The sequence below is a fragment of the Pseudomonas sp. NFX15 genome (genome assembly GCF_049132105.1).
GTDB lineage: Bacteria > Pseudomonadota > Gammaproteobacteria > Pseudomonadales > Pseudomonadaceae > Aquipseudomonas.
Genome location: NZ_JAFMPV010000016.1, coordinates 1 through 56,907, shown reverse-complemented (window position 1 = coordinate 56,907; position 56,907 = coordinate 1). Strand labels below are relative to the sequence as shown.

The 56,907-nt window shown below is 60.1% G+C and carries 52 protein-coding genes (1 of these 52 only partly in view); 25 read left to right on the top strand and 27 right to left on the bottom strand.

What is annotated here, in order from left to right:
- The 4 genes from J1D76_RS17685 to rpsU all read right to left on the bottom strand — a co-directional run.
- Positions 1-104, bottom strand: the start of a protein-coding gene (locus J1D76_RS17685; protein ID WP_421139541.1) for a bifunctional diguanylate cyclase/phosphodiesterase. It extends 3,643 nt beyond the left edge of the window; 104 of the gene's 3,747 nt are visible here — the first part of the coding sequence; its start codon is at positions 102-104; its stop codon lies off the left edge, out of view.
- A 125-nt stretch (positions 105-229) separates the two neighbouring features.
- Entirely contained in the window at positions 230-2,077 is a 1,848-nt protein-coding gene (gene rpoD, locus J1D76_RS17680; protein WP_421139539.1) for an RNA polymerase sigma factor RpoD, read from the bottom strand.
- A gap of 67 nt (positions 2,078-2,144) precedes the next feature.
- Positions 2,145-4,112, bottom strand: coding sequence for a DNA primase (dnaG, locus tag J1D76_RS17675; RefSeq protein WP_421139538.1), 1,968 nt, complete (start codon positions 4,110-4,112; stop codon positions 2,145-2,147).
- A 480-nt stretch (positions 4,113-4,592) separates the two neighbouring features.
- Positions 4,593-4,808, bottom strand: a complete 216-nt coding sequence (gene rpsU, locus J1D76_RS17670) for a 30S ribosomal protein S21 (RefSeq protein ID WP_002551877.1) — start codon at positions 4,806-4,808, stop codon at positions 4,593-4,595.
- A gap of 199 nt (positions 4,809-5,007) precedes the next feature.
- Between rpsU and tsaD the strand changes: the two genes are divergently transcribed.
- Positions 5,008-6,033 carry a tRNA (adenosine(37)-N6)-threonylcarbamoyltransferase complex transferase subunit TsaD gene (tsaD, locus tag J1D76_RS17665; protein WP_421139536.1) on the top strand — a complete coding sequence of 342 codons (1,026 nt, stop codon included), beginning with the start codon at positions 5,008-5,010 and terminating at the stop codon, positions 6,031-6,033.
- A gap of 23 nt (positions 6,034-6,056) precedes the next feature.
- Here the strand turns inward: tsaD and plsY are convergent, their stop codons facing one another.
- Complete coding sequence (gene plsY / locus J1D76_RS17660; protein ID WP_421139535.1) at positions 6,057-6,626, bottom strand: glycerol-3-phosphate 1-O-acyltransferase PlsY; 570 nt, start codon at positions 6,624-6,626, stop codon at positions 6,057-6,059.
- Between the two features lie 74 nt (positions 6,627-6,700).
- Here plsY and folB point away from each other — a divergent pair, with 74 nt between their 5' ends.
- Positions 6,701-7,057: a dihydroneopterin aldolase gene (gene folB / locus J1D76_RS17655; RefSeq protein ID WP_421139534.1), complete on the top strand. Its 357-nt coding sequence runs from the start codon at positions 6,701-6,703 to the stop codon at positions 7,055-7,057.
- The gene (folK, locus tag J1D76_RS17650; RefSeq protein ID WP_421139532.1) at positions 7,048-7,566 is read left to right on the top strand and encodes a 2-amino-4-hydroxy-6-hydroxymethyldihydropteridine diphosphokinase; all 519 of its coding nucleotides are present in this window, start codon (positions 7,048-7,050) and stop codon (positions 7,564-7,566) included. Before folB ends, folK begins: the two co-directional genes overlap by 10 nt.
- A gap of 82 nt (positions 7,567-7,648) precedes the next feature.
- On the opposite strand, the gene J1D76_RS17645 is transcribed toward folK, so the two are convergent.
- From J1D76_RS17645 to J1D76_RS17595, 11 genes are all read right to left on the bottom strand, one after another.
- On the bottom strand, positions 7,649-8,878 hold the full coding sequence (locus J1D76_RS17645) for a multifunctional CCA addition/repair protein (RefSeq protein WP_421139531.1): 1,230 nt from the start codon (positions 8,876-8,878) through the stop codon (positions 7,649-7,651).
- 63 nt (positions 8,879-8,941) lie between these two features.
- Entirely contained in the window at positions 8,942-10,504 is a 1,563-nt protein-coding gene (locus J1D76_RS17640) for a SpoVR family protein (RefSeq protein ID WP_421139530.1), read from the bottom strand.
- The gene (locus J1D76_RS17635; protein WP_007980218.1) at positions 10,501-11,772 is read right to left on the bottom strand and encodes a YeaH/YhbH family protein; all 1,272 of its coding nucleotides are present in this window, start codon (positions 11,770-11,772) and stop codon (positions 10,501-10,503) included. Before J1D76_RS17635 ends, J1D76_RS17640 begins: the two co-directional genes overlap by 4 nt.
- A gap of 203 nt (positions 11,773-11,975) precedes the next feature.
- Entirely contained in the window at positions 11,976-13,898 is a 1,923-nt protein-coding gene (locus tag J1D76_RS17630; protein WP_007980217.1) for a PrkA family serine protein kinase, read from the bottom strand.
- A gap of 297 nt (positions 13,899-14,195) precedes the next feature.
- Positions 14,196-14,525, bottom strand: coding sequence for a thiosulfate sulfurtransferase GlpE (gene glpE / locus J1D76_RS17625; protein WP_060541633.1), 330 nt, complete (start codon positions 14,523-14,525; stop codon positions 14,196-14,198).
- A gap of 33 nt (positions 14,526-14,558) precedes the next feature.
- Positions 14,559-15,440: a symmetrical bis(5'-nucleosyl)-tetraphosphatase gene (locus tag J1D76_RS17620; RefSeq protein ID WP_421139529.1), complete on the bottom strand. Its 882-nt coding sequence runs from the start codon at positions 15,438-15,440 to the stop codon at positions 14,559-14,561.
- Positions 15,440-15,820, bottom strand: coding sequence for a Co2+/Mg2+ efflux protein ApaG (apaG, locus tag J1D76_RS17615; RefSeq protein ID WP_421139528.1), 381 nt, complete (start codon positions 15,818-15,820; stop codon positions 15,440-15,442). The genes J1D76_RS17620 and apaG overlap by 1 nt, the downstream gene beginning before the upstream one ends.
- Before the next feature lie 115 nt (positions 15,821-15,935).
- Positions 15,936-16,745, bottom strand: coding sequence for a 16S rRNA (adenine(1518)-N(6)/adenine(1519)-N(6))-dimethyltransferase RsmA (gene rsmA, locus J1D76_RS17610; RefSeq protein ID WP_349736338.1), 810 nt, complete (start codon positions 16,743-16,745; stop codon positions 15,936-15,938).
- A complete protein-coding gene (gene pdxA, locus J1D76_RS17605) occupies positions 16,742-17,731 on the bottom strand; it encodes a 4-hydroxythreonine-4-phosphate dehydrogenase PdxA (protein ID WP_421139527.1) in 990 nt (329 codons plus the stop codon). The genes rsmA and pdxA overlap by 4 nt, the downstream gene beginning before the upstream one ends.
- On the bottom strand, positions 17,728-19,050 hold the full coding sequence (gene surA, locus J1D76_RS17600) for a peptidylprolyl isomerase SurA (protein WP_421139526.1): 1,323 nt from the start codon (positions 19,048-19,050) through the stop codon (positions 17,728-17,730). Before surA ends, pdxA begins: the two co-directional genes overlap by 4 nt.
- The gene (locus J1D76_RS17595) at positions 19,025-21,823 is read right to left on the bottom strand and encodes an LPS-assembly protein LptD (protein ID WP_421139524.1); all 2,799 of its coding nucleotides are present in this window, start codon (positions 21,821-21,823) and stop codon (positions 19,025-19,027) included. The genes surA and J1D76_RS17595 overlap by 26 nt, the downstream gene beginning before the upstream one ends.
- A gap of 130 nt (positions 21,824-21,953) precedes the next feature.
- Here J1D76_RS17595 and J1D76_RS17590 point away from each other — a divergent pair, with 130 nt between their 5' ends.
- From J1D76_RS17590 to J1D76_RS17580, 3 genes are read left to right on the top strand one after another with little or no spacing between them, the layout of a single operon-like run.
- Positions 21,954-22,973, top strand: coding sequence for an aminoglycoside phosphotransferase family protein (locus J1D76_RS17590; RefSeq protein ID WP_421139523.1), 1,020 nt, complete (start codon positions 21,954-21,956; stop codon positions 22,971-22,973).
- Positions 22,970-23,641, top strand: a complete 672-nt coding sequence (gene murU / locus J1D76_RS17585) for an N-acetylmuramate alpha-1-phosphate uridylyltransferase MurU (protein ID WP_421139522.1) — start codon at positions 22,970-22,972, stop codon at positions 23,639-23,641. The genes J1D76_RS17590 and murU overlap by 4 nt, the downstream gene beginning before the upstream one ends.
- A 1-nt stretch (position 23,642) precedes the next feature.
- Positions 23,643-24,410: a DnaJ domain-containing protein gene (locus J1D76_RS17580; protein WP_421139520.1), complete on the top strand. Its 768-nt coding sequence runs from the start codon at positions 23,643-23,645 to the stop codon at positions 24,408-24,410.
- 122 nt (positions 24,411-24,532) lie between these two features.
- On the opposite strand, the gene J1D76_RS17575 is transcribed toward J1D76_RS17580, so the two are convergent.
- Positions 24,533-25,519, bottom strand: coding sequence for an alpha/beta hydrolase family protein (locus J1D76_RS17575; protein WP_421139519.1), 987 nt, complete (start codon positions 25,517-25,519; stop codon positions 24,533-24,535).
- A 73-nt stretch (positions 25,520-25,592) separates the two neighbouring features.
- On the opposite strand from J1D76_RS17575, the gene J1D76_RS17570 reads away from it, so the two are divergent.
- The 10 genes from J1D76_RS17570 (at position 25,593) to trpE (ending at position 38,071) form a co-directional block, all read left to right on the top strand.
- Positions 25,593-27,989: a PAS domain-containing sensor histidine kinase gene (locus J1D76_RS17570; protein ID WP_421139517.1), complete on the top strand. Its 2,397-nt coding sequence runs from the start codon at positions 25,593-25,595 to the stop codon at positions 27,987-27,989.
- Between the two features lie 126 nt (positions 27,990-28,115).
- Positions 28,116-28,745 (top strand): response regulator, encoded by a 630-nt coding sequence (locus J1D76_RS17565; RefSeq protein WP_421139516.1) that lies wholly within the window; start codon positions 28,116-28,118, stop codon positions 28,743-28,745.
- 346 nt (positions 28,746-29,091) lie between these two features.
- Positions 29,092-30,216 carry an ABC transporter ATP-binding protein gene (locus J1D76_RS17560; protein WP_421139515.1) on the top strand — a complete coding sequence of 375 codons (1,125 nt, stop codon included), beginning with the start codon at positions 29,092-29,094 and terminating at the stop codon, positions 30,214-30,216.
- A 48-nt stretch (positions 30,217-30,264) separates the two neighbouring features.
- On the top strand, positions 30,265-31,308 hold the full coding sequence (locus tag J1D76_RS17555; RefSeq protein WP_421139514.1) for an ABC transporter substrate-binding protein: 1,044 nt from the start codon (positions 30,265-30,267) through the stop codon (positions 31,306-31,308).
- A 181-nt stretch (positions 31,309-31,489) separates the two neighbouring features.
- On the top strand, positions 31,490-32,737 hold the full coding sequence (locus tag J1D76_RS17550; protein ID WP_421139513.1) for an ABC transporter permease: 1,248 nt from the start codon (positions 31,490-31,492) through the stop codon (positions 32,735-32,737).
- A gap of 12 nt (positions 32,738-32,749) precedes the next feature.
- A complete protein-coding gene (locus J1D76_RS17545; protein ID WP_421139512.1) occupies positions 32,750-33,574 on the top strand; it encodes an ABC transporter permease in 825 nt (274 codons plus the stop codon).
- A 191-nt stretch (positions 33,575-33,765) separates the two neighbouring features.
- Complete coding sequence (locus tag J1D76_RS17540; RefSeq protein WP_421139511.1) at positions 33,766-34,914, top strand: iron-containing alcohol dehydrogenase; 1,149 nt, start codon at positions 33,766-33,768, stop codon at positions 34,912-34,914.
- Positions 34,915-35,029: 115 nt separating this feature from the next.
- Positions 35,030-35,704: a ribulose-phosphate 3-epimerase gene (gene rpe / locus J1D76_RS17535; protein ID WP_421139510.1), complete on the top strand. Its 675-nt coding sequence runs from the start codon at positions 35,030-35,032 to the stop codon at positions 35,702-35,704.
- Complete coding sequence (locus tag J1D76_RS17530) at positions 35,701-36,519, top strand: phosphoglycolate phosphatase (RefSeq protein ID WP_421139508.1); 819 nt, start codon at positions 35,701-35,703, stop codon at positions 36,517-36,519. Before rpe ends, J1D76_RS17530 begins: the two co-directional genes overlap by 4 nt.
- 70 nt (positions 36,520-36,589) lie before the next feature.
- On the top strand, positions 36,590-38,071 hold the full coding sequence (trpE, locus tag J1D76_RS17525) for an anthranilate synthase component I (RefSeq protein ID WP_421139506.1): 1,482 nt from the start codon (positions 36,590-36,592) through the stop codon (positions 38,069-38,071).
- Positions 38,072-38,290: 219 nt separating this feature from the next.
- Here trpE and estP read toward each other — a convergent pair whose 3' ends face one another.
- Entirely contained in the window at positions 38,291-40,201 is a 1,911-nt protein-coding gene (gene estP / locus J1D76_RS17520) for an esterase EstP (RefSeq protein WP_421139505.1), read from the bottom strand.
- Between the two features lie 409 nt (positions 40,202-40,610).
- Between estP and J1D76_RS17515 the strand changes: the two genes are divergently transcribed.
- The 4 genes from J1D76_RS17515 (at position 40,611) to J1D76_RS17500 (ending at position 43,914) form a co-directional block, all read left to right on the top strand.
- The gene (locus tag J1D76_RS17515; RefSeq protein ID WP_007980194.1) at positions 40,611-41,204 is read left to right on the top strand and encodes an aminodeoxychorismate/anthranilate synthase component II; all 594 of its coding nucleotides are present in this window, start codon (positions 40,611-40,613) and stop codon (positions 41,202-41,204) included.
- A gap of 9 nt (positions 41,205-41,213) precedes the next feature.
- Positions 41,214-42,263: an anthranilate phosphoribosyltransferase gene (trpD, locus tag J1D76_RS17510; protein ID WP_421139504.1), complete on the top strand. Its 1,050-nt coding sequence runs from the start codon at positions 41,214-41,216 to the stop codon at positions 42,261-42,263.
- The gene (trpC, locus tag J1D76_RS17505) at positions 42,260-43,096 is read left to right on the top strand and encodes an indole-3-glycerol phosphate synthase TrpC (protein WP_421139503.1); all 837 of its coding nucleotides are present in this window, start codon (positions 42,260-42,262) and stop codon (positions 43,094-43,096) included. Before trpD ends, trpC begins: the two co-directional genes overlap by 4 nt.
- Positions 43,097-43,212: 116 nt before the next feature.
- Entirely contained in the window at positions 43,213-43,914 is a 702-nt protein-coding gene (locus J1D76_RS17500) for a lipoate--protein ligase family protein (protein WP_421139502.1), read from the top strand.
- 10 nt (positions 43,915-43,924) lie between these two features.
- Here J1D76_RS17500 and crp read toward each other — a convergent pair whose 3' ends face one another.
- Positions 43,925-44,569, bottom strand: a complete 645-nt coding sequence (crp, locus tag J1D76_RS17495; RefSeq protein WP_421139500.1) for a cAMP-activated global transcriptional regulator CRP — start codon at positions 44,567-44,569, stop codon at positions 43,925-43,927.
- 230 nt (positions 44,570-44,799) lie between these two features.
- On the opposite strand from crp, the gene J1D76_RS17490 reads away from it, so the two are divergent.
- Together J1D76_RS17490 and speD are read left to right on the top strand one after the other, a co-directional pair.
- Complete coding sequence (locus J1D76_RS17490) at positions 44,800-45,222, top strand: OsmC family protein (RefSeq protein WP_008061600.1); 423 nt, start codon at positions 44,800-44,802, stop codon at positions 45,220-45,222.
- A gap of 239 nt (positions 45,223-45,461) precedes the next feature.
- Positions 45,462-46,253, top strand: a complete 792-nt coding sequence (gene speD / locus J1D76_RS17485; RefSeq protein ID WP_421139499.1) for an adenosylmethionine decarboxylase — start codon at positions 45,462-45,464, stop codon at positions 46,251-46,253.
- 116 nt (positions 46,254-46,369) lie between these two features.
- On the opposite strand, the gene coq7 is transcribed toward speD, so the two are convergent.
- From coq7 to hemJ, 6 genes are all read right to left on the bottom strand, one after another.
- Positions 46,370-47,017 (bottom strand): 2-polyprenyl-3-methyl-6-methoxy-1,4-benzoquinone monooxygenase, encoded by a 648-nt coding sequence (coq7, locus tag J1D76_RS17480; protein WP_421139498.1) that lies wholly within the window; start codon positions 47,015-47,017, stop codon positions 46,370-46,372.
- Between the two features lie 211 nt (positions 47,018-47,228).
- Entirely contained in the window at positions 47,229-47,567 is a 339-nt protein-coding gene (locus J1D76_RS17475; RefSeq protein WP_008027110.1) for a histidine triad nucleotide-binding protein, read from the bottom strand.
- 80 nt (positions 47,568-47,647) lie between these two features.
- Positions 47,648-48,436: an SDR family NAD(P)-dependent oxidoreductase gene (locus J1D76_RS17470; RefSeq protein ID WP_421139497.1), complete on the bottom strand. Its 789-nt coding sequence runs from the start codon at positions 48,434-48,436 to the stop codon at positions 47,648-47,650.
- Between the two features lie 61 nt (positions 48,437-48,497).
- Positions 48,498-49,463 (bottom strand): DUF805 domain-containing protein, encoded by a 966-nt coding sequence (locus J1D76_RS17465; RefSeq protein WP_421139496.1) that lies wholly within the window; start codon positions 49,461-49,463, stop codon positions 48,498-48,500.
- 90 nt (positions 49,464-49,553) lie between these two features.
- Positions 49,554-50,522 (bottom strand): NAD(P)H-dependent flavin oxidoreductase, encoded by a 969-nt coding sequence (locus J1D76_RS17460; RefSeq protein WP_421139495.1) that lies wholly within the window; start codon positions 50,520-50,522, stop codon positions 49,554-49,556.
- A gap of 34 nt (positions 50,523-50,556) precedes the next feature.
- Positions 50,557-50,985, bottom strand: a complete 429-nt coding sequence (gene hemJ / locus J1D76_RS17455; RefSeq protein ID WP_421139494.1) for a protoporphyrinogen oxidase HemJ — start codon at positions 50,983-50,985, stop codon at positions 50,557-50,559.
- 135 nt (positions 50,986-51,120) lie between these two features.
- Between hemJ and argC the strand changes: the two genes are divergently transcribed.
- Together argC and erpA are read left to right on the top strand one after the other, a co-directional pair.
- Positions 51,121-52,155: an N-acetyl-gamma-glutamyl-phosphate reductase gene (gene argC / locus J1D76_RS17450; protein WP_421139492.1), complete on the top strand. Its 1,035-nt coding sequence runs from the start codon at positions 51,121-51,123 to the stop codon at positions 52,153-52,155.
- A 167-nt stretch (positions 52,156-52,322) separates the two neighbouring features.
- On the top strand, positions 52,323-52,673 hold the full coding sequence (gene erpA / locus J1D76_RS17445) for an iron-sulfur cluster insertion protein ErpA (RefSeq protein ID WP_007906865.1): 351 nt from the start codon (positions 52,323-52,325) through the stop codon (positions 52,671-52,673).
- Positions 52,674-52,741: 68 nt separating this feature from the next.
- Here erpA and J1D76_RS17440 read toward each other — a convergent pair whose 3' ends face one another.
- A complete protein-coding gene (locus J1D76_RS17440) occupies positions 52,742-53,833 on the bottom strand; it encodes an anhydro-N-acetylmuramic acid kinase (RefSeq protein WP_421139491.1) in 1,092 nt (363 codons plus the stop codon).
- Between the two features lie 3 nt (positions 53,834-53,836).
- Positions 53,837-55,255, bottom strand: coding sequence for a peptidoglycan DD-metalloendopeptidase family protein (locus J1D76_RS17435; RefSeq protein WP_421139490.1), 1,419 nt, complete (start codon positions 55,253-55,255; stop codon positions 53,837-53,839).
- 211 nt (positions 55,256-55,466) lie between these two features.
- On the opposite strand from J1D76_RS17435, the gene tyrS reads away from it, so the two are divergent.
- Positions 55,467-56,666, top strand: a complete 1,200-nt coding sequence (gene tyrS / locus J1D76_RS17430; RefSeq protein ID WP_421139489.1) for a tyrosine--tRNA ligase — start codon at positions 55,467-55,469, stop codon at positions 56,664-56,666.
- Positions 56,667-56,907: the final 241 nt, after the last annotated feature.

Genomic DNA, 56,907 nt, shown 5'->3' with positions numbered 1-56,907 from the left:
GCCGCCAGCCAGCTGCGTTCATCGTCAGTGAGAGTCAGCGCGCCAGCCGTTGCGGTCCAGGTCATCAGCGACAGCAAAAAAAGCACGGTCGGCAGTCTGGGCATAACGGTCTCGTTATGGCTCGGGGGAATGTTTCGAGTGTAGACGGGCTACAGGGGGGAGGGGGAAGTGCGCAGATATTAATCTGCCATAAAAACAAAACCCCCGGCCTGGGCCGGGGGTTCTGGTATCACTCGTCGAGGAAGGAGCGCAGATGCTCGCTTCTCGTCGGGTGGCGCAGCTTGCGCAGCGCCTTGGCTTCGATCTGACGAATCCGCTCACGGGTCACGTCGAACTGCTTACCAACCTCTTCCAGGGTATGGTCGGTATTCATGTCGATACCGAAGCGCATGCGCAGTACCTTGGCTTCACGGGCAGTGAGGCCGGACAGCACTTCGCGAGTCGCTTCTTTAAGGCTCTCAACGGTGGCAACATCGATTGGCGACTGCATGGTCGAGTCTTCGATGAAGTCACCCAGATGGGAGTCTTCGTCATCACCGATCGGGGTTTCCATGGAGATCGGCTCTTTCGCGATCTTCAATACCTTGCGGATCTTGTCCTCAGGCATTTCCATGCGTTCGCCCAGCTCTTCCGGAGTCGGTTCGCGACCCATTTCCTGCAACATCTGCCGGGAAATGCGGTTGAGCTTGTTGATCGTCTCGATCATGTGCACCGGAATACGGATGGTGCGGGCCTGGTCGGCGATCGAGCGAGTGATCGCCTGACGGATCCACCAGGTGGCATAAGTCGAGAACTTGTAGCCGCGACGGTATTCGAACTTGTCTACCGCTTTCATCAAGCCGATGTTGCCTTCCTGGATCAGGTCGAGGAATTGCAGGCCACGGTTGGTGTACTTCTTGGCGATCGAAATCACCAGACGCAAGTTGGCTTCAACCATCTCTTTCTTCGCGCGGCGGGCCTTGGCCTCACCGATCGACATGCGACGGTTGATGTCCTTGATCTCGGCGATGGTCAGGCCGGTCTCGGTTTCCAGCGCAGTCAACTTCTGCTGGCAACGGATGATGTCCGGCTGCAGACGACCAATGGCTTCGGCGTATTTGCCTTTGCCTTTTGCCAGGGCATCGCTCCAGCTTTCGTCAACTTCGTTGCCCGGGAACTGGCGCAGGAAGTCGGCACGCGGCATGCGTGCATCACGAACGCAGAGCTGCATGATGGCGCGCTCTTGCTGACGCAGGCGGTCCAGGGCACTGCGAACGCGCTCGACCAGGCCTTCGAATTGCTTGGGCACCAGTTTGATCGGCATGAACAGCTCGGCCAGGGCCAACAGCTCGGCAATCGCTGCCTTGTTGTTGCGACCGTGCTTTTTCAGCGCCTTGCGGGTGATTTCCATCTGATCGGCGACAGCACCAAAACGCTGGGCTGCGATGACCGGATCCGGACCGCTTTCGGCTTCTTCCTCGTCATCCGAGGCTTCGCCGTCTTCGTCGTCGTCAGCGTCATCCGCTTTCGCGGCTTTGGCGTCGACCGGCGGCGGCACTTCTGCCGCTGGCGGCGCGATGCCGTCGTCCGGGTCGATATAACCGCTCAGGACGTCGGACAGGCGACCACCTTCGGTGGTGACGCGGGTGTACTCGGAGAGAATATGATCTACCGTGCCAGGGAAGTGCGCGATCGCGCTCATCACCTCACGGATGCCCTCTTCAATACGCTTGGCGATTTCGATTTCGCCTTCACGCGTGAGGAGCTCGACCGTACCCATTTCGCGCATGTACATGCGCACCGGGTCGGTAGTGCGACCAATGTCGGTCTCGACCGCTGCCAACGCAGCTGCCGCCTCTTCGGCCGCGGCTTCGTCGGTATCGGCGTCGGCCAGCATAAGGGAATCCTTATCTGGCGCAACCTCGAATACGTTGATCCCCATGTCGTTAATCATGCGGATGATGTCTTCCACCTGTTCCGGATCTGAAATATCCTCCGGCAGGTGGTCGTTGACCTCCGCGTAAGTCAGGTAACCCTGCTCACGACCCAGTGTGATCAACTCTTTGATACGAGACTGCTGTTGCGCTTTTCCGGACATAACACCCTATCCACTGAAGGTCTTGGCGGGCAAAAAACAAGCCGAGGATTATACCTGAGCTATGACCTCACGCGCCAGTTGAGGTCGGGTTTGATGCGGAAACATTGCGACTCAAGAGGTCGCGCAGTTGGTTTTTCTCTTCGATCGTCAATTCGCTTTGACGCGCTTTTCGAAGAAGTTGTTCCAGGTTTCGCTCGCGTTGGCGGGCTGACAAGCTAGTAATGGTGTCGAAAAACTGTTGTTCAAGGTTATCTCCATCAATCAGCCATTCCTTTTCCGCCAGGGCCTTGAGCAAGCGACCCTGTTCCGTGCCGTGCCAGCGCGCTATCAACTGAATTGAGTTTAGCTTGGGATTCTTCTGCACGGCTTCGAGCAACGCCACCAGCAATTGCGTGTTGGTGTGATCCTCGGCGGCGAAGTGCCCGGCGTCCTCGACTTTCTCGGCCAATTGCGGGTGGTGCAGCAATGTGCGCAGCGCGGCGAGGGTTGGCGGTTCTACGGCGGCGGGTACCCGTGGCGCGCGAGGTTGATCGCGGTCACCGCCCCGTTTGCCATTCTTGTCCCAGGGTTTCTTGTCCCATTTCTTGCCTCCTGCACCGGGTTTCTTCGGTGTCCATTCCTGCTGCGGCGCATACATGTCCTGCGCCTGCGGCTGATGATAGTCGCTGTAATCGGGCATTGCGTCGTAATCGATGCCAGGATCGTAGGCCGGTGGCGCTTCTTGCGGGGCGCTTTGAGCCAGCTGGCTGACCGCTTCACCACTGAGTCCGGTAATTTCGCTCAATCGTTGACGCATCAGAATGCGCAGGTTCGCGCCCGGGACTTTGTCGATCAGCGGTGCGGCGAGGGTGGCCATGTGCGCCTTGCCCTCCAGCGAGCGCGGATCGGCTTCTTCCGTCAGTTGCTGGAAGAAGTAGTCGGCCAGAGGCTGCGCATGCTGGTTGATGCGCGCGCGGAAGGCGTCGGTGCCTTCAGAGCGGACCAGGGTGTCCGGGTCTTCGCCTTCGGGCAGGAACAGAAAGCGTGCGCGCCGACCGTCCTGCAGGCTCGAAAGCGTTGCTTCCAGCGCCCGCCATGCGGCGTTGCGGCCGGCCTGGTCGCCGTCGAAGCAGAATAAGACGTTGGGCACGACGCGAAACAGGCGCTTGAGGTGTTCTTCGCTGGTCGCGGTGCCCAGGGTTGCGACGGCATTGCGCAGGCCTTGCTGGGCGAGGGCAATGACGTCCATGTAGCCCTCGACGACGATGATTTCGTCGAGGTTGCGATTGTTTTTGCGTGCTTCATAGAGGCCGTAAAGCTCCTGGCCTTTATGGAATACCGGGGTTTCAGGTGAGTTCAGGTACTTGGGCTTGTCGTCGCCCAGCACTCGGCCACCAAACGCGATGATGCGCCCGCGACTGTCGCGGATTGGAAACATCACGCGGTCACGGAAGCGGTCGTAGCGTTTACCGGTTTCGGCGTTCTCGATCAGCAGGCCGGCATCGATCATGGCCTTTTGCTGAAGGGTGTCGCTGCTCAAGTGCTTGAACAGGTTGTCCCAGCCGGGTGGGGCGAAGCCCAGGCCGAAGTCCCGGGCGATCTCACCGGTCAGCCCGCGACCTTTCAGGTAATCCACCGCGGCTTTGCGCGACGGATGGCTTTTCAGCGCCTGGCGATAAAAGTCGGCAGCGGCGCTGAGTAGCGGATACAGCGGCGAATCGGTCGGTTGCCGTGGCTTGTGCGGCCGGCCGCTTTCTTCGCGGGGGATTTCCATGCCAGCGGCTTTGGCCAGTTCTTCGACGGCCTGAACGAAATCCAGGTTGTCGTGGTCCATGATGAAGCCGAGGGCGTTGCCGCCAGCGCCGCAGCCGAAGCAGTAATAGAACTGTTTGTCGGGGCTGACGCTGAACGACGGAGTCTTTTCCTTGTGGAACGGGCAGCAGGCAGTGTGGTTCTTGCCGGCCTTTTTCAGTTGCAGGCGCGAGCTGACCACATCGACGATGTCGGTGCGGTTCAGAAGGTCGTCAATGAAGCTCTGGGGAATTAGCCCGGCCATGGCGTTCTCGTCATCTGCGCTCAAAGGAGCCCGAAACCTGCGGCGACCAAACGGCGGTCATTGTTTGAGGCGCGCAAAATGTGCGGCTCGACCAATGTCGTCTGCGTAATCGCTGTCGGGAAGTGTATCTGCCGAAAATCCACTGACGTTAATGCAATCAGTATTCGACTGTTTGAAAGTGTTGCGCTGAATCCGCTGCGGCCCAACAGGCCTCGGATAGCTCATCATCTGGCACGCAAGCAGGTGCCTTGGGCTGATCGTCGTGAGAGGAATCAGTGGGTGTGCTCGTCAGTAGCCTTGAAAGGCTCGTCAGAAAAGACGTGCACCGCTGGCAAAAGAGCCAGGTCTGACGCGGTGAAGCAGATTTGTCTCGGTCGCGTCTGCGGCGTCGACAGTGAAGCATCAAGCGTTTTACGCAAATGCCATAAGCCCGGCTGAGGGCCGGGCTTGGCAAAGAAGCTTGCTACGATCGTCTGTGTATTAGTACAGACGAACGGCGCGGCGCTGTTCGCGCTGAACTTTCTTGGCGTGACGCTTGACAGCAGCTGCTGCCTTGCGCTTACGCTCAGAAGTTGGCTTCTCGTAAAATTCGCGGCTACGAACTTCAGCCAGTACACCGGCTTTTTCGCAGGAGCGCTTGAAACGACGCAGAGCTACGTCGAAGGGTTCGTTCTCTTTTACTTTGACGGCTGGCATCCAGAGCTACCTTCATTCATTACCGGGGTCAACATCCTCGCGGCAAAAGAGCACTTGAAGACGTCGGTTTTTAAGGGTTGCGGATGTTAACCCCTCATCGCTCGGAATGCAAAGCCTCTGATCGAAAACCGCTGGTCGGGGCATCACGCGGCGACTATTATGCGCGCCTTCGAATTCAGCCTAAACAAGGCGCAAACCCATGCTAGTACTGGGATTAGAAACCTCCTGCGACGAAACCGGTGTCGCATTATATGACAGTGAACGCGGCCTGCTGGCCGACGCGCTGTTCAGCCAGATCGACCTGCATCGCGCCTATGGTGGCGTGGTGCCGGAGCTGGCCTCGCGCGATCACGTCAAGCGCATGCTGCCCTTGATTCGTCAGGTGTTGGCCGAGGCTGACTGCGTGCCGACCGAGATCGACGCGATCGCCTACACCGCGGGTCCTGGCCTGGTCGGTGCCTTGCTGGTGGGTGCTTCCTGCGCCCAGGCGCTGGCGTTTGCCTGGGGCATTCCGGCCCTGGGCGTGCACCACATGGAAGGCCATTTGCTGGCGCCCATGCTGGAAGCCCAGCCGCCGGAATTCCCGTTCGTCGCTTTGTTGGTGTCGGGTGGTCATACGCAGCTGGTTCAGGTCGATGGCATCGGTCAGTACACGCTCTTGGGCGAGACCCTGGATGACGCTGCGGGCGAAGCCTTCGACAAGACCGCGAAGATGATGGGCCTCCAATATCCGGGCGGGCCGGAAATCGCCAGGTTGGCGGAGCAGGGCGTTGCCGGACGTTTTACCTTCCCGCGTCCGATGTGCGATCGCCCGGGCCTGGATTTCAGCTTTAGTGGCCTGAAAACCTTCGCCCTGAACACCTGGCAGCAATGCGTCAGCGCCGGGGACGACAGTCAGCAAGCCCGTTGCGACATCGCGCTGGCGTTCCAGCAGGCCGTGGTGGAGACTTTGACCATCAAGTGCAAGCGCGCCCTCAAAGCCGCTGGCATGAAGCGTCTGGTGATCGCTGGTGGCGTGAGTGCCAACAAGGCGTTGCGCACGTCTCTGGAAAAAATGCTCGGCGACATGAAGGGCGATGTGTTTTACGCCCGTGCGCAGTTCTGCACCGATAACGGCGCGATGATTGCGTTTGCTGGTTGCCAGCGCTTGCAGGCCGGCCAGCAGGAAAGCCTGGCGATCACGGTTCAGGCACGCTGGCCGATGGAGCAGTTGTCGGCGTTGTGATGAGCGGTGCTCATGGGCGGCATTTAAAAATGCCGTTCGCGCCCGGCAAACAGGTCGCGTAGATTGCCGCGGTGGCGCCAGACGATCAGCCCGGTGAGCGTGCTCATGGGCAGCAGCGCAGCCGGCTCTTGCCAGGCCAGCAGCGGCAGGGTCAGCGGCGTGGCGATCAGCGCGGCGAGTGAACTGGTGCGGGTCAGGTAGAACGTCAGCAGCCAGGCGCAAACCGCCAGCAGGGCCGCGGGCGGGTAAAGTCCCAGCAGCATGCCGCCCGCAGTGGCGACGCCTTTGCCGCCGCGAAAGCGAAAGTACAGCGGAAACAGGTGGCCGATGACGGCATAGACGCCGATCCAGGCCTGCTCTTGCTGAGAAAGACCGGCAAGGCGTGCAATCAGTACCGGCAGCAGGCCTTTGCAAAGATCGCCGAGCAAGGTCAGGATCGCGAGTTTTTTACCGGCCAGGCGCAACATGTTGGTAGCACCGGCATTGCCCGAGCCCCCCATTCGCGGATCGGGGTTACCGGTCAGGCGGCTGAGCAAAATGGCAAAGGACAGAGAGCCGAGCAGGTAGGCGAGAATCGCCAGTAACCAAAACATGCTAACTATTCCGGGCGAGGACGCCCTGATTCTAACGGCGCATTGCGCCCTTGTCGTGCAGCGGAGAGAAGTGCTTGGACAGAGTGTTTATCGAGGGCCTGGAAGTCGACACGGTGATTGGTGCCTACGACTGGGAGCGAGGCATCCGACAGTGCCTGCGTCTTGATCTGAGCTTCGCCTGGGACAATCGCCCGGCCGCAGCCGGCGACGACCTGACCCTGGCGCTCGACTACGCCAGTGTTTCCACGCGCATCCAGGCGTTTGCCGAGCAATCCCAGTATCAACTGGTCGAAACCTTTGCCGAGCGCCTGGTTGAAGTGCTGATGAGCGAATTCAAGATCACCTGGATGCGCTTGAAGCTGACCAAGCCCGGCGCCGTCCCGGCGGCCACCGGTGGTGTAGGCGTGGAGATCGAGCGCGGATGTCGCTGACCCAGGTCTATCTCGGGCTCGGTAGCAATATCGAGCGCGAAACCCATTTGCGCGCAGGGCTCGATGCACTGTCGGCGTTCTTGGTGGATATCCGCTGTTCGGCGGTGTTCGAGAGCCAGCCGGTGGGCATCAAGAGCGGGCCGTTCTTCAATTTTGTCGTGTCCGCCCACACCGATTTGCCATTGATTGAGCTGGATCGCCGGTTGAAGTTTATCGAAGCGGATAACGGACGTTACGCACCGGATCGCCGAGGATTACCGCTGGATATCGACGTGCTGTTGTTCGGTGACCTGGTGGGCAATTTCGATGGGTTGATCTTGCCGCGAGCGGAAATTCTGAAAAACGCCTTCGTTCTGTGGCCGTTATCGTTGATAGCGCCGGAGCGCGTTCACCCGGGTGTAGGTAAAAGCTTTGCCGCGTTGTGGGCTGAATCGCAGATCGATCAGGTGCTGGCGCCGGTGGCGTTTGAGTGGCGCGGGGAGCCGCTGACGTCTTCAGATTTGTTGTGACCTTTCTGACGTCTTCGCGGGCAAGCCCGCTCCCACAGGGATAGCACTGAACCTGAGGAAGCGGGCTTGCCCGCGAAGCTTTTCAGGCAGACGCCGCGTCCTTGTAAACTTTCAAAGCCTTCAACCGCTCACGCTTGATCGCCTCTCCCAACGCAGGCCCTTTGAAGCCTTTTTCCAGCAGCGGCTGCACCGCTACGCTGCGAGCAGCCGTTGCCGCGCCGCGCAAATAATCCGCCTGTGGATAACTTCTATTTTCCAGTCCTTTGCGCCCTCTCGCGTCCATCTCACACGCCGTGATGAACTCTTCGAACCGCTGTGGCCGACGGTAAACGTCGAAGCTTTGCAGTAATTCAAGGAGCGTCGATGGCTTCAACTCCAGAGCGCGATGCCCGTGGGTGTGATACTCGCCCACCAGCAAGGCCAACTCCTGGCAGTCCCTCGGCGCCTTGAACCGTTCGTTGACCGCTTTAATCAGCTTCAGGCCCTTGAACTCGTGAGCAACGTGACGCGGCCATTCTTCATTGGGCGTCAGCCCTTTACCCAAGTCGTGTAGTAGGCAGGCCCAGCGCACGGTCAGTGGTTGCTTGTGTAGCGCGGATTGTTGCAACACGCTCAGGGTGTGGGCGCCTGTGTCGATTTCCGGGTGATGGGCGGGTGGTTGCGGTACGCCAAACAGTGCGTCGACCTCGGGCATCAGTACCTTGAGTGCCCCGCAGGCACGCAAAACCTCGATAAACACCTGTGGCTGGTCTTCCATCAGGGCGCGGGAAATTTCCTTCCAGCTACGCTCTGGAGTCAGTGCCTCAAGCTCGCCTGACTCGCTGAGTTGACGCATCAGCGCGAGGGTTTCCGGAGCGACACTAAATCCTAGCGTCGCATAACGCGCTGCGAAGCGGGCAACACGTAAGACTCGAAGCGGATCTTCGGCAAAAGCCGGGGAAACATGGCGAAGCAGGCGCGCTTCAAGGTCGCGCTGGCCTTGATACGGATCGGTCAGGTTCTGCTGATCGTCTTCGGCCATGGCATTGATGGTCAGGTCGCGACGAATCAGGTCTTCTTCGAGGGTGACTTCGGGGCTGGCGTGAAACGTGAAACCGCCGTAACCGCGCCCGCTTTTGCGCTCGGTGCGGGCGAGGGCGTATTCCTCACCGCTTTTTGGGTGAAGGAACACCGGAAAGTCCGCGCCCACCGGGCGAAAGCCCTTGGCGAGCATTTCTTCGGTGGTGGCACCGACCACGACCCAGTCGATATCAGTGACCGGTTTGCCCAGCAGGCGATCGCGTACTGCACCACCGACTTTATAGATCCGCATAAAAAACCTCCGTTAGCTCGACAGGATAACCCTTGCATCGAGCCTTCGGAGGCACAAACCGGTTCAAAGATGGATGACGGCCAGGTCCAGGCGGCCGTAATCACCTTCGCTGTGCTCGCTTCGGGGCGGCACATGGTGGGTTTTCATCACGGTTTCACCTTGCAGGGTCTCCAGGTGAATGTCGAAGCCCCAGAGACGGTGCAGGTGCTTGAGCACTTCTTCGGTCGACTCTCCCAGTGGTTTGCGGTCGTGTTGCTGATGACGCAGGGTCAATGAGCGGTCGCCGCGACGGTCGATGCTGTAGATCTGCACGTTGGGTTCGCGATTGCCCAGGTTGTATTGCGCCGCGAGGGTTTCACGGATGATGCGGTAGCCCCCTTCGTCGTGAATGGCGGGCACCAGCAGGTCGTCCTTCTGGTCATCATCGAGGATGCTGAACAGCTTCAGGTCGCGGATCACCTTGGGCGACAGGTACTGCAGGATGAAGCTCTCATCCTTGAAGCTGCTCATGGCGAACTTGATGGCGGCCAGCCAGTCGGTGCCGGCAATGTCAGGGAACCAGCGGTAATCTTCTTCCGTAGGGTCTTCACACATGCGCCGGATGTCGCGGTACATGGCAAAGCCCAGGGCATATGGGTTGATACCGCTGTAGTAAGGGCTGTCGAAGCCTGGCTGGAACACCACGCTGGTGTGGGATGTCAGGAACTCCATCATGAAACCGTCCGTCACCAGGCCCTCGTCGTACAGGTCGTTCATCAAGGTGTAGTGCCAGAACGTGGCCCACCCCTCGTTCATCACCTGGGTCTGACGTTGTGGATAGAAATACTGGGCAATCTTGCGCACGATCCGCACGATTTCCCGCTGCCAGGGCTCCAGCAAAGGTGCATGTTTTTCAATGAAATACAGGATGTTTTCCTGAGGTTCGGCGGGGAAGCGTGCGTTGTCCTTGTCGCTGAACTTGTCCGCGCCTTTGGGGATGGTGCGCCACAGATCGTTGATCTGTTTCTGCATGTGCTCTTCCCGGTCTTTTTGCCGGCGACGTTCTTCCTCGGCGGAAATCGGGTAGGGGCGCTTGTAGCGGTCGACACCGTAGTTCATCAAAGCATGGCAGGAGTCGAGCAGATCCTCGACCGCATCGATGCCATGGCGCTCTTCGCACTGCATGATGTACTGCTTGGCAAACACCAGGTAATCGATGATCGAGCTGGCGTCGGTCCAGGTACGGAACAGGTAATTGCCCTTGAAAAAGCTGTTATGCCCATAGCAGGCGTGAGCGACCACTAATGCCTGCATGCAGATGGTGTTTTCTTCCATCAGGTAGGCGATGCACGGGTCGGAGTTGATCACGATTTCGTAGGCCAGGCCCATCTGGCCGCGGCTGTAGGACTTTTCAGTGCTCAGGAAGTGTTTGCCGTAGGACCAGTGGTGATAACCCAGCGGCATGCCGACGGAGGCGTAGGCATCCATCATCTGTTCGGCGGTGATGACTTCGATCTGGTTAGGGTAGGTATCGAGCGCGTAACCGGCCGCAATACGGCTGATTTCGCGGTCGTAGGCCTGGATCAGCTCGAATGTCCATTCGGAGCCGGTGGAAATGGGTTGGCGCTTCTGCTCTTTGGCGGTCATGTCACTAACCTGCGCTGGAAGAGTTCACGGAAGACCGGATAGATATCCCCGGCCGAGACCAGTTGTTGCTGGGCAAAAGTGTCAGAGAAGGCTTCGGCGATGCGCTCGTATTCGAACCATAGGGCCTGGTGTTCGCGCGGGGTGATCTCAACGTAAGTGTAGTACTGCACGAACGGCATGATCTGGTTGATCAGGATGTCGCGGCAGATTGGCGAGTCGTCATTCCAGTTATCGCCGTCGGATGCCTGGGCGGCGTAGATGTTCCACTCGTTGCTCGGATAGCGCTCGGCCATGATCTCCTGCATCAGTTTCAAGGCGCTGGAGACGATGGTGCCGCCGGTTTCCCGGGAGTAGAAAAATTCCTCTTCATCCACTTCACGGGCACTGGTGTGATGGCGGATGAACACGACGTCGATCTTGTCGTAATTACGCTTGAGGAACAGGTACAACAGGATGAAGAAACGCTTGGCGATGTCCTTGGTCGCCTGGGTCATCGAGCCGGACACGTCCATCAGGCAGAACATCACGGCCTTGGAGCTGGGGTTGGGTTGCTTGATCAGCAGGTTGTATTTGAGGTCGAACGTGTCGAGAAATGGCACCCGGTGGATGCGCGCGCTGAGTTTTTCGATTTCGGCCTCGATCTCCTGGATATCGCCGAAGTTGTCCGGTTCCTCCTGCTTGAGTCGCAGCAGTTCCTCCTTGGCCTCGCGCAGTTTTGCCCGGCTGCTGCCGGACAGGGCGATCCGCCGGGCGTGGGCTGAACGCAGGGTGCGGATGATGTTGATCCGCGACGGGTTGCCTTCGTTGCTGATCCCGGCGCGCACGGTCTTGAAGGTGTCGGTGCCGGTCAGGTTGCGCTTGACCAGGTTCGGCAACTCGAGGTCCTCGAACATGAATTCGAGGAATTCTTCCTGGGTGATCTGGAAGACGAATTCGTCCATCCCTTCGCCGGAATTGCCGGCCTTGCCAGGGCCTCGGCCGCCGCCACCTCCCGGCGGGCGGGCGATGTGTTCGCCGCTGGTGAATTCCTTGTTGCCCGGGTGCACGACGGTTTGCTTGCCACCGCGGCCGTGATGAAGCACCGGCTCATCGATGTCGCGGCCGGGAATGCTGATTTGTTCGCCGTGCTCCATGTCGGTAATAGAGCGCCGGCTGACCGCCTCTTCGACAGCCTTCTTGATGTGATCACGGTAACGCCGCAGGAATCGCTGGCGGTTCACCGTGCTTTTGTTCTTGCCATTGAGACGTCGGTCGATCACATAGCTCATGACTGCTCCTTAGAAGCTGTCCTGAAAGGGGCGAGCGGTGATGCAGCATCGAACCGAGAGCGAGGGGTATTGAACGCTCCCCCAAGCGCTTTGGATGCTGCCTGAACTCGCTACCGACTTTCGAACACCTTCCAGAGGCCTGTGTAACAGAAAAAGCGCACGCAGGTCTCTGGCTGACGACAACCGGTCTGACCGGCAGCGGGTTATTGTGATTTTCGGACCCGCAGGTACCACTCGGACAGCAGTCGTACCTGTTTGTCTGTGTAGCCCCGCTCGACCATGCGTGTGACGAAGTCGTTGTGTTTCTGCTGGTCCTCTTTGCTGGCCTTGGCGTTGAAGCTGATGACTGGCAGCAGGTCCTCGGTGTTGGAGAACATTTTCTTCTCGATGACCACCCGCAGTTTTTCGTAGCTGAGCCAGGTCGGGTTCTTGCCGTTGTTGTTGGCCCGGGCACGCAGGACGAAATTGACGATTTCGTTGCGGAAATCCTTCGGATTGCTGATGCCAGCCGGTTTTTCGATTTTCTCCAGTTCTTCGTTCAGTGCCACGCGGTTGAGAATTTCACCGGTTTCAGGATCGCGGTATTCCTGGTCCTGGATCCAGAAGTCGGCGTACAGCACGTAGCGATCGAAGATGTTCTGGCCGTACTCGCTGTAGGACTCGAGGTAGGCGGTCTGGATCTCCTTGCCAATGAACTCGATGTAGCGCGGTGCCAGGTATTCCTTGAGGAAGCGCAGATAGCGTTCGCGGGTTTCGGCCTGGAACTGTTCCTGTTCGATCTGTTGTTCCAATACGTAGAGCAGGTGCACCGGGTTGGCGGCGATTTCGTGCGGATCGAAGTTGAACACCTTGGACAGGATCTTGAACGCGAACCGGGTAGAGAGACCGTTCATGCCTTCGTCGACACCCGCGTTGTCGCGGTATTCCTGGATCGATTTGGCCTTCGGATCGGTGTCCTTGAGGTTCTCGCCGTCGTACACGCGCATCTTCGAATAGATGTTGGAGTTTTCCGGCTCCTTGAGGCGCGAGAGCACGGTGAACTGGGCCAGCATCTTCAGGGTGTCTGGCGCGCAATGGGCCTTGGCCAGCGAGCTGTTGAACAACAGCTTGTCGTAGATCTTCACCTCGTCACTGACCCGCAGGCAGTACGGCACTTTGACGATGTAGATCCGGTCGATGAAGGCTTCGTTGTTCTTGTTGTTGCGGAAGGTGTGCCACTCCGATTCGTTGGAGTGGGCCAGCAGGATCCCGGTGAACGGAATCGCGCCGAGGCCTTCGGTACTGTTGTAGTTACCTTCCTGGGTGGCGGTCAGCAGTGGGTGCAGCACCTTGATCGGCGCCTTGAACATTTCGACAAATTCCATCAGGCCCTGGTTGGCCCGGCACAGGGCGCCCGAGTAGCTGTAGGCGTCCGCGTCGTTCTGCGGGAATTCTTCGAGTTTGCGGATATCGACTTTGCCCACCAGTGCCGAAATGTCCTGGTTGTTTTCGTCTCCCGGTTCGGTCTTGGCCACGGCGATCTGGTTGAGGATCGACGGGTAGAGTTTCACCACGCGGAACTGGCTGATGTCACCGCCGAATTCGGCCAGGCGTTTGGTCGCCCAGGGCGACATGATGGTGTTGAGGTAGCGCCGAGGGATGCCGAAGTCCTCTTCGAGGATCGCTCCATCTTCAGTGGAGTTGAACAGACCCAGGGGTGACTCGAATACCGGTGAGCCCTTGATGGCGTAGAAGGGCACTTTTTCCATCAGTTGTTTCAGCTTCTCGGCCAGGGACGATTTACCGCCACCGACTGGGCCGAGCAGGTAAAGGATTTGTTTCTTCTCTTCCAGGCCCTGAGCGGCATGGCGGAAATACGACACGATCTGGTCGATGCATTCTTCCATCCCGTGGAAGTCTTCAAAGGCCGGATAGCGGCGAATCACCTTGTTGGAGAAAATGCGCGACAGTCTCGAGTTGGTCGAGGTGTCGAGCAGTTCCGGTTCACCGATGGCCAACAGCAGACGCTCGGCGGCGGAAACGTAGGCGCTACGGTCTTTTTTGCACAGCTCAAGATACTCCTGCAGCGAGAGTTCTTCCTGGCGTGTGGACTCGAAGCGTTGTTGGAAGTGGCTAAAGATACTCATGACGTCACCTCGCTCGATACGTGGAGCCGACGCCGGATCATTCAGTCGATGCTGGCAGCAACCGAACAGGCGATTGCTGTTTACCCCCCAGAACTCTCCCGGAACTGACCGCCCCGAAAGCTACTCCCGATGACCCGTGCGCCGGTGTACCGGCTCTCCCCTGTTTTGGATGGCCTGGGCTTAAGGATAGTTGGGAATTCGGCAGGTAAAGGCGAGATACGTAATTAGTTGTGGCAGACCGTTCGTCTGCCACTGCGCCAGCCCGCGGGAGCCGGGGCCTGCAACGTTACAAAAAAATTATTCGGACGTGCCTTGCGCCGTTTCCGCAGGATAGGTCGTGCGCCACAACTCGAATCCGCCATCCATGCTGTAGACGTCGGAGAAGCCTTGGCTGATCAGGTAGGCGGCTGCGCCCTGGCTGGAATTGCCGTGATAGCAGACCACCACGGTCGGTGCGTCGAGGTCGGCACCCTGGATGAAGGCGTGCAGGGAGTGGTTGTCCAGATGCCTGGAGCCTGCGATGTGCAGGGCGGCGAAAGTGGCCGGGTCACGCACGTCGACCACCACTGCGCCTTGTTCGCGCAGGGCTTGGGCCTGTTCCGGGGGGATACGTTTGAATTCGCTCATGGCGGGCTCCTGTGGCTCGGCAGAATGGGCAGTCTAGCGCGGGGCGCTGGCTGGCGATGTTTCGGGATTGGAGGAGGCGACTGGCGGCACGGCATGGCCGTGTTCGTCGCATTTGCAAGACAGGCGCTCAAAGCTGTCGACGTTCATCAGGGTCAGCGCGCCGCCCCAGACGCAACCGGTGTCGAGGGCCGAGATGCCCGGCTCGTCGCAGCGGCCTTCAAGTGCTGCCCAGTGACCGAAAATGATCTTCAGGCCCTTGGTCTTGCGTTCTTTGTGCTGAAACCAGGGCTTGTAGCCTGGCGGGGCCGTGTCGAGGCCTTCCTTGGTCTTTAGGTCAAGTTTGCCGTCGGCGGTGCAGAAGCGCATGCGTGTGAAATAGTTGGTGATTACCCGCAGGCGCGTCACACCCTTGAGGTCATTGTCCCACTTCGCTGGATCGTTGCCGTACATGCCATCGAGGTAGGGCGGCAGCAGGTTGTCGTCACGCAGGGCGGTCTCGACTTCGGCGGCATGCTTCAAGGCTTTGCGCAGCGACCACTGCGGGGGAATCCCGGCGTGCACCAGTGCCACGTTGCGCTGTTCGTCGTAGTGCATGAGCTTTTGCTGGCGCAGCCATTCGAGCAGGTCGGCGCAATCGGGCGCTTCGATGATCTCGCGCAGGGTGTCGGATTTCTTCAGGCGTTCGATGTTACGCCCGGCGGCCAGCAGGTGCAGGTCGTGATTGCCGAGCACGCACACCAGCGATTCGCGGATGCTATAGAGGAAGCGCAGGGTTTCCAGCGACTGCGGGCCACGATTGACCAGGTCGCCCACCAACCACAGGCGATCCTTTGCGGGGTCGAAGGCGACTTGCTCTAGCAGGCATTGCAGTGCTTCAAGGCAACCTTGCAAGTCGCCGACGGCGTAGGTTGCCATCAGTGCAACGACCCGGGTACCGCGAGGCGGAACGGGGCAATGACGGCATCGAAGTGCTTGCCGTCGTCAGACAGCATTTGATAGGTACCCTGCATGGTGCCGACCCGGGTGGTCATGACCGTGCCGCTGCTGTAGGTGTGGCTTTTGCCGGGGTCGATCAGCGGTTGCTGGCCGACGACGCCGGCACCGCGTACTTCTTCGACATGCCCGTCGCCATCGGTGATGACCCAGTGTCGCGAAAGCAGTTTCGCAGGTGCCTGGCCATTGTTTTGCACCGTAATGGTGTAGGCAAAGGCAAAGCGCTCGTGCTCGGGTTGCGATTGTTCTGCCAGATAGCGGGTGACGACGCTGACGTCGACCTGATAGCGAGGATCGGACATGCAAGGGGCCTTAAAAACGAAGCGGGACGCGGGGCGTAGCTGATGGGGTTCAGTCTAGGCCAAGTATCGGGTAGTAGACCAGAGTGGCGTCCTACCCGATAGCGCTCATCGCTTGTCAGTCTGCGGCAGGCTTTTGTTCGCTGAGCTTGTCGGCCAGGCGCACGAAGGCGGCCAGGTCGAGTTGCTCGGGGCGCAGACTGCCATCGACGCCAGCGGCTTCGATTTCGGCGTTGCTCAGCAGCAGCTTGAGGGTGTTGCGCAGGGTTTTGCGACGCTGGTTAAACGCTTCGCGTACGACGCGCTCCAGCAAGCGGTGATCCTTGGCGGGGTGCGGCAGGACCGCGTGGGGCACCAGGCGCACGATGGCCGAGTCGACTTTCGGCGGCGGATTGAATGCACCAGGGCCGACGTTGAACAGGTGCTCCACCCGGCAGTGATACTGAACCATGATCGACAAACGGCCCCAGTCACCACCACCAGGGCCGGCTGCCAGGCGCTCGACCACTTCCTTTTGCAGCATGAAGTGCATGTCGCGGATCAGGTGCGAGTTGTGCAGCAGGTGGAAAATCAGCGGCGTGGAGATGTTGTACGGCAGGTTGCCGACCACCCGCAGGCTGCCCGGCGCAGCATTCAGGCTGTTGAAGTCGAACTTCAGCGCGTCGCCCTGGTGCAGGTTGAAATTGCTCTTGCCGGCGAACTGCTGGTTGAGGATCGGGATCAGGTCCTTGTCCAGTTCCACCACGTCGAGCTGGGCGCCGCTGCTGAGCAGGCCTTGGGTCAATGCGCCCTGGCCCGGGCCGATTTCCAGCAGGCGATCTTCTGCCTTGGCATGAATGGAGCGCAGGATGCGGTCGATGACGCCGGCATCGTGCAGGAAGTTCTGGCCAAAACGCTTGCGCGCCTTGTGTTGGTATTGCTCGGTCATAAACGGGTCTCGGCCATCTGGTAGGCGGTTTCCAGGGCGACTTGCAGGCTGCCGGTGTCGATCCTGCCGCTGCCGGCCAGGTCCAGGGCGGTGCCGTGGTCGACCGAGGTGCGGATGATCGGCAAGCCGAGGGTCACGTTGACTGCCGCGCCGAAGCCTTTGTACTTCAGCACCGGCAGGCCCTGGTCGTGGTACATCGCCAGCACTGCGTCGCAGTGCTCCAGATATTTGGGGGTAAACAGAGTGTCGGCGGGCAGGGGACCACGCAGGTCCATGCCTTCGCCGCGCAGGCGCTCTAATGTGGGTTCGATGATATCGATTTCTTCATGGCCCAGGTGTCCGCCTTCGCCGGCATGGGGGTTGAGCCCGCACACCAGGATGCGCGGCTGGGCGATGCCGAACTTGTTTTTCAGGTCGGCGTGCAGGATCCGCGTGACGCGCTCCAGACGCTCCGGCGTGATTGCATCGGCAATCTCGCGCAGGGGCAGGTGAGTGGTCACCAGGGCAACGCGCAAGCCTCGGGTGGCGAGCATCATCACCACTTGCGCAGTATGGGTCAGGTCCGCGAGGAATTCGGTGTGCCCGGAAAAGGCGATGCCGGATTCGTTGATCACGCCTTTGTGCACGGGGGCGGTGATCATGCCGGCGAAGTGCCCGTTCAGGCAGCCTTGGCCGGCCCGGGTCAGGGTTTCGAGGACAAACGCTGCGTTGGCCTTGTCCAGTTCACCGGCGACGACCTTGGCATTGAGCGGTGTATCCCAGACGTACAGGCTGTTGGCGGGGGCAGGAGCATCCGGCCAGTTGTCCGGGTTAACCGCCAGCAGATCGACAACCACGCCCAGCTGCGCGGCCCGCTCGAGGAGCAGGTCGCGGCTGGTAATGGCAATCAGGGGATGAGGCTGGGCTTGCGAGGCGAGCAGCAGGCACAGGTCGGGACCTATGCCGGCCGGTTCGCCGGGTGTCAGCGCGAAACGTTGCGGTTTCACTGCGCTGCCTGGTCGGCGCCAGGGAGTTTGATTTCGACGTACGCTTCGTCACGGATCTGACGCAACCAGGTTTGCAGCTCTTCGTCGTATTTGCGGTTACGCAGTACCGTCATGGCTTGCTGTTCGCGAGCCTGGGCGGTGCTGTCGGTGGCGCGACGGCCAAGGACTTCCAGGACGTGCCAGCCATATTGCGTTTGGAACGGCTTGGACAGCTGACCTTGCGGGGTCTTGGCCATCACTTCGCGGAACTCGGGCACCAGTACGTTCGGGTCGACCCAATTCAGGTCGCCGCCGTTAAGCGCGGAACCCGGGTCTTCCGAGTAGCTCTTCGCCAGATCGCCGAAGTCTTCGCCAGCTTCGATACGGCTGTACAGCGACTCGGCCAGGGCCTTGGTCTTCGCTTCGTCGCGAATCGGGCTCGGCTTGACCAGGATGTGACGCACATGCACTTCATCGCGCATCTGGGTCTCGCCGCCACGCTTGCCGAGGAGTTTCAGAATGATGAAGCCGCCCGGCGTACGTGCAGGTTGAGTGACATCGCCGACGGCCATGCTGCTCAGTTCACGATCGAACGGAGGTGGCAGTTGAGCGGCTTTACGCCAGCCCATGTCGCCACCTTCCAGTGCGGTTTCGCTGGCGGAGTTGGCGACGGCCAATTGACCGAAGTCAGCGCCTTGCTTGAGCTGCTGGTAGATATCCGACGCCTTGCGAGCAGCGCTCTGGATGGCGTCAGAGTTAGCGCTCTCCGGGGTTGGAATCATGATGTTGGCCAGGTGCAGCTCTTCGGACAGCTGCATTTTGCCCAGGTCGGAGGCCAGGAAGTTCTTCACTTCCTGTTCGGAGACCTGAATGCGTTCGGCAACCCGGCGCTGACGGACACGGCTGATGACCATTTCGCGACGAATCTGCTCGCGGGCGTCGTCATAGGACAAACCGTCATGAGTCAGGGCTGCGCGGAACTGATCGACCGTCATGTTGTTGCGCTGGGCGATGGTGCCGACTGCCTGGTTCAACTCTTCATCGGTAATGCGGATGCCGGAGCGCTCGCCGATCTGCAATTGCAGGTTTTCGACGATCAGACGCTCAAGTACCTGTTGCTGCAGCACGCTGGCTGGCGGTACGGCAGAGCCCCGCTTGGCGATGGTTTGCTGAACTTCACGGACACGCTGGTCCAGTTGGCTCTGCATGACCACGTCGTTGTCGACGATGGCCACCACTTTGTCGATGGACTGTACGGCGGCGCTGGCCGCCGTGCTCAGGAACAGCGCGCCCAGCATCAGCGGGCGCAGACAATCAGAAAGCTTGGTCTTCACGTTCACGATAACCTTGAATGCCTTTGTCGAGGAAGCTCTCTACTTTGGCGCCGGTGAGGCCGCCGAGTCCCTTCAGAACAATTTGGAGGAAGACGCCATGGTCGCCTTTTTCGTTTTGCGGTGCTTCCTGGCTGAACTCGTCATAACTAACGAAGTAGCGGTTGATCAGGCGCAGTTTCCAGCAGCAATTGTCGTACTCGAAACCACCGAAGGCTTCCAGGGTACGGTTACGGTTGTAGTCATACTGCCAACGGCTGATGGCGTTCCATTGCGGCACGATCGGCCAGATCACCGAGAAGTCGTGCTGTTCGATCTTGTAGTAATCCTTCACGTAGCCAGGCTGGCCCGGGGTGCCGTAGTCACCACCACCCACGGTCCATTTACCGGTGTTCTGGTCGTAGCGGACCTGGTCATTGCGATAGCGGTAGCCGGCGTTGATGACCTTGTTCGGGTTGTCTTCAGGCTGGTAGTGGAACATCGCGCTGCCCGAGCGAGGGCTGCGGCTGTCCGGGTCCCAGTTGTAGTCGGCTGTGGTGCGCCAGTCGCGGTTCCAGCGATATTCGTATTCCAGCGCATAAGGGGAAACATTGGCTTTGGCGTCGTCGCGATCTGCGAAATTCACGCCCGGCAATTGGACTTTGCGATCCTTGAAGTACAGGGCCTGACCAACGCTGATGCGTTGACGCTCGAACCCGTTGTCTTCGATCCAGCGACTGGTTACGCCCAGCGACAGTTTGTTCTCGTCGCCGACACGGTCGGAGCCGGAGAAGCGGTTATCACGGAACAGCGACGCGTAGTTGAACGTGTATTCGCTGGTGTCGAATACCGGGATGTCTTCCTGGTCGACCTCGGGTACATACAGATAGAACAGGCGCGGCTCGAGAGTCTGGCGGTAGTTCTTGCCGAAATACTGGGTGTTACGATCGAAGTACAGGCCGCTGTCGATGCTGGCAATCGGCACGCCGCGGTTCTGATTGCTGTCGAAGGTGCCGTTGAGTTTGTCTTGCTCTGCGGTTTGCGCGGCGATCTGAGATTTGCCGATGCTGTCCAGATCCAGTTGATACTGGGTGTACTGGTACTTCAGCGTCGGCTTGATGAAGCCGTACGTCGAGTTCATTGGCAGGCTAATGGCAGGTGCCAGGTTCAGACGATCGCCGGTAGCACGCGCCAGGCCAACAACGTTGGTATCAAGACGTGGCGATACGTTGCCGTCCTCATCCGAGTAGTTGCCGTTCTGCAAATCCCGGTCAAACCGTACGAGTTCAGTGTTGTACGTGAAATTCAGGCCTTCCGGATGATAGGGCAGCGCACCATCGAAGGTGATCTGCGGCAGCCGGTCGTACGGCGTGATGTTCGACACGGTCGCCAGCTGATAGGCCTGGGCGTTGACTCGAGCGGTATAGCTGTCACCGCGATAGCTGACGGAACCCTGCTGGTTCACGTAGTCGGCATGTTTCACGCCGATCTGGTCAGTCTGCAGATCCTGGAAGTAGTACGGATCGCTGATCTTGGTGTAGTCGACTTGCGTGTAGACACGCGAATCGAGACCACCCTTGTGCTGCCAGTTGTACATGTAGCGGGTTTTCTCGGCGTCGGACTGCTTGTCGCGATCGTTGCTTTCGTCGTTGAGGTACGCCGCACCGAATTGGCCTTCGCTGGACTTGGTCAGGTAGCGGAATTCGCCTTCCATCAGCAAGCCATGCTTTTCCATGTAGCGCGGGTACAACGTGGCATCGTAGTTCGGCGCCAGGTTGAAGTAGTACGGGGTGACCAGCATGAAGCCGGTATCGCTGCCGGTGCCGATGGTCGGCGGCAGGAAGCCGGACTGGCGACGGTCGTCGATCGGGAAGTAGATGTACGGCGTGTACAGGACCGGAATGTCCTTGACCCGCAGGGTCACGTTGGTCGCCGTACCGAAGCCGGTGGCCGGGTTCAGGGTGATGTTGTTGCCCTTGAGCTGCCAGGCGTTGCTGTTCGGTTCGCAGGTTGTGTATGTACCGTCCTTGAGGCGGATGATCGCGTTCTCGGCGCGCTTGGCGTACAGCGCATTGCCGCGGATGCGCGACTTGTGCATCACGTATTCGGCGTTGTCGACCTTGGCTTCGCCGGTGTCGAGTTGCACGTCGGCGTGGTCGCCGACGATCAGCGCACCGTTGTCGCGAATGCGCACGTTGCCGTTCAGGTCGCCACGGCTCTCGGCCTGGTACAGGTTGGCTTCGTCGGCTTCGACCTGCATGCTGCCCTGGCGCATGACGACGTCACCGGCCAGGGTCGCGACTTGCTCATCCTGCTTATAGCGCGAGGCTTTGGCGCCGATAAAGGTCGGAGCGTCACTTTTATTCGTCTTGTCATTCATGCCAGGACGAATTGGTTCGATATAGGAACCAGAGCAATAAGGACCGGTTTCGGCCAATTGGGCGGCGGTAAGCTGCTCGCGGGGAACCCAGTCGAGGTGACTGTAGTCTGCGCTACGCGACTTCAGGCCACGGCCCTTGGACTCGGTGACCAGGGCAGGCTTGGCGCCTGTATCTTCGCTGGTAGCGCTCTGGGCCTGGGCTTCGCCGGTGACGGCGTCTGCGCTGCCTTCATGGACCGGACGCGGTGGCAATGCCGAAGCCGGCGTCTTGGGCGCGCAGTCCCAGGAGCCCGCAGCAGAGACTGAACAGTCAAACTGTTCCGCGGCGACCACGTAGGTAGTGGCGAGGGGTTGCAGGGCCAGCAAACTGCCGGTTACCAGCAACGGAAATTTTTTACGAAACGCGGGGGATTTCAATGCCATCTTATTAGTCCGGGCTTCCTGCGTGCCATCTGCCCGCGGTGTGGGCCGCACGCCTCTCGATGGTCTGAAAAAGATGCTGGATAATAAAGCATGACCCGCTTGACGGCTAGCGCCGTCGGAGACCCTTGCAATGCCTGATCAAGATGTACGCTTGCAACACCTGAAAGTTTGGCTCGATGAGCAACTGGCGACCCTTTTTGCCGAGCAGGGCTGGGGTACCGTCCCCCCGGCCACGTTGACTGCGGCGAGCAGCGACGCGAGTTTCCGGCGGTATTTCCGTTGGGTTGGTGCTGACAAAAGTTTCATTGTCATGGACGCGCCACCGCCCCAGGAAAACTGCAAACCCTTCGTGGACATTGCCTTTTTGCTGGCGAAATCCGGAATAAACGTGCCAAAAATTTATGCCGAAGACCTCGATCGCGGATTTCTTTTGCTCAATGATCTGGGTAATCAGACCTTTCTGGACGTCATCGACAGCGAAAACGCCGACGATTTGTTCAAGGATGCGCTCCAGGCACTGCTGGCCTTCCAGCAACTGCCGATGGTGGCGCCGCTTCCGAGTTATGACGTGGCCCTGCTGCGTCGCGAGCTGGAACTGTTCCCCGAGTGGTATGTGAAGCGCGAACGGGGCGTCGAGTTTGATGCGGCTCAGCAAGTGCTCTGGCAGCAAGTCAGCGACCTGTTGATCGACAGTGCCCTGGCGCAGCCCAAAGTGTTGGTGCATCGCGACTACATGCCGCGCAACCTGATGCTCAGCGAGCCCAACCCCGGCGTGCTGGATTTCCAGGACGCGGTGTATGGCCCGGTGACCTACGACGTGACCTGCCTGTTCAAGGACGCTTTTCTCAGTTGGCCCGAGGCGCGTGTGCGCGGCTGGCTCGACAGCTACTGGCAGCAAGCGGGCGCTCTCGGCATCCCGGTGCAGCCGGACTTCGAGGACTTCCTGCGGGCCAGTGACTTGATGGGCGTGCAACGTCACCTGAAGGTCATCGGCATTTTCGCGCGCATCTGCCATCGCGACGGCAAACCGCGTTACCTGGCCGATGTCCCGCGTTTCTTTGCCTATATAGACGCCGTGATCGCTCGCCGTCCCGAACTGGCCGAGCTTGATGTACTGCTGGCCAGCCTGCGTGCCGGAGTGAAAGCATGAAGGCAATGATTCTGGCCGCAGGCAAAGGCGAGCGCATGCGCCCGCTGACGCTGACCACGCCCAAACCGCTGGTGCGCGCAGGCGGGGTGCCGCTGATCGAGTATCACCTGCACGCGTTGGCCGCGGCAGGCTTCAGCGAAATCGTGATCAATCACGCCTGGCTCGGTCAGCAGATCGAAGATTACCTGGGTGATGGTTCGCGTTATGGCGTCAGCATCCAGTACTCGCCGGAAGGCGAACCGCTGGAAACCGGCGGCGGGATTTTCCGCGCCTTGCCGTTGCTGGGGGATGAAGCGTTTGTGGTGGTCAACGGCGACATCTGGACCGACTACGACTTCAGCCTGTTGCATCAGCCCATCAACGGCCTGGCGCACCTGGTGCTGGCCAGCAACCCGCCGCATCATACAGCGGGCGACTTCTGCCTGAACGGCACGCAGGTGCGCGATGCCGAGCCCGCGGTCGCTACCCTGACCTACAGCGGCATCGCCGTGTTGCACCCGCAATTGTTCGACGGTTGCACCGCGGGCGCCTTCAAGCTGGCGCCGCTGCTGCGCAAAGCCATGGCTGACGGCCAGGTGACGGGCGAGCAACTGAAAGGACAATGGGTCGACGTCGGCACTCACGAACGTCTGGCCGATGTTGAAAAACTCATAGAAGCGAGCCGCTGACATGCTGTGGCCAGGGACCCTGATCGGAGCCGGAGTGGGATTTGCCATCGCCAGCATTCCGGGGGCCATGCTCGGCGCGTTGTTGGGGCAGGCGCTGGACCGGCGCCTGAAACTGCAGAGCTGGGGGCATTTGCGCGAAAAGTTCGGCGGTCGCCCGGTGCTGCGCAACGATGAGTTGCTGTTTGTCCTGTTGGGGCGCCTGGCCAAGTGCGACGGCCGGGTCGTGGCCGGGCACATTGAACAGGCTCAGGCGGAAATGCGCGCGCTGGACATGTCCGAGCCGGCCCGGCGCCGGGCGATTGCCGCGTTCAATCGTGGCAAGTCGGGCCGCGACCGATTACGCGGCTATCTGCGTCGCCTGAGTGCCCAGCCCCATGCGGCGGAAGGCGTTTTACGTGCCTGCTGGCGAATGGTCTGGGCCGATGGCCGGGCTGGCAGCAGCGAGCAGGAGTTGATTGGCCAATGGGGCCGGTGGCTCGGCTGGACAGCGCGCGAAGTGCAGGCGTTGGCCCACGACTATGAACCGCAAAAGCGACCCGTGGGCAACAGCGTGCCGAGTTACCAGGATGCGCTGAAGCTGTTGGGTGTGTCGGCCACCACTGACCCGGCGCAGATCAAGCACGCATACCGACGTCTGCTCAGTCGTCATCACCCGGACAAGATTGCCGGGAGCGGGGCGACGGCGTCGCAGGTGCGTGAGGCCACCGAACGAACGCGTGAGCTGCATAGCGCTTATGCGTTGATTCGTGAGCGGCGTCATTTTCGCTAGCCCACCAAACTGAGTCGTTTGTGGTGCCGCCATCGCGGGCAAGCCACGTTCCCACTGGGTTTATTGTGCGACTCAAAACCTGTGGGAGCGCGGCTTGCCCGCAATGCAGGCGACTCGGTCGCTCAGTCGTTCACCTGCGGATTCAACCAACCCCGCACCCGACGATACAGTTGTTCCTGTTCGGCCTTGTTGTCCGGCAACGCCTTGAGCGCAACTTGAGTGAATGCCGCGGACCTCAGCCGCTTGCTGGCCTGCGCGCGTGCTTGTGCAGCGTTGCGGTCCAGCGGCTTGTCGCTGTAGTAGAGATCGGCGGTCGGCAGTTTCAGGGTCGGGGTCAGCTCTGCCAGCCCGGGTTTTGCCGTCACGGGTGTCTGCGCGGCAATCATCACCAGCTTCTCGACCTGTGAAGTTTGCTTCTCGCTCAGGTAGCGCGCCGCCCAATAGGCGCCCGTGCCATGCCCCAGCACCACGATGCTGCGGGCGCTTTGCTGTTCGGCGAAGGCGATCGCGGCGTCGATGCGGGCGAAGATGCGTTCAGCATCGGCCTTGGACTGTTCTTCAGTGCTTTGGGCGATGACCTTGTCGGCCACCTCGGCCTCGCCACCGGCCACTTGCTCGATAGGCGCGGCGGTCGTCGCGTCTTTGCTGCCGGTCTCGGAGGCCTTGGGAGCGGAGGGCGCTTGCACCACGCGTGGCGCAATGGCATCGCTTTGCAGGTCCGGCAAGGTGATACTCAGGCTGCCCCACTCGGCGTCTGGCAGCTTGCGCCGCAAAGGGCCGACCGCTTGCGGCCAGTCAACGCTTTCGCCGGCGCCCGGGATAATAATCACCGCGCCCTTGGGTTCAGCGGTATTGGCCGGTTTCCACAAGGCCAGGAAGGTGTCGCTGCCGGCTTGCAGTTGTTGCTGATCCTGGGCCGGAAGCGTGCGCTCAAGCGCCGCCGCTTCTTCCTGGCTGCGTTCAGGCAGCGCCTGACGTTCGAGCGGTTTTTCTTCGGCGGTTTTTTCCGCAGGGGCCGGTGCCGGGTCGGCCGCCTCGACGGAAAAAGCGCAAGGCAGGATCAGCGACAGGCACAATGCTGGCAGTGCCAGGCGGTAGACAGGGGGCATCGGATATTCCAGGCCAGAAGTGGTTCCGGCAGCCTAAAGGGTTGGTCAGTATTTGTCAGGGTGTGAGAGTTCGATGATGCGTTTTCGCTGCCTGTGGTTTATCGGCTGTTTGTGGTTTCCCTTGATGGGGTGGGCGGCCGCCGTGCCCCCGACGCATGTTGCGCAATTGTCGCCCAGCCAACAGCAGTGGCTGGCGCAGCGGGGCGAGTTGCGGGTCGGGTTGGTACTGCAGGCACCGTTTGCGCAATACGATCGCCGCTTGCAATTGCTCTCCGGGGTGAACGTCGAGTTGATGAAGTGGTTGGCCAAGGCCCTCAAGGTCGAGCTGAGCTGGCGCAATTTTCCCGACCTTGAACACTTGGAAGCCGCGGCCCTCGACGGCGAAATCGATGTTGCTCCAGGGCTGGTGCAGACCCCCGGCGGACTGCGCCTCTGGCAATTTTCCGATCCCTACATGCGGGTGCCGCAACTGGTGGTCAGCGACCAGAAAAGCACGGGCGCGGTGGAGCTGGAAAAACTCGACAGCCAGACCCGCGTTGCCGTGCGCATGCCCAGCCCTACCGCCGACTATCTGCGCAGCAATTACCCGCACCTGAATTTGCAGGGCGTGCCCGTCGAGCGTCAGGCGTTGCAATTGCTGACGAGCCAGCAAGCCGCTTACGCCGTGATCGACGAGGCGCAGTTGGGGCGTTTGTCGGTCGAGCCGGAATTCGCCGGGTTGGTGGTGGTCGGCGACATCGGTTTGCCGCAACTGCTGCGGGTGGCCACGCGCCGCGACCAACCGGAGCTGGCGAGTGTGATCGAAAGCGCGCTGCGGGCGATTCCGGCCAAGGACCTGGAGCAACTGCACAGTCAATGGCTGCAACCGAAGTATCCACGGCTGACCGAGTCGCCGGGATTCTGGCAAAACCTCTGCCTGTTGTTGGCGGTGCTGGCGTTGAGTGGCCTGGCCATCGTGTTCTGGCAGCGCCGTCAGCAGCACAGCCTGGAACAGCGCTTATTGGCCGCGCAGGAAGACATTGCCCAGCGCGCCGCCAGCGAGGAAGCCTTGCGGCTGACCCAGTTTTCCATCGACCAGAGCACCGTCGGCATCCTCTGGGTCAATTGGGACAGCCATGTGCGCTACGCCAACCGCGCGGCGGAAAACATGCTGGGCTATGCGTCCGGGGCGATTATTGATCGCCCGTTGATCGACTTCGAACCGGGTCTGCACATGGACCGCTGGTTGAGCCTGTGGAAGCGTGCCCGCACCAGCGAGGAAGGCCCACTCAGCTTTGAAGCCAATTGTGTGCGCGCCGATGGCCGCCTCCTGCCGGCCGACGTCTCGTTGAGCTTCCTGCGTTTTCGCGAGGGCGAATACCTGGTGGTTTACCTCAACGACGTCACCGAACGGCGCCGCGCACTGGCCGCCCTGCAGGAAAGCGAGGCGCGGCTGCAAGGCATCGCCGCCAACGTGCCGGGCCTGGTATTCCGCCTGGAGCGCGCGCCGCTGAACGGTCAGATCGACTTTGCCTATATCAGCGAAGGCAGCGAGAGCCTGGTGGGCTACTCGCCGGCCACCCTGGCGCGTCGTGACAAAGGTTTGCGCAGCCTCGTGCACCCGGATGACAAGGCCAGTTATCACCAGACCCAGGACCATGCGCTGGATACCGACAGCGACTGGTCGTGGCAGGGCCGCATCCTCACCCGCCAGGGCGAGCAGCGCTGGGCGGAAATCAAGGCCATTACCCGTCAGCTCGAAGACGGCGCTTATGTCTGGGACGGGATCGTCTGGGACATCAGCGAGAGCAAGCGCATCGAACTGGAACTGGCCAGCTCCCGGGAGCAGTTGCGCGAGTTGTCCGCCCACCTGGAAAGCGTGCGCGAGGAAGAAAAGGCGCGCATTGCCCGGGAAGTTCACGATGAGCTGGGACAGATGCTGACCGTGCTCAAACTGGAGACGTCGATGTGCGAGCTGGCGTACGCGCAACTGGATGCGGGCTTGAACGAGCGGCTTGGCAGCATGAAGCGCCTGATCGCTCAACTGTTCCAGTTGGTTCGCGACGTCGCGACGGCACTGCGCCCGCCGATTCTCGATGCCGGCATTGCCTCGGCCATCGAATGGCAGGCCCGACGATTCGAGGCACGCACGCAGATCCCGTGCCTGGTGCAGGTGCCGGACAACTTGCCGGTGCTCAGCGATGCCAAGGCCATTGGCCTGTTCCGTATCCTTCAGGAGGCGTTGACCAATGTCATGCGCCATGCCCAGGCGCATACTGTCGAGCTGACACTGGCGCTGGAAGGCGACACGTTGTGCCTGACCGTGGCCGATGATGGCGTAGGATTTGTCTCCGCTGCGGGCAGGTCAGCGTCCTTCGGGATTGTCGGCATGCGTGAGCGGGTGTTGATCATGGGTGGGGAGTTGACCCTTGAGAGTGAGCCGGGGGAGGGTACGACGCTGAGTGTGCGGGTGCCGTTGGATGCAGCCTGAGCAGGATGTGTTGACTGAACCGACGCCTTCGCGGGCAAGCCCGCTCCTACAATGTTTTGTGTCAATGCTCAAATCCATTGTGGGAGCGAGCCTGCTCGCGAATAGATCTTGAATCTGGAGAAGTCTGTGATCCGTGTACTGGTAGCCGAAGACCACACCATCGTCCGTGAAGGCATCAAGCAATTGATCGGCCTGGCCAAGGACTTGCTGGTGGTGGGAGAGGCGAGCAATGGCGAGCAGTTGCTCGACACCTTGCGTCATGTGCCTTGCGAGGTGGTGTTGCTGGACATCTCCATGCCGGGCGTCAACGGCCTGGAAGCGATCCCGCGGATTCGCGCGTTGAACAATCCGCCAGCGATCCTGGTGTTGTCGATGCACGATGAGGCGCAAATGGCCGCCCGGGCGCTGAAGGTCGGGGCCGCCGGCTATGCGACCAAGGACAGCGATCCCTCGCTGTTGCTGACGGCGATTCGCAAAGTGGCCGCCGGTGGACGTTACATCGACCCGGACCTGGCCGATCGCATGGTTTTCGAGGTCGGCCTGACCGATTCTCGGCCACTGCATTCGCTACTCTCCGAGCGTGAGTTCTCGGTGTTCGAGCGTTTGGCCCAGGGCGCCAACGTCAACGACATTGCCCAGCAACTGGCCCTGAGCAGCAAGACCATCAGCACCCACAAGGCGCGGCTGATGCAGAAACTCAACGTCACTTCGCTGGCGGAACTGGTGAAGTACGCGATGGAACACAAACTCCTCTAATCCATACCGCCTGACCCTGTAGGAGCGGGCTTGCCCGCGAAAGCGGTGTATCTGGTTCGAATAAGTTGGCTGACAGACCGCCTTCGCGGGCAAGCCCGCTCCTACTATAGGTTCAGTGGTGACATGCCCATTTACGACACCCAGCAAACCTGATTCGGCCTCTTGTCGCGGCCTGTAGCTGAGCACCTGTCGCGCAGTTGCCAAAACGCGCCATCCTTGTAGGGCAATTCCTACCCCCAGCCTTCCATCCGGCTGAGGCGAATCTCTCTTGCGCCCCGATTTGCGCGGTCCGCAGGGTCCACTAGGCTTAAACCCCACAGCAGTCATCAATAACAAAGGTGTGGGTATGAGCCAGGTCGATTCAAGTGCAGGGGCCAATGATGTTCTGGTCAGCTTTCGTGGAGTGCAGAAGAGCTACGACGGCGAGAACCTGATCGTCAAAGACCTCAACCTGGACATTCGCAAAGGCGAGTTCCTCACCTTGCTCGGGCCGTCCGGTTCCGGCAAGACCACCAGCCTGATGATGCTCGCCGGTTTCGAAACACCGACCGCCGGTGAAATCCTGCTGGCGGGGCGTGCCATCAACAACGTGCCGCCGCACAAGCGCGACATCGGCATGGTGTTCCAGAACTACGCCTTGTTCCCGCACATGACGGTGGCCGAGAACCTCGCGTTCCCACTGACCGTGCGCGGCATGAACAAGAGCGACGTCAGTGCCCGGGTCAAGCGCGTGCTGAGCATGGTCCAGCTCGATGCCTTCGCCCAGCGTTACCCGGCGCAGCTGTCCGGTGGTCAGCAACAGCGTGTGGCCCTGGCCCGGGCGCTGGTGTTCGAGCCGCAACTGGTGTTGATGGACGAACCCCTCGGCGCCCTCGATAAACAACTGCGCGAACACATGCAGATGGAGATCAAGCACCTGCACCAGCGCCTGGGCGTGACCGTGGTCTACGTGACCCACGACCAGGGCGAAGCCTTGACCATGTCCGACCGCGTGGCGGTGTTCCATCAGGGCGAAATCCAGCAGATCGCACCACCGCGCAGCCTCTACGAAGAACCGAAGAACACCTTCGTCGCCAACTTCATCGGCGAGAACAACCGCCTCAATGGTCGTCTGGTCAGCCAGAACGGCGAGCGCTGCGTGGTAGAGCTGGGTCGCGGCGAGAAGGTCGAGGCGCTGGCGGTCAACGTCGGCAAGACCGGCGAGCCGGTCACCCTGTCCATTCGTCCGGAGCGCGTGAGCCTCAATGGCTCCAGCGATCAATGCGTGAACCGCTTCTCTGGGCGGGTCGAGGAATTCATCTATCTGGGCGACCACGTCCGGGTGCGCATGGAAGTCTGCGGCAAGACCGACTTCTTCGTGAAACAACCGATTGCCGAGCTCGATCCTTCGCTCGCCGTCGGCGACGTGGTACCGCTTGGCTGGCAGGTCGAACACGTTCGCGCGCTCGATCCACTTCTAGAGGCGCATTGATCGCCCCGGCAATACCAACACCAACCCTGCACGTGGAGAGAACAATAAATGTTGAGATCCCTGAAATTCACCGCCCTGGCACTGGGCATGATGGGCGCGGCACACGCAATGGCGGCCGGTCCGGACCTGACCGTGGTGTCCTTTGGCGGGGCGAACAAGGCGGCTCAGGTCAAAGCCTTTTATGCGCCTTGGGAAGCGGCAGGCAACGGCAAGATCGTGGCGGGCGAGTACAACGGTGAGATGGCCAAGGTCAAAGCCATGGTCGACACCAAGAGCGTGTCCTGGGATCTGGTCGAGGTTGAATCGCCAGAACTGTCCCGCGGTTGCGACGAAGACATGTTCGAGCAACTGGACCCTGCGCTGTTCGGCAAGGGCGAAGACTACGTCAAGGGTGCCATCCAGCCTTGCGGCGTAGGTTTCTTCGTGTGGTCGACGGTGCTGGCCTACAACGCCGACAAGCTGAAAACCGCACCGACCAGCTGGAAGGATTTCTGGGACACCAAGCAGTTCCCGGGCAAGCGTGGCCTGCGTAAAGGCGCCAAGTACACCCTGGAGTTTGCCTTGATGGCCGATGGCGTTGCGCCGAAGGACGTCTACAAAGTGCTGGCCAGCAAAGATGGCCAGGACCGCGCGTTCAAGAAACTCGATGAACTCAAGCCGAGTATCCAGTGGTGGGAAGCCGGTGCACAACCACCGCAGTACCTGGCCTCCGGTGACGTGGTCATGAGCTCGGCCTATAACGGCCGGATCGCCGCGGTACAGAAAGAAAGCAACCTGAAAGTGGTGTGGAACGGCGGCATCTACGACTTCGACGCCTGGGCCATTCCGAAGGGCCTGGACAAGGCGCGTGCCGATGCGGCGAAGAAATTCATCGCGTTCTCGGTGATGCCACAGCAGCAGAAGACCTACTCGGAAAACATCGCCTACGGTCCGGCCAATACCCAGGCTGTCCCGTTGCTGGCCAAGGATGTCCTGAAAGACATGCCGACCACCCCGGAAAACATCGCCAACCAGGTGCAGATCGACGTCAGCTTCTGGGCTGACAACGGCGAGCAACTGGAACAGCGCTTCAACGCCTGGGCTGCGAAGTAAGACCGCACCGCGGGCTTACGCTGTAGGAGCAAGCTTGCTCGCGAAGACGTCAGCTCTTTCAACATCATTGTTGACTGACACTGCGCCTTCGCGAGCAAGCTCGCTCCTACAGATGCGGTGTTTCAACACAACAGAGGTGGTTCGCCACCTCTGTAACGATCAAAGATTTGCGGAGTACGTCATGGCTATCGCCGTTCCCCTGAACGAGGGCACCAGCCCCACTTTGAAGCAGCGGCTCAAGCATGCCGAGCGGGTCAACCGCTGGAAGGCCCAGGCGTTGATTGCGCCGCTGGTGCTGTTTCTGTTGCTGGTGTTCCTGGTGCCGATCGTGGCGCTGCTCTACAAAAGCGTTGGCAACCCGGAAGTGGTCGGCGGCATGCCGCGCACCGTGACGGCCATCGCCAGTTGGGACGGCCGTGGCCTGCCCGCTGAACCGGTTTACAAAGCGGCGGCCGAGGACCTCGCCGACGCTCGCAAGAATCAGCCCCTGGGCGACCTGTCCAAACGCCTGAACATGGAACTGGCCGGCTACCGCAGCCTGCTGACCAAAACCGCCCGCGCCTTGCCGCTCGCCACCGAGCCGGCCTCCTATAAAGAAGCACTGGAAGGTCTCGATGAACGCTGGGGCGACCCAGCCTACTGGCAAGCGGTGCGCCGCAACACCAGCAGCATCACCCCTTATTACCTGCTGGCAGCCGTCGATCATCGTATCGACGACCTCGGCGAAATCGCCCCGGCCACCCCGGACCAGGCGATCTACCTCGATATCTTCGCCCGCACTTTCTGGATGGGTCTGATCATCACTGTGATCTGCCTGGTGCTGGCGTATCCACTGGCCTACTTGCTGGCGAACCTGCCATCGCGCCAGAGCAACCTGCTGATGATCCTGGTGCTGTTGCCGTTCTGGACGTCGATTCTGGTGCGGGTCGCGGCGTGGATCGTGTTGCTGCAATCGGGCGGGTTGATCAACAGCGGCCTGATGGCGATGGGCATCATCGATAAGCCGATCGAGCTGGTGTTCAATCGCGTCGGTGTCTACATCTCGATGGTGCACATCCTGCTGCCGTTCATGATTTTGCCGATCTACAGCGTGATGAAGGGCATCTCGCCGACCTACATGCGTGCCGCGATTTCCCTCGGCTGCCATCCGTTCGCGAGCTTCTGGCGGGTGTACTTCCCGCAGACTTATGCCGGTGTCGGCGCCGGTTGCCTGTTGGTGTTCATCCTCGCCATCGGCTACTACATCACCCCGGCGTTGCTGGGCAGCCCGAACGATCAGATGGTCAGCTACTTCGTCGCCTTCTACACCAACACCAGCATCAACTGGGGCATGGCGACCGCACTCGGTGGGCTGTTGCTGTTGGCGACCGTCGTGCTTTATCTGATTTACAGCTGGCTGGTGGGCGCGAGCCGCCTGCGCCTGAGCTAAGGGGAGAACGAAATGCTGAGTCCTTATATGTCGCCCATCGAACGGGTGTGGTTCTACAGCTTGCGGATTCTCTGCGGCTTGATTCTGTTGTTCCTGATCCTGCCGGTGCTGGTGATCATTCCGCTGTCGTTCAACTCCGGCAGCTTCCTGGTGTACCCGCTGCAAGGTTTCTCGCTGCACTGGTATCAGGATTTCTTCGGCTCGGCGGAATGGATGCGCGCCCTGAAGAACAGCATCATCGTCGCTCCGGCGGCGACGGTGCTGGCGATGGTCTTCGGTACGCTGGCGGCCATCGGCCTGACCCGCGGCGACTTCCCCGGCAAGGCGCTGGTGATGGCGCTGGTGATTTCGCCGATGGTAGTGCCGGTGGTGATCATCGGTGTGGCCAGTTACCTGTTCTTCGCGCCGCTGGGGCTGGGTAACAGCTTCTTCTCGCTGATCGTGGTGCACGCGGTGCTGGGTGTGCCGTTCGTGATCATTACCGTGTCGGCGACGTTGCAGGGGTTCAACCACAACCTGGTGCGGGCCGCTGCGAGCCTGGGCGCTTCGCCGCTGACCACGTTTCGCCGGGTGACCTTGCCGCTGATCGCGCCAGGCGTGATCTCCGGGGCGCTGTTTGCCTTCGCGACTTCGTTCGACGAGGTGGTGGTGACGCTGTTCCTCGCCGGCCCCGAGCAAGCGACCCTGCCACGGCAGATGTTCAGCGGAATCCGCGAAAACCTCAGCCCGACCATTGCTGCCGCCGCCACGTTGCTGATTGCCTTCTCGGTGATCCTGCTGCTGACCCTGGAATGGCTGCGTGGCCGCAGCGAAAAACTGCGCACCGCGCAGGTCTGATATCGCTTCTCGTAGGAGCCGGCTTGCTGGCGAAGGGTGCAACGCGGTGTGCCTGATACACCGCTTTCGCCGGCAAGCCGGCTCCTACAGGATCGAGTTCGGCGTGGGTCATTCATGACCTGAATGCAAGACAACCCGCAATCCCCAGCTACTATTGTGCCCAGCTCCCCTACCTATAAGAGGCTGCGCACATGAGTCTTTCCTCTTTCAAAATCGCTCACAAACTGATCACCGGCGCAGGTGCCATCGAGCAACTGTCGGCCGAGCTGACCCGCCTGGACATCGACAACCCGCTGATCGTCACCGATGCCGCGTTGGTCAAGTCCGGCACGGTCGAGCTGGCACTGGCCCAACTGGGCGGGCGCAGCTACGAGATCTTCGACCGCGTACTGCCAGACCCGGAAATTGCCATCGTCGAAGACTGCATGCAGGTCTACCGCGACGGCGGGCATGACGGCTTGATCGGCCTCGGCGGCGGCAGTGCCATCGACATTGCCAAGAGCGTCGCGGCCTATGCCGGTTACCACGGTGCGCTGGAAGATTTGTTCGGCATCGACCAAGTGCCGCGTAAAGGCCCGCCGTTGATCGCTATCCCGACCACTGCCGGCACCGGTTCGGAAGTGACCAACGTCGCCATCCTGTCCGACAAGGTGGCGCAGCTGAAGAAGGGCATCGTCAGCGACTACCTGTTGCCGGATGTGGCGCTGGTCAGCCCGCAAATGACCCTGACCTGCCCGCGTAGCGTCACGGCCGCCAGTGGCGTCGATGCGCTGGTGCATGCCATCGAGTCCTACCTGTCGGTCAACGCCTCGCCGATTACCGATGCCCTCGCTATCGGTGCCATCCAGTTGATCGCCAAGGCGTTGCCCAAGGCCTACGCCAATCCGTCGAACCTGCAAGCCCGCGAAGACATGGCCACCGCCAGCCTGATGGCCGGCATGGCGTTCGGTAACGCGGGTGTTGGCGCGGTGCATGCGCTGGCGTATCCGCTGGGCGGGCGTTTCAACATTGCCCACGGCGTCAGCAATGCCTTGCTACTGCCCTATGTCATGACCTGGAACAAGATGGCCTGCATCGAACGCATGCAGGACATCGCCGAGGCCATGGGCGTGAAGACCGCTCACCTGAGCGTCAACGAGGCGGCTGACAAAGCTGTGCAGGCCATGACCGAGTTGTGTGCGGCCGTGGAGATTCCACAGGGCCTGCGCAGTTTCGGTGTACCCGAGGACGCGCTCCCGTCCATGGCCGTGGAAGCGGCGGGGATCGAGCGCCTGATGCGCAACAATCCGCGCAAACTGAGTGCCGTCGATATCGAAAAGATCTATCGAGCGGCGTACTAGAGCCTTGGCTGTTATTCGATGATGGCAAGGTCCAATCATCGCGCTCACGGTGCGCGCGTCAAAGCATGAGGTATACAATGCGCGCCATCGTGATTCTGCTCAGAAAAGGTGCGTCATGCAGCCCTTCGTAATTGCTCCGTCGATTCTCTCCGCCGACTTCGCCCGACTGGGCGAGGAAGTGGACAACGTCCTGGCCGCTGGCGCCGACTTTGTGCACTTCGATGTCATGGACAACCACTACGTGCCGAACCTGACCATCGGCCCGATGGTCTGTGCGGCGCTGCGCAAGTACGGCGTCACTGCGCCGATCGACGCGCACTTGATGGTCAGCCCGGTCGACCGCATCGTCGGTGACTTCATCGAAGCCGGCGCGACCTACATCACCTTCCACCCGGAAGCCACCCAGCACGTCGATCGCTCCCTGCAACTGATCCGCGAGGGCGGCTGCAAATCGGGTCTGGTGTTCAACCCGGCGACCCCGCTGGACGTGCTCAAGTACGTGATGGACAAGGTCGACATGATCCTGCTGATGAGCGTCAACCCAGGCTTCGGCGGGCAGAAGTTCATCCCCGGCACCCTCGACAAGCTGCGTGAAGCGCGGGCGCTGATCGATGCATCGGGTCGCGACATTCGCCTGGAAATCGACGGTGGCGTGAACGTGAACAACATTCGCGAAATCGCTGCGGCTGGCGCCGACACCTTCGTTGCCGGCTCGGCCATCTTCAATGCGCCGAGCTATCAGGAAGTCATCGACAAAATGCGTTCCGAACTGGCGCTGGCTCGCCCATGAGTGGCTTTGAGCAGCTGTTCCCGGGGCAACTGCCGCGGCTGGTGATGTTCGATCTGGACGGTACGTTGATCGATTCGGTCCCGGACCTGGCAGTGGCTGTGGACAAGATGCTGCTCAAACTCGGTCGCCAGCCTGCCGGTCTGGGGGCCGTGCGCGAATGGGTCGGCAATGGCGCGCCGGTACTGGTGCGTCGTGCGCTGGCAGGCGGCATCGATCACTCGGCGGTGGATAACGCCGAGGCCGAGCGGGCGCTGGAGTATTTCATGCAGGCCTATGGCGAGAGCCATGAGCTGACGGTGGTCTACCCCGGCGTGCGCGACACCCTGCGGTGGCTGAAAAAGCAGGGCGTCGAAATGGCGCTGATCACCAACAAGCCGGAGCGTTTCGTCGCGCCGCTGCTGGACCAGATGAAAATCGGACGCTACTTCCGCTGGATCATCGGCGGCGACACCCTGCCGCAGAAAAAGCCCGACCCGGCGGCGCTATTTTTCGTGATGAAAATGGCCAACATCCCGGCATCGCAGTCGTTGTTTGTCGGCGATTCGCGCAGCGATGTGCTGGCGGCGAAAGCGGCGGGGGTCAAGTGCGTGGCCTTGAGCTACGGCTACAACCACGGCCGGCCGATTGCCGAAGAGTCACCTGCGCTGGTGATCGACGACCTGCGCAAGCTAATTCCCGGTTGCCTGGACACGGCCGCTGAGATAACGTTGGCCGACGCTGTCAAACCCCCTTCTGGAAACGCCATCGTGGTGGTCACTCGCAAACTCTGGATGAAAGTCATCAAGGCCCTGGCCCGCTGGCGTTGGCGCGCCTGACTTGAATCTGGCCGGCTATCCGGCGCGTTTGCATACCTGACTGTTCGACCCTCAAGCCACGAGGCACCTCATGATCCGCGAAGAATTCCTGCGTTTGGCCGCTGCCGGCTACAACCGCATCCCGCTTGCCTGCGAAACCCTGGCCGACTTCGACACACCGCTGTCGATCTACCTGAAGCTGGCCGACGAGCCCAATTCCTACTTGCTGGAGTCCGTACAGGGCGGCGAGAAGTGGGGCCGTTATTCAATCATCGGCCTGCCGTGCCGCACCGTGATGCGGGTGCATGACCATCACGTCAGCGTGACCGTCGATGGCGTCGAGACTGAAAGCCACGACGTCGAAGACCCGCTGGCCTTCGTCGAAACCTTCAAGGCCCGCTACAACGTACCGACCATTGCCGGCCTGCCACGTTTCAATGGCGGCCTGGTGGGTTACTTCGGTTATGACTGCGTGCGTTATGTGGAAAAGCGTCTGGGCAAATGCCCGAACCCGGATCCGCTGGGCGTGCCGGACATTCTGCTGATGGTTTCCGACGCGGTGGTGGTGTTCGACAACCTCGCCGGCAAGATGCACGCGATCGTCCTGGCCGACCCGGCGCAGGACGATGCCTTCGAGCAAGGTCGTGCGCGCCTGGAAGAGCTGCTGGAAAAACTCCGTCAGCCGATCACCCCGCGCCGTGGCCTGGACTTCAGCAAGCAGCAGGCTGCTGACCCGGTGTTCCGCTCCAGCTTCACCCAGGACGATTACGAAAAAGCCGTCGACACCATCAAGGAGTACATCCTGGCCGGTGACTGCATGCAGGTCGTGCCGTCCCAGCGCATGTCGATCGATTTCAAGGCCGCGCCCATCGATCTGTACCGGGCGCTGCGCTGCTTCAACCCGACGCCTTACATGTACTTCTTCAACTTCGGCGACTTCCACGTCGTCGGCAGTTCGCCGGAAGTGCTGGTGCGGGTAGAAGACAACCTGATCACCGTGCGCCCGATTGCCGGCACCCGTCCACGGGGCGCCACTGAAGAGGCCGACCTGGCGCTGGAAGAGGACCTGCTGTCGGACGACAAGGAAATCGCCGAGCACCTGATGCTGATCGACCTTGGTCGCAACGACACCGGGCGTGTCTCGGAAATTGGCTCGGTGAAGCTCACCGAAAAAATGGTCATCGAGCGTTATTCCAACGTGATGCACATCGTGTCCAACGTCACCGGACAGTTGAAGGCCGGGCTGACGGCGATGGACGCGCTGCGAGCGATCCTGCCGGCGGGCACTTTGTCTGGCGCGCCGAAGATTCGCGCGATGGAAATCATCGACGAGCTGGAGCCGGTCAAGCGTGGCGTGTACGGCGGCGCAGTCGGTTACTTCGCCTGGAACGGCAACATGGACACCGCCATTGCGATCCGCACGGCGGTGATCAAGAACGGTGAACTGCACGTGCAGGCCGGTGGCGGCATCGTCGCCGACTCGGTGCCGGCGCTGGAATGGGAAGAAACCCTGAACAAACGCCGCGCGATGTTCCGCGCCGTCGCCTTGGCCGAACAAACCCCAGAAAGCTGAGTACACCAGGCAACAGGGCTTTTTGTGGCGAGGGGGCTTGCCCCCGTTGGGGCGCGAAGCGGCCCCAAGATCTGCAATCGCGTTGTATCAGGTACACCGAGTGCGAAATTTACGACTGCTCCGCAGCCGAACGGAGGCAAGCCGCCTCGCCACAGTAAGTGTTCAGCCATAAAAAAACGCGGCGCCTGTGAGGGCGCCGCGTTTTTTATGGGTTACGCATCAGAAGTCCAGCGCAACCCCAACGTTGATGCCTTGTTGGGTGAAGTCATCGTCCTTGCGAACGTTATAGCTGGCGCGCAATGCCAGGTCCTTGGTGAGGTTGTGGCTCACGCCCAGGTTCAAGCGGCTGAGGTGGGATTGCGGGGTATAGCCTTCGAGCGTGAACTGGTTGTTCGGCAGACTGTTGAGGTTGATGCCCACGTCCTGGGTGTCATCGTTGTACTCACGCTCCACCGCCACTTCGCCGAAGACCTGAGTTTGCGGAGTGAATTGATATTTGCCCTGCAGACCAGCGCCCAAGCGCCGGGAAATAGCGTCCTGATCGGCGAAGGTCAGCGCCGTGGAATCGTTGCCGTTCTCCGAGTAACCGTCGACGTTCACCTTGGAGAAGTCGGCACTGACAAACGGCGAAAGGTGCCAAGGGCTGCTGGCTTGTTGCGCAATGTCGTAGCCCAGGCGTGCGCTGAACGCTTCGACGTAGCCGCTGGTATCGCCTTTTTCACCGCGTTCATTGGCGCCCAGCTGGAATTTACGCTTGAGGCTGTCGTAATCCAGATGCCCGGCGGTCAACGCCATGTCAGCCCAAATACGGTTTTGCTGGTACTGGGCGAATGCCGTGCCCAGGTACGAGTTGAGCTTGTAGTCGGAATCGTTGCTGCCGGCTTCGAGTTTCTGGTTGTAGAACCCCGCTGCCAAACCCACGCGCCAGGCATCGTCGAGACGGTAGCTGCCACCGATGTTCAGGTTGGCACCGTAACCGTCGGCACTGACCGAACTGCGATCACCGTCAAAGTCCTGGTGCTGTCCGCCGCCGGCAACAATGGCACGCCATTGGCCGACACCTTGCCAGTTTTCCCAATCGGCCAGCCATTGGTTGCGCAACTCATCCTGATGGGCGCGCAAGGTGCCTTGGGCCATTTGCGGCAGCAAGGTCAGCTCCCACGGCGCAGCCAGCAACGAATACGCATAATCGGCAATCAGACGCTGCCCGGCTTCGGTTGGGTGGACGCCGTCGTTGTAGATCAACTTGGTCGGGTCTGGCGTGGCGCTGTTGATGCCGTAGCGGGCGTTCTCGGTGCAACCGTTACCGCTGAAGCAGGTGGCGGTCAGGTTCTGATCGGTTGCCAGGCCGAACTGCGCCGGGTTGGCGAAAGTTTCTTTGAGCAATACCGGAATGTTCAGCGGGATCACTTCGGCATTGATGTTTTGCAGCCGGCTCAGCAGTTCGGTGTTGAACTGGGCGCTGAGCTGTGTGGTGAATGCTTGCAGTGGCGTGCCGTTGATGGCCGGCGTCAGGCCGATGTCCGGCAGCAGCCAGACCATGACGTAGTTGGCGCCTGCGCTTTGCAGCGTTTGCACGCTGTCGGCCAGCCGGTCGGCGGCGGCGCTGGCTTGGGGCAGGCTGAGGATGCGGCCTTGGAGGAAGTCGTTGCCGCCACCCGACAGGTAATAAAGGGCGTTCGGGTCGGCGCGCAAGTTGTTGGACGGCAGATAACCGGCACGGACGCGTTCGCCGGTGTCGGACTTGCTGGTGATCGAGTCCAGAATCTGATCGGTGCGGTAGCCGCCGACCGCCCAGTTGTTGCCGTCGGGCTGGCCATTGCTGGCGCGCACTGCCGAAGAGGAGGACGCGGTCTGGTCTGCCGAGTAACCGAGTTTTCCACCCAGGATCTGCGTGGAGTTGAGCGAGCGGACTTCGCCGCTGCCGTCCAGATACACCGGCCCCGTCCGGTTGGTATAACGCTGCGTCGCCCCGGCAGGCCCGCCGGTGTCGGCGAAGGTCCCTGCGTCGTTGAGGCTGTCCCCGAAGACAATGAAACTGGTGTAAGGATTGGGTGCGGCGTTCGCCTGGGCGCAGGCCATCGCGAGCAAGCATCCTGCGAGCGGTACAAACAACGACTGTCTGATCATGAGCAAGTCCGTTTATTTATTGTTTTAGTCAAGCGAAACGACAGTACCAAAAACTTCCGGCCTTTTGCCATCTGTCGCGAAGCGGTGAACTGTTTCGCGGGCAGCAGCCCCGGCGATATTGCGCGCTCTGCCCAGCTAAGTTACTGTGCCGGGACGTATGAATGAGACCTTCCCCGTGTTGATCATCAGCAAACTCCTGGATCAAGTCATCAAGGCACACGCCCGCTGGCGTTGGCGCGCCTGAATTCTTTTGCCGGCCTCGCCGGACCTGTACCGATTTGCCTTCATTACCTGTTTGAAATGCCGCTTTGCTGGCGCTGCTCCAGCATCTGCCAACGCGCAGCGCTCTGCGGGTAAACCTTTCGAAGGCCATCTTTAAAGTCAGTGAATTCAAGAGGTTCTTAACGCCATGTTGCTGATGATCGATAACTACGACTCCTTTACCTACAACGTTGTGCAGTACCTGGGCGAGCTTGGCTCCCAGGTCAAAGTCGTGCGCAACGATGAATTGACCATCGCTGAAATCGAAGCCCTCAATCCTGAGCGCATCGTGGTATCCCCCGGTCCCTGCACCCCGACCGAAGCCGGCATCTCGATCGAAGCGATCAAGCATTTCGCCGGCAAGCTGCCGATTCTTGGCGTGTGCCTTGGTCACCAGTCCATCGGCCAGGCCTTTGGCGGTGACGTGGTGCGCGCACGCCAAGTGATGCACGGTAAGACTAGCCCGGTATTTCACGAGGACAAGGGGGTATTCGCAGGCCTCAATCGTCCGCTGACGGTGACCCGCTACCATTCGTTGATCGTCAAGCGCGAAACCCTGCCCGATTGCCTGGAGCTGACCGCCTGGACCCAACTCGAAGACGGCTCGGTCGACGAGATCATGGGCCTGCGTCACAAGACCCTGAACATCGAAGGCGTGCAGTTCCACCCAGAGTCGATCCTCACCGAACAGGGCCACGAACTGTTCGCCAACTTCCTTAAACAAACCGGCGGCACGCGCTAAGGACTTTTCATGAACATCAAGACAGCCCTGGGCCGTATCGTCGAGCACCTCGACCTCAGCACCGATGAGATGCGCGATGTCATGCACGAGATCATGACCGGTCAATGCACTGACGCGCAGATCGGCGCATTCATGATGGCCATGCGCATGAAGAGCGAAAGCATCGACGAAATCGTCGGCGCGGTATCGGTGATGCGCGAGTTGGCGGACAAGGTCGAACTCAACACCCTCGACGGCGTGGTCGATGTGGTCGGCACCGGTGGCGATGGCGCGAACATTTTCAACGTCTCGACCGCCGCTGCGTTCGTGGTTTCCGCCGCCGGCTGCACCGTTGCCAAACACGGCAACCGCGCGGTGTCGGGCAAAAGCGGTAGTGCCGACCTGTTGGAAGCCGCCGGCATCTACCTGAACCTGACGCCTGTTCAGGTGGCGCGTTGCATCGACAACGTGGGTATCGGTTTCATGTTTGCCCAGACCCATCACTCTGCAATGAAATACGCCGCAGGCCCGCGCAAGGACCTAGGCCTGCGCACCTTGTTCAACATGCTCGGCCCGCTTACGAATCCGGCCGGTGTGAAGCACCAGGTGGTCGGCGTGTTCACCCAGGCCCTGTGCCGGCCGTTGGCCGAAGTGTTGCAACGCCTGGGCAGCAAACACGTGCTGGTGGTGCATTCCAAGGATGGCCTGGACGAATTCAGCCTGGCTGCGCCGACCTTTGTCGCGGAACTCAAGGATGGCCAGGTCAGCGAGTATTGGGTCGAGCCGGAAGACCTCGGCATGAAGAGCCAGAGCCTGCATGGCCTGGCCGTGGATAGCCCGGCGGCTTCCCTGGAACTGATTCGCGATGCCTTGGGCAAGCGCAAGACCGAGAACGGTCAGAAAGCGGCCGAGATGATCATGCTCAATGCCGGTGCCGCGCTGTACGCGGCCGACCATGCCAGCAGCCTGAAAGAAGGCGTCGCCCTGGCACACGATGCGCTGCACACCGGCCTCGCTCGAGAAAAACTCGAGGAGCTGGGTGCCTTTACCGCGGTATTCAAAGTGGAGAATGAAGGATGAGTGTACCGACGGTTCTGGAAAAGATTCTGGCGCGCAAGATCGAGGAAGTGGCCGAGCGTAGCGCTCGCGTCAGCCTCGCCGAGCTGGAAAGCCTGGCCAAGACGGCCGATGCACCCCGTGGTTTTGCCCAGGCGTTGCTGGCTCAGGCCAAGCTGAAACAGCCGGCAGTCATTGCCGAAATCAAGAAAGCTTCGCCGAGCAAAGGCGTGATCCGCGAGAACTTCATTCCCGCCGACATCGCCAGAAGCTACGAGACGGGCGGTGCGACCTGCCTGTCGGTGCTTACCGACATCGATTTCTTCCAGGGTGCCGATGCTTACCTGCAGCAGGCCCGTGCCGCGTGCCAACTGCCGGTGATCCGCAAAGACTTCATGATCGATCCGTACCAGATCGTCGAAGCCCGTGCGTTGGGTGCCGATTGCGTACTGTTGATCGTTTCCGCGCTGGACGACGTGAAAATGGCCGAACTGGCAGCGGTGGCCAAAAGCGTCAATCTCGATGTGCTGGTTGAAGTCCACGATGGCGATGAGCTGGAGCGGGCCTTGAAAACCCTCGACACCCCGCTGGTCGGCATCAACAACCGCAACCTGCACACCTTCGACGTCAGCCTGGAAACCACCCTCGATTTGTTGCCACGTATTCCGCGTGATCGACTGGTCATCACCGAGAGCGGCATTCTCAACCGCGTCGATGTCGAGTTGATGGAAATCAGCGACGTCTACGCGTTCCTCGTCGGCGAAGCGTTCATGCGCGCCGAAAGCCCGGGTACCGAGTTGCAGCGCCTGTTCTTCCCTGAGCGCGGCGTGCCGGTCAGCGGTTCGACCCTCGACTGAAAAGCATCGCGAGCAGCCTCACTCCTACAGGAATTCGCTAATCCCATGTAGGAGCGAACCTGCTCGCGATAGCGGCATAAGCAACACCACAGACTTTTTGTCCTACGGATTTTCTTATGACCTCTCCTGTTTTCCTCACCATCGAAACCGGTCTGCAAGCCGAACAGGATCTGTTGGCCTCGGTCTGTGCTGGCGATTCAGAGTTTGGCCTGTTGTTCTGGCAACCCAGCGACCAGGCATTGGTCATGCCGCGTCGCCTGAGCCGCTTGCCAGGCTTCGAAGCCGCCTGCGAAGTCTCGGCAGCGGCAGGCTGGCCGGTGTTGCTGCGCGACACCGGCGGCGAACCGGTTCCGCAATCTGCCACCACAATCAACATTGCCCTGGTCTACGCACCACCGCGCAGCGAAAGCGACCTGAACCGCATCGAATCCGGCTACCGGCGTCTATGCGATCCGATCTGCCAGTTGCTCGATGAATTGGGCGGCGCATCATCGCTGGGTGAAATCGAAGGCGCTTTCTGTGATGGCCGCTTCAACGTCAACCTGGACGGTCGCAAAATGGTCGGCACTGCCCAGCGCTGGCGTCAGAGCCAGGGGGGGCAGCGTCCGGTGGGGTTGGTGCACGGTGCGATGCTGATGGATAACGACCGAGCGTCCATGGTCGCCGCGGTCAATCGTTTCAACGAGGCTTGCGGTCTGGAACAGCGGGTGCGCGTTGAAAGTCACATCGCGTTGCACGAGAAATTCCCGGCACCCGATGCGCTGGTTCGCCTCGAGCAACTCTATCGGTTGATGCTGGCACAGATGTTCAGCGGTTAGGTTTTCGAGCTTATCGCGTACCGAAGACCACCATGGTCTTGCCTTTGACGTCCACCAGGTTGCGTTCTTCCAGATCCTTGAGAACGCGACCGACCATCTCCCGGGAACAACCGACAATCCGTCCGATCTCCTGACGCGTTACCTTGATTTGCATGCCATCGGGGTGGGTCATTGCGTCCGGCTGTTTGCACAGTTCCAGCAGGCAACGGGCAACGCGACCGGTGACGTCGAAGAACGCCAGGTCACCGACTTTGCGCGTGGTGTTGCGCAGACGTTGTGCGATTTGTCCGCTGAGGACGTAAAGAATGTCCGGATCCTGCTGGCACAATTCACGGAATTTCGCGTAGCTGATTTCCGCGACCTCGCATTCAACCTTGGCCCGCACCCAGGCGCTACGCTCTTGCTCGAGGCCCGCCTGCTCAAACAGTCCCAGCTCACCGAAGAAGTCCCCGGCGTTGAGGTAGGAAATGATCATTTCCCGGCCGTCATCATCTTCGATCAGGATGGTGACGGAACCCTTGATGATAAAGAACAACGTCTCCGAGCGGTCGCCAGCACAAATGATGTTGCTCTTGGCCTGATAGCGACGGCGCTGGCAATGCATCAACAGTTTGTCGAGGTTCTTGATCTTGGGGGTGAGGGCAATAGCAACCATGGTTGTATCCCGAAAAGACTGCACGGTGTGTTTGGTTTTTTTATGAATAGCGAACGCTGAGGTACAGCTGGCGAAGCGCCATTGAATTGGCGTCAGCTTAACAGACACTTCCTGAAAAATTCGAGCATTTACCTACAAGGCAGTGGGATATGTCCTAGGACGCCGGGCGCTGTCAATCACGGGGCCTGTGCTAAGCTGGCGACCCTTTTTAATACAGTGGAGTCTGGGCGATGAAGGCACGCATCCAATGGGCTGGCGAAGCCATGTTCCTCGGCGAATCCGGTAGCGGTCATGTCGTGGTCATGGACGGTCCGCCCGATGCTGGCGGACGCAACCTGGGTGTCCGGCCGATGGAAATGCTCCTGCTGGGTGTTGGCGGTTGCAGCAATTTCGACGTGGTCAGCATCCTCAAGAAGTCCCGCCAGGCTGTCGAGAGCTGCGAAGCCTTCCTCGAAGCCGAGCGCGCAACGGAAGATCCGAAAGTCTTCACCAAGATCCACATGCACTTCGTGGTCAAGGGCCGCGGGCTAAAAGAAGCCCAGGTCAAGCGCGCTATCGAGCTGTCGGCCGAGAAGTATTGCTCGGCCTCGATCATGCTCGGCGCCGCGGGCGTGGAGATCACCCACGACTACGAGATCATCGAGCTCGGTTGAATCGACATTCAACTATCATAAAAGCAGTGCAGACTCTGGCGAACCCAAGCCGACGTCTGCATAATGCGCCACTTTTTTCAGGGTAGTGGCCGGTCAGCCGACAGGCCTCGCACCCGAACAAACAACCAAAATCGCCATCGCGAAGAGGTGTTAACCGTCCTACGCAGGTGCGTTGTTCGCATCTGACGGGCATGCTTGATCACGCGGCCGGGCCGCAAACACATAGAGAGTTTTTAACGGTGAAAAGCAAACTCAAGCTCCACGGGTTCAATAACCTGACAAAGACCTTGAGCTTCAACATCTATGACATCTGCTACGCGGAAACCCCGCAAGACCAGCAGGCCTACGTCGAGTACATCAATAAAGAGTACAACGCGAAGCGCCTGACGCAGATCCTCACGGAAGTTGTCGATATCATTGGTGCCAATATCCTGAACATCGCCAGTCAGGACTATGAGCCGCAAGGCGCCAGCGTCACGATCCTGATTTCCGAAGAGCCGGTGACCCCGACCGACAGTCAGATCGAAGAGTCTCCGGGCCCGTTGCCCGAAATCATTCTGGCCCACCTCGACAAGAGCCACATCACGGTGCACACCTACCCGGAAATCCATCCGGTCAGCGGGATTGCCACGTTCCGTGTGGACATCGACGTGTCGACCTGTGGCGTCATTTCACCGCTTAAAGCGCTCAACTTCCTGATTCACCAGTTCGATTCGGACATCGTAACCGTGGATTACCGTGTGCGCGGCTTTACCCGTGACATTGAAGGCAAGAAGCACTTCATCGACCACGAGATCAACTCGATCCAGAACTACCTGTCCGAAGACACTCGCGACGCGTACCAGATGACCGACGTGAACGTGTACCAGGAAAACCTGTTCCACACCAAGATGCTGCTGAAGAACTTCGAACTGGACAACTACCTGTTCGGCGACGCCACCAGCAACCTGTCCTCTGAGCAACGCGCCCAGGTGACCGAGCGGGTGAAACATGAAATGCTCGAAATCTTCTACGCGCGCAACATGTCGTAAGATTCCCGGGCACTAAAAAGGCGACTCCCTCACGGCAGTCGCCTTTTTATTTGTCGATTAAATTCCCTGTAGGAGCTGGCTTGCCAGCGAAGAGGCCCCATCAGCCCCTACAGGTATCAGATGCGATAAGTACTCTTGGTCATCACCTTGGCCAGCAAACTCATCCCGAACTTCACCGGCGCCGGAAAACGAAACCCGCCCGCATCCAGCGCGCTTTCCGCGTGCTGTTCTTCATCAACGCGCATCTGCTCAAGAATCGCCCGGGACTTTTCATCCTCGGCTGGCAATTGCTCCAGGTGTTCGTTCAGGTGCTTGCACACCTGGTCTTCCGTTGCCGCCACAAAGCCCAGGCTGACTTTGTCGCTGATCAGGCCGGCCACGGCACCAATCCCGAACGACATGCCATAAAACAGCGGGTTGAGAATGCTGGTGTGACTGCCCAGTTGATGAATGCGTTGTTCGCACCACACCAGGTGATCGATTTCTTCCTCGGCGGCATGCTCCATGGCGGCGCGCACTTGCGGCAGCTTGGCGGTCAGCGCCTGCCCCTGATACAGCGCCTGGGCACAAACTTCGCCGGTATGGTTGATGCGCATCAGGCCGGCAACGTGGCGCTTGTCTTCGTCGCTCAGGGTCGCGTCCGGCTGCACGATGGCAGGCGAAGGGCGGTACGGCTGGCCGCTGAAGGGCAGCAGGGTACGCATCGCGGCATCGGCTTGCAGCAGAAGACGGTCAATCGGCGAGTAGTGACGTTGGGTAGTCATGCTGACCTCCGGGGGGATTTCGGTGGCCAGTTTAACCCAATCGGCCGGGTAAGGTTTGCGCTGGGTCATTGTGATACTGGGGTTGTGACAATGCGGTGATGCCGTTTTGTAGGAGCGGGCTTGCCCGCGAAAACGGGGTGTCAGTCAACAAAAAATGTTGAAGGTGAGACCCTTTTCGCGAGCAGGCTCGCTCCTACAGGTGCGATCGCGATCAGCCCGGCGGCCAGTGCATCTGGCGCTGACCCAGCACATGCATATGAATGTGGTAGACGGTTTGGCCGCCTTCTTCATTGCAGTTCATGACCACGCGGAAGCCTTTCTCGCAGCCCAGTTCCAGTGCCAGGCGCTGGGCGGTGAACAGGATGTGCCCGGCCAATGCCTTGTCGTCCTCGGTCAGGTCGTTCAAGGTGCGGACCGGTTTCTTCGGGATCACCAGGAAATGCACCGGTGCCTGTGGGGCAATGTCGTGGAAGGCCAGTACCTGGTCGTCCTCGTAAATGATCTTCGCCGGGATTTCCCGGTTGATGATCTTGGTGAACAGAGTATCCACAGCTGTTTTCTCCGTTGTTTGGGCTGGCCCGAGTGTACTCATGGCGTAGGCCGGCGCCCAGTTCTTTACCTTGAATCCGCTCAGCGCGGGCAGTAGGCCTTGATGACCATGCCGGCGATGGTTCGGGTCAGCCAGCGCGAGCCGAGCCGCGGCAGGAAGGCGAACCAACGGTTACGCCGTCCCGGAATGATGATTGCCTGATTTTTTTCCAGGGCGCGCACGGTGTAGAGCGCCACTTCCTCCGGGCTCATCAGCAGTTTGCTGCTGCTCAGTTTGTCGCTGTTGAGTTGCGCGGTACGGAAAAACGCCGTGCGAGTTGGCCCGGGGCAGAGCACGGAAACCTTGACCGCACATTTTTTCAGCTCGACACGCAAGCCTTCGGAAAAGTGCAGCACGTACGCCTTGCTGGCGTGATAAGTGCTCATCCACGGCCCCGGTTGAAACGCTGCCACCGATGCCACATTCAGGATCTGCCCGCCACCTTGCAGGGCCATGCTGTTGCCGATGGCGTGGCACAGGCGGGTTAGGGCGAGGATGTTGACTTCGATCAGGTCCTGCTCGGTCATCCAGTCCTGGGCCAGAAACGGACCGCATGTACCGATGCCGGCGCAGTTGACCAACAGATCGATCTGCCGGTCACCTTCTTCCAGCTCCAGCAGGAACCCGGACAGGCGCAGCGGCTCGCCCAGGTCGCAGGCACGGAACAACACTTCCACGCCGAACCGTTGGGTCAGTTCGATCGCAATACTTTCCAGCTGATCACGTTGTCGGGCCACCAGAATCAGGCTGCGGCCGCGGCGGGCCAGCGCTTCGGCCATGGCCAGGCCGATGCCGCTGGATGCGCCAGTGATCAGAGCGTAACGGGTCATGCAGTTCTCCATCGCAACAGCTCCGCGCCGCGACGCAGGTGTCACGGGCCAGGAGCGCTGTTCATTCTTTCGCAGAGTCTACAGGGGGCTGGGCCTCTTCGGCTGCATCGTCAGTGGAATTTGGCGCCGGTTCGACCTCGACGTCGATTTCATCGGTGTTCATCGTGCTGCTTTCGTAGCTGCTCTGGGCGGCGTTTTCGTATCCTTCCTGAATTGCCGAGAGACCACCGGCCAGCGCACCGACCAGGATCAGCGCGATCATGGCCAGCCACAGCACCGACAATACCTTGACCGCGGTACTGTTCGGCGGGGGCGGCGGGCCGTAGCGGTTGGCGGTCTGGTTACCCGGCACCACCATGATCACGAATGGAAAAAAACTGCCTACAAAAGGCAGCAGACTCAGCAGCCACAGCCAGCCGGACCAGCCGATATCGTGCAAGCGCTGAACGCTGATCTGGATGCCGACGAAGGCAAATCCGACGAACAGGATCAGGCCCAGCAAGCCGCCGAGGATCAGGCCGGCGGTCGAGTCTGCACCAATAAGCGCCAGGGCGACCAAGGCAAACGTCCCGCAAACCGCCATCAGGACAAGGGTCAGCACCAGCGTCCAGGCGAGGTAACGCAGGCGGCCGATACGACCGGCGAAGCTGAAGGGCTTGAGCGTGGCCAACTGCGCCACGTCTTCACCGACGGCGGCGCGAGGCGGGGCATAAGGCGATTGCGGTTGCGCCAAGGCAGTTTGAGGGGCGGGCGGGGTATGGTCTTGGACGTCGGCGAGGTTCAACTCGATCGGCGTTTCGACTTCGATTCGGGCATCGATCCCGGTTTTGCTCAGCGCCTGCAGATAGGTCTGGGCATCGGCGTGGGTCAGATTACGTTTGAGCGCAACCGGACGGCCGCTGAACAGACGCTCGATGGCCGTGACATCGCTTTTGAACAATCCGGCGAGATTGAGCTTTGCCGTGGCGATGTCGACCCCGGGCAGCAAGGCCCCCTCGAAGACGATCTTGAAACGGTTGTCGCCCATGTTCGAGGCATCCTTGTCACGAGACGTTGAAAGAAAAGTGTGTTCGGGCGAGTGTAAGGCCAGCCGAACCGGGCTGGCCAAGGTTTGCTGTCAGCGCGGCCAGCGTTTGGACAATTGCGCCGCCTGTTCCAGGGCCTGGCGGTATTCCGCGTCCAGGCGTGCGACCAATTGCTCGACACTCGGCAAATCGTCGATTTCTCCAACACCCTGGCCGGCGGACCAGACGGTTTTCCAGGCCTTGGCCTCATCGCTGACCGGTTTAAGCTTGGAACCGAAGTTGATCTCGCCCTTGCCTTGCAATGCCGCCATGTCGAAACCGGCGGCCTCCAGGCTCTGGCGCATGAAGCTCGCAGGAATACCTGACACGGCTGGAGTATGGACGATGTCCGCTGCCTTGGATGTCAGCAGCATTTCTTTGTAGGCGTCAGGTGCATGACTTTCGGTGGTGCCGATAAATCGCGTACCGAAGTAGGCCAGATCCGCACCGAGCAATTGCGCGGCGAGAATTTCGTGACCGTGGTTCAGGCAGCCGGCCAGCAACAGGGTCTTGTCGAAGAATTGGCGGATTTCGGCAATCAACGAAAACGGACTCCAGGTCCCGGCGTGGCCACCGGCGCCCGCGGCCACGGCGATCAAGCCATCGACACCCGCTTCGGCGGCTTTTTCGGCGTGGCGACGAGTCGTCACGTCATGGAACACCAGGCCGCCGTAACTGTGCACCGCGTCGACCACTTCTTTCACGGCGCCAAGGCTGGTGATCACGATTGGCACTTTGCGCTCGACGCAAATCTGCAGGTCTGCCTGTAAACGCGGATTGCTGTTGTGGACGATCAGGTTCACGGCATAAGGCGCCGGGTTTTCCAGCGTCGCCAACCCGGCTTCGATTTCTTCCAGCCAGGCCTTGAAACCACTGCTCTCGCGCTGGTTCAGCGCCGGGAAGCTGCCGACCACGCCCTGGCGACAGCAGGCGAGTACCAATTGTGGGTTGGAAATCAGGAACATCGGCGCGGCCACCACGGGCAGGCGCAAACGTTGTTCGAGCAGAGCGGGCAGCGACATTGGAAATACCCCGGTGAGTTGGTGCCTATTGGATTTAGAACGGCCGAACGACGACCAGAATTACGATTGCCAGCAATATCAGAACCGGCACTTCATTGAACCAGCGATAGAAGACATGGCTGCGGGTGTTTTCGCCACGGGCAAAGCGTTTTACCTGCGCGCCGCACATATGGTGGTAGCCAATCAGCAACACGACCAGGGTCAGCTTGGCATGTATCCAGCCACCCTGGGTGAAGATGCTCGGGTTGAGGTAGATGAGCCAGCCGCCGAAGATCAGCGTGGCGATCATCGCCGGGCCCATGATGCCGCGGTACAGCTTGCGCTCCATGACGCTGAAGCGTTCCTTGCTGATCGTGTCTTCACTTTGAGCGTGATAGACGAACAGGCGCGGCAAGTAGAACAGGCCGGCAAACCAGCACACGACGCTGACGATATGAAACGCTTTGAGCCACAGATAGAGCATTTTTGGTTATTCCAGGATTGGCGGTAGCCGCAATAGTAGAGGCGAGAGCGTCCGCACGTCACCTTGACGGTTGTCGCAGGGGCGCGCGGCCCCTATTATCGACGGCTTTCCAGTGGGTTCGTTGAGGGCAGGTTTATGGTCAAGGTCGGTATCGTCGGCGGCACGGGTTACACCGGTGTCGAACTGCTGCGTCTGTTGGCGCAGCATCCGCAAGCTGAAGTGGTGGTCATCACTTCCCGATCCGAGGCCGGCCTGGCCGTTGCCGACATGTACCCGAACCTGCGAGGCCATTACGACGGCCTGGCCTTCAGCGTTCCGGACATCAACACCCTGGGCGCTTGCGATGTGGTGTTCTTCGCCACGCCGCACGGTGTCGCTCACGCCCTGGCAGGCGAGTTGCTGGCGGCCGGGACCAAGGTTATCGACCTGTCGGCCGACTTCCGCCTGCAAGATGCTGATGAGTGGGCCAAGTGGTACGGTCAGCCGCATGGTGCGCCAGAACTGCTGGACGAAGCCGTGTACGGCTTGCCGGAAGTCAATCGCGAGCAGATCAAGAAAGCGCGCTTGATTGCTGTGCCGGGCTGCTACCCAACCGCCACGCAATTGGGTTTCCTGCCATTACTCGAAGCGGGCCTGGCGGACACCAAATCCCTGATTGCTGACTGCAAGTCCGGCGTCAGCGGTGCCGGTCGTGGCGCCTCGGTGGGCTCGCTGTACTCCGAAACATCGGAAAGCATGAAAGCCTACAGCGTCAAAGGGCATCGCCACTTGCCGGAAATCCGCCAGGGCCTGCGTCGCGCTGCGGGCAAGAACGTCGGCCTGACCTTCGTACCGCACCTGACGCCGATGATTCGCGGCATTCACTCCACGCTCTATGCCACTGTCGTTGATCGCTCGGTGGACTTGCAGGCATTGTTTGAAAAGCGTTACGCCAACGAGCCGTTCGTCGACGTCATGCCGGCCGGCAGCCATCCGGAAACCCGTAGCGTGCGCGGTGCCAACGTTTGCCGAATCGCGGTGCATCGTCCACAGGACGGCGATCTGGTGGTAGTGCTGTCGGTGATCGACAACCTGGTCAAAGGCGCGTCGGGTCAGGCTGTGCAGAACATGAACATTCTGTTTGGGCTGGATGAACGTCTGGGCCTGTCCCACGCCGGCATGCTGCCGTAAGGTTTATCGCGAGTAGCCAAAAGGCCCGTCTGACGGGCCTTTTTGCATGGTGGGCCGGCGATTGGGTTGGTTGATATACCATAACAATAGTTGACCGCTTTTCTAGGAGAAGCGGATAATGCGCGTCATCACGCAATATGACGGCTTAGCGCCGGGAGATAGTCAGCATGAGCGTCGAATCCTTCACCCCCACGGCTTTGCAATTCACCCACGGTGCCGCGCACAAGGTGAAGAGCCTGGTCGATGAAGAGGGGAATGATCGCTTGAAGCTGCGCGTATTCGTTACGGGCGGCGGTTGTTCAGGTTTTCAGTATGGCTTTACCTTCGATGAAGAAGTGGCCGATGACGACACCATCGTCGAGCGCGAAGGCGTGAGCCTGGTGGTCGATCCGATGAGCTTCCAGTACCTGGCGGGTGCCGAGGTGGACTACCAGGAAGGTCTGGAAGGTTCGCGTTTCGTCATCAAGAACCCAAACGCGACCACCACGTGTGGCTGCGGCTCTTCGTTCTCGATCTGATCTGCACACCGGTATTACAAAACGCCGCAGGGTCTCGGGACTCCGCGGCGTTTTGCTGTCTGGAGGATTTACGCGGGGTAGATGGCGCCGAGCACGCGCAAGCCGCGGGCGCCGGTAACGCTGGGGCGGTTGGCGGCGATGCCTTCGAGGCAGCAATGAGCGAGCCAAGCGAAGGCCATGGCTTCGACCCAGTCAGGGTCTACGCCGTAGGTGGCGGTGCTGCTGACGCTGGCGTCCGGCAGCCACTCGGCCAGGCGATGCATCAAGGCAGTGTTGTGGGCGCCGCCGCCGCAGACCAGCAGTTCCTGCGTATCGACCTGGGCACTTTGCAGGGATTCGATAATCGTCAGTGCGGTCAACTCAAGCAGCGTCGCCTGCACATCTTCGGCGGCGAAGGCTGGCAGGCGGGCCAGGTGCTGTGTCAGCCACGGCAGGTTGAACACTTCCCGGCCTGTGCTCTTCGGGCCTTTGGTCACAAAAAACGGATCGCTGAGCAGGGCATTCAACAGTGTCGGTTGAACCTTGCCGCTCGCAGCCCATTGGCCGTCACGGTCAAAGTGCTCGCCGCGTTGCTGGTGAATCCAGGCGTCGAGTAGCACGTTGCCGGGGCCGCAGTCGAAACCTGAGACAGGTTTGCCGGGCTCGATCAGGCTGAGATTGCTGAAGCCGCCGACGTTCAAGACGGCGCGGTTGCCGGTGCGCTGTTCAAACAAGGCTTCGTGAAAGGCGGGCACCAACGGCGCGCCCTGTCCGCCGGCGGCAACGTCGCGACTGCGGAAGTCGCTGACCACGGTTATGTTGGTCAGCTCTGTCAGCAAGGCTGGATTGCCGATTTGTACGGTGAAACCACGCGCCGGTTCGTGGCGGATGGTCTGGCCATGGCTGCCAATCGCACGGATGTCATCCGGCTTCAGTTGCTGTTGAGCGAGAAGCGCGTGAATCCCTTGGGCGGCCAGTTTCACCCAGTTCTGTTGGGCGATAGCGGAGCGGGCGATTTCGTCCGGGCCGCTTGCGCATAAGCCAAGCAGCTGCGCGCGAAGGGCGTCAGGCATCGGAATGTAGTGGGAGGCGATCAGCTTGATTGCCGGGGCTTGCTCGATCAGTGCGATGTCCAGGCCATCAAGGCTGGTTCCGGACATCACACCTATATAGAGCGCCATCGCTTAGCGCTTGCTCGAAGCCAGCAGGGTGGCCTTTTCCTGCTCCATGCGCGCCATCAACGGCTGGCTCTGGGCGAGGAAGCGTGCGCGTTCTGCCTTGGCGATCGGGTCGGCCATTGGCAATTTCTGGCCCAGTGGGTCGACGTGTACACCGTTGACCTGGAACTCGTAGTGCAGGTGCGGCCCGGTGGAAAGGCCGGTGGTGCCGATATAGCCAATCACCTGGCCTTGTTTCACGGTACCGCCAGTCTTCACGCCCTTGGCGAAGCCTTGCATATGGCCGTACAGCGTGGTGTAGGTATTGCCGTGCTGGAGGATCACGGTATTACCGTAGCCACCACGGCGGCCAGCCAACAAGACTTTGCCATCTCCGGCAGCCTTGATCGGTGTGCCGCGCGGCGCTGCGTAGTCCACGCCTTTGTGGGCGCGGATCTTGTTCAGGATCGGGTGTTTGCGGCCCATGGAAAACTTGGAGCTGATGCGGGCGAAGTCTACCGGCGTACGGATGAACGCCTTGCGCATGCTGTTGCCATCCGCCGTGTAGTAGCTGCTGTTGCCCTGCTTATTGGTATAGCGCACGGCGGTGTAGGTCTTGCCGCGGTTGGTGAAGCGCGCCGACAGGATCGGGCCATTGCCAACGGCTTTGCCGTTGACCACTTTTTGTTCGTAGATCACGTCGAACTCGTCGCCCTGGCGAATATCCTGGGCGAAGTCGACGTCGTAGCCAAACACGCTGGCCATGTCCATGGTCAGGCTGTGGGACAACCCGGCGCGGGCCGCCGATTGCGACAGTGAGCTATTGATCACGCCATGAACGTAAGCGGAGCGTACGCTCGGTTTCGCGGAAATACGATTGAACGTATAGCCCTTGTCGTTCTTGGTCAGGCTGATGCTTTCGAGGTCGCTGAGTTTGCTGTGCAGGTTGTTCAATTGGCCGTCGGGGCTCAGTTCGAACTCGAGTTTTTGCCCGTGCTTGAGCTGGCTGAACTGCTTGGCCTGCTTGTCGCTGGCGAGGATTTCATGCACGGAGGCGGCTGGAAGGCCGACTTTCTCGAACAGCGTGGACAGGGTGTCACCCTTGGCGACGATCACTTCCCTGTGGCTTGCTGGCTTCTTTTCTTCGACGACCGGAGCCGGCTCGGCTTGAGCGGTTTGCTGGGGCTCTTCGGCGCTGTTATCGATCTGCGCGAAGGGAGACGCTGCGGGTTCATTTGTGGCTTGAACGGCTTGGGCGGCGTCTTGATCTTGTGTCAATTGTTCAGCAGGGCTTTCCAGTTCAAGACTCAGGGTCGTCTTTTTGGCTTCAACATCGCTGGAAGGGAATACCAGGAGCGCCAGACTGAGAAGGGCGGCGATGCCACTTGCGGCAAGCAAGTGGGTTTTCGGGTAAAGCGGCGGCGCTTTAGACGATTCAGTGGTCATAAGTGGCTTTGACTTTGAAAAAGATGAATTGGAAAAGATGAATGACATGATGAAGATGAAATAACTGTATAAAATATAACCAAATCATCTCTGAAGCAAGTCCACAGACAGTCTGTCTGTGGATTGGTGCCCGTGCGCCGGGCAAACCTTGTATTTGACGCCCGATCTTGTATGGTTGGTTCCCTTTGAATCTGAGCCTTGCAGGTTGGTTATGAAGTCGGTTGAAGAGCAGCTAGCGCTGATCAAACGTGGTGCAGAAGAACTGTTGGTCGAGTCCGAGCTGATTGAGAAGCTCAAGCGTGGCCAACCGCTGCGTATTAAGGCGGGCTTCGATCCAACCGCTCCGGACCTGCACCTGGGTCACACCGTGCTTATTAATAAGCTGCGTCAGTTCCAGGAGCTGGGGCATCAGGTGATCTTCCTTATAGGTGACTTCACCGGGATGATCGGTGATCCGAGTGGCAAGAGCGCCACGCGTCCGCCGCTCACTCGCGAGCAGGTCCTCGAGAATGCCGAGACCTACAAGACTCAGGTGTTCAAGATTCTTGATCCGGCAAAAACCGAAGTGGCCTTCAACTCCACCTGGATGGATCAGATGGGGCCGGCCGACTTCATTCGCCTGACTTCGCAGTACACCGTGGCCCGCATGCTCGAGCGCGATGACTTCGACAAGCGCTACACGACCAATCAACCCATCGCCATTCATGAGTTCCTGTATCCGCTGGTTCAGGGTTACGACTCGGTCGCGCTTCGCGCAGACGTTGAGTTGGGTGGGACTGATCAGAAGTTTAACTTGTTGATGGGGCGTGAGCTGCAGCGTGGTTATGGTCAGGAAGCCCAGTGCATCTTGACCATGCCGCTGCTTGAAGGCCTGGATGGCGTGAAGAAGATGTCCAAGTCCTTGGGCAACTACGTCGGTATCCAGGAAACGCCGGGTGTGATGTACGGCAAGCTGGTTTCCATTCCGGATGCGCTGATGTGGCGCTACTTCGAGTTGCTCAGCTTCCGCTCCATGGATGAGATCAATGCATTGCGCGCTGATGTGGAGGCGGGTGCCAATCCGCGCGACATCAAGATCAAGCTGGCTGAGGAGATCGTTGCGCGCTTCCATGGTGAGGAGGCTGCGGCCAATGCTCACCGTGCTGCCGGTAACCGTATGAAGGATGGTGAGCTGCCGGACGATCTGCCTGAGATCGAGTTGACCGCTGCCGAAGATATGCCGATTGCTGCCGTTCTTAACAAGGCAGGCCTGGTAAAGAACTCGGCTGTGGCGCGCGACCTTCTCGGTTCGGGTGGCGTGCGTATAGATGGTGAGGTCGTTGACCGCACCTTTATATACGCGGTGGGTGCAACCCATGTGTGCCAGGCAGGGAAGAAGGCATTTGCGCGTATTACGCTTAAAGCCGAATAAAGTCAGAATAAGGGGTTGACGGCGAATTTTAGAAGCCTATAATTCGCCCCACTTCCGGCACAGTCGAAACGGAAAACTCCTTGGTAAACAACGAGTTACGAGGTTTTCGGCAGTAGGTGCTTCAGTTCATCGAAGCCAAAAGGAAGTTGAAAAAGAGGTGTTGACAGCGGCGTGTAACGCTGTAGAATTCGCCTCCCGCTGACGAGAGATCTGAGGCGCAAGTGGTTGAAGTTGTTAAGGA

Excerpts from the sequence above, each read along its gene's own strand:
- tsaD (WP_421139536.1), top strand. The coding sequence starts at position 5,008 with ATGCTAGTACTGGGATTAGAAACCTCCTGCGACGAAACCGGTGTCGCA.
- trpD (WP_421139504.1), top strand. The coding sequence starts at position 41,214 with ATGAACATCAAGACAGCCCTGGGCCGTATCGTCGAGCACCTCGACCTC.
- plsY (WP_421139535.1), bottom strand. The coding sequence starts at position 6,626 with ATGTTTTGGTTACTGGCGATTCTCGCCTACCTGCTCGGCTCTCTGTCC.
- trpC (WP_421139503.1), top strand. The coding sequence starts at position 42,260 with ATGAGTGTACCGACGGTTCTGGAAAAGATTCTGGCGCGCAAGATCGAG.
- crp (WP_421139500.1), bottom strand. The coding sequence starts at position 44,569 with ATGGTTGCTATTGCCCTCACCCCCAAGATCAAGAACCTCGACAAACTG.
- J1D76_RS17530 (WP_421139508.1), top strand. The coding sequence starts at position 35,701 with ATGAGTGGCTTTGAGCAGCTGTTCCCGGGGCAACTGCCGCGGCTGGTG.
- J1D76_RS17590 (WP_421139523.1), top strand. The coding sequence starts at position 21,954 with ATGCCTGATCAAGATGTACGCTTGCAACACCTGAAAGTTTGGCTCGAT.
- J1D76_RS17635 (WP_007980218.1), bottom strand. The coding sequence starts at position 11,772 with ATGAGCTATGTGATCGACCGACGTCTCAATGGCAAGAACAAAAGCACG.
- murU (WP_421139522.1), top strand. The coding sequence starts at position 22,970 with ATGAAGGCAATGATTCTGGCCGCAGGCAAAGGCGAGCGCATGCGCCCG.
- J1D76_RS17570 (WP_421139517.1), top strand. The coding sequence starts at position 25,593 with ATGATGCGTTTTCGCTGCCTGTGGTTTATCGGCTGTTTGTGGTTTCCC.
- rsmA (WP_349736338.1), bottom strand. The coding sequence starts at position 16,745 with ATGACCGAGCAATACCAACACAAGGCGCGCAAGCGTTTTGGCCAGAAC.
- J1D76_RS17640 (WP_421139530.1), bottom strand. The coding sequence starts at position 10,504 with ATGACCGCCAAAGAGCAGAAGCGCCAACCCATTTCCACCGGCTCCGAA.
- J1D76_RS17575 (WP_421139519.1), bottom strand. The coding sequence starts at position 25,519 with ATGCCCCCTGTCTACCGCCTGGCACTGCCAGCATTGTGCCTGTCGCTG.
- dnaG (WP_421139538.1), bottom strand. The coding sequence starts at position 4,112 with ATGGCCGGGCTAATTCCCCAGAGCTTCATTGACGACCTTCTGAACCGC.
- J1D76_RS17470 (WP_421139497.1), bottom strand. The coding sequence starts at position 48,436 with ATGACCCGTTACGCTCTGATCACTGGCGCATCCAGCGGCATCGGCCTG.
- erpA (WP_007906865.1), top strand. The coding sequence starts at position 52,323 with ATGAGCGTCGAATCCTTCACCCCCACGGCTTTGCAATTCACCCACGGT.
- J1D76_RS17540 (WP_421139511.1), top strand. The coding sequence starts at position 33,766 with ATGAGTCTTTCCTCTTTCAAAATCGCTCACAAACTGATCACCGGCGCA.
- J1D76_RS17550 (WP_421139513.1), top strand. The coding sequence starts at position 31,490 with ATGGCTATCGCCGTTCCCCTGAACGAGGGCACCAGCCCCACTTTGAAG.
- apaG (WP_421139528.1), bottom strand. The coding sequence starts at position 15,820 with ATGTCCGATCCTCGCTATCAGGTCGACGTCAGCGTCGTCACCCGCTAT.
- J1D76_RS17630 (WP_007980217.1), bottom strand. The coding sequence starts at position 13,898 with ATGAGTATCTTTAGCCACTTCCAACAACGCTTCGAGTCCACACGCCAG.
- J1D76_RS17465 (WP_421139496.1), bottom strand. The coding sequence starts at position 49,463 with ATGGGCGACAACCGTTTCAAGATCGTCTTCGAGGGGGCCTTGCTGCCC.
- folK (WP_421139532.1), top strand. The coding sequence starts at position 7,048 with ATGTCGCTGACCCAGGTCTATCTCGGGCTCGGTAGCAATATCGAGCGC.
- coq7 (WP_421139498.1), bottom strand. The coding sequence starts at position 47,017 with ATGACTACCCAACGTCACTACTCGCCGATTGACCGTCTTCTGCTGCAA.
- J1D76_RS17645 (WP_421139531.1), bottom strand. The coding sequence starts at position 8,878 with ATGCGGATCTATAAAGTCGGTGGTGCAGTACGCGATCGCCTGCTGGGC.
- J1D76_RS17460 (WP_421139495.1), bottom strand. The coding sequence starts at position 50,522 with ATGTCGCTGCCCGCTCTGCTCGAACAACGTTTGCGCCTGCCCGTGGTG.
- J1D76_RS17545 (WP_421139512.1), top strand. The coding sequence starts at position 32,750 with ATGCTGAGTCCTTATATGTCGCCCATCGAACGGGTGTGGTTCTACAGC.
- rpoD (WP_421139539.1), bottom strand. The coding sequence starts at position 2,077 with ATGTCCGGAAAAGCGCAACAGCAGTCTCGTATCAAAGAGTTGATCACA.
- J1D76_RS17440 (WP_421139491.1), bottom strand. The coding sequence starts at position 53,833 with ATGGCGCTCTATATAGGTGTGATGTCCGGAACCAGCCTTGATGGCCTG.
- rpe (WP_421139510.1), top strand. The coding sequence starts at position 35,030 with ATGCAGCCCTTCGTAATTGCTCCGTCGATTCTCTCCGCCGACTTCGCC.
- tyrS (WP_421139489.1), top strand. The coding sequence starts at position 55,467 with ATGAAGTCGGTTGAAGAGCAGCTAGCGCTGATCAAACGTGGTGCAGAA.
- glpE (WP_060541633.1), bottom strand. The coding sequence starts at position 14,525 with ATGAGCGAATTCAAACGTATCCCCCCGGAACAGGCCCAAGCCCTGCGC.
- J1D76_RS17515 (WP_007980194.1), top strand. The coding sequence starts at position 40,611 with ATGTTGCTGATGATCGATAACTACGACTCCTTTACCTACAACGTTGTG.
- J1D76_RS17500 (WP_421139502.1), top strand. The coding sequence starts at position 43,213 with ATGACCTCTCCTGTTTTCCTCACCATCGAAACCGGTCTGCAAGCCGAA.
- J1D76_RS17560 (WP_421139515.1), top strand. The coding sequence starts at position 29,092 with ATGAGCCAGGTCGATTCAAGTGCAGGGGCCAATGATGTTCTGGTCAGC.
- J1D76_RS17580 (WP_421139520.1), top strand. The coding sequence starts at position 23,643 with ATGCTGTGGCCAGGGACCCTGATCGGAGCCGGAGTGGGATTTGCCATC.
- trpE (WP_421139506.1), top strand. The coding sequence starts at position 36,590 with ATGATCCGCGAAGAATTCCTGCGTTTGGCCGCTGCCGGCTACAACCGC.
- J1D76_RS17435 (WP_421139490.1), bottom strand. The coding sequence starts at position 55,255 with ATGACCACTGAATCGTCTAAAGCGCCGCCGCTTTACCCGAAAACCCAC.
- J1D76_RS17490 (WP_008061600.1), top strand. The coding sequence starts at position 44,800 with ATGAAGGCACGCATCCAATGGGCTGGCGAAGCCATGTTCCTCGGCGAA.
- hemJ (WP_421139494.1), bottom strand. The coding sequence starts at position 50,985 with ATGCTCTATCTGTGGCTCAAAGCGTTTCATATCGTCAGCGTCGTGTGC.
- estP (WP_421139505.1), bottom strand. The coding sequence starts at position 40,201 with ATGATCAGACAGTCGTTGTTTGTACCGCTCGCAGGATGCTTGCTCGCG.
- J1D76_RS17595 (WP_421139524.1), bottom strand. The coding sequence starts at position 21,823 with ATGGCATTGAAATCCCCCGCGTTTCGTAAAAAATTTCCGTTGCTGGTA.
- J1D76_RS17555 (WP_421139514.1), top strand. The coding sequence starts at position 30,265 with ATGTTGAGATCCCTGAAATTCACCGCCCTGGCACTGGGCATGATGGGC.
- rpsU (WP_002551877.1), bottom strand. The coding sequence starts at position 4,808 with ATGCCAGCCGTCAAAGTAAAAGAGAACGAACCCTTCGACGTAGCTCTG.
- argC (WP_421139492.1), top strand. The coding sequence starts at position 51,121 with ATGGTCAAGGTCGGTATCGTCGGCGGCACGGGTTACACCGGTGTCGAA.
- J1D76_RS17620 (WP_421139529.1), bottom strand. The coding sequence starts at position 15,440 with ATGGCAACCTACGCCGTCGGCGACTTGCAAGGTTGCCTTGAAGCACTG.